This window comes from Micromonospora gifhornensis (assembly GCF_016863515.1).
In the GTDB taxonomy this organism is placed as follows: domain Bacteria; phylum Actinomycetota; class Actinomycetes; order Mycobacteriales; family Micromonosporaceae; genus Micromonospora; species Micromonospora gifhornensis.
On record NZ_BOPA01000050.1, the window covers coordinates 1 to 47,997 of the forward strand.

The window sequence follows — 47,997 nt, forward strand, 5'->3', positions numbered from 1 at the left end:
AGGTCGAAAGCTCATCGGCTGATCATCGCGGCACCATCACCGGACAGCCGCACGAGGTGATGCCATAACGAGGTGGCAACGCTCGACTGATCCACGGACCGGAACTGTGGAAAGCCAAGGGGGGCCGGACAGATGTCCGGCCCCCCTTGTTGGCATCGGCCTGCGCCTACTCCTGATCTGTTGATCGCGGTGGCAGCAGTCCGCCACCGCCACCGCCGCCCGGCGGTGAGTCCCGACCGGGGGGAAGCGGGTTTGTCGGAACGGTGCCGCCGTTGTTGTCCCGGCCACCGCCCCGGTTGTCGCCGCCGTCGTTGCGACCGCCGCCCAGCCGGCAGAGGAAGTCCGTCGGCTCGCACTCGGGCTGCTCCGGCGGCGGCGGAGGCGGCGGTACGCCGTTGCCGGCCTCCGCGTCCCCGACCCCGGCGACGCTGGGCAGGTCGGAGGGGTCGTAACCCTTGAGAGCCTGCTCCATGTACCGCTTCCACAGCTGGGCCGGCAGGCCACCACCGCTGATGTTGCTGCCGCCCCGGTCGACGATGGCCCGCTTCTCGGTGTCGCGGCTACCGATCCACACCGCCGTGGCGACGTTCTTGTCGTAGCCGACCATCCAGGCGTCCTGGTTCTTACCGGTGTCGCCGAGCTGCCAGGTACCGGTCTTGCCGGCCAGCGGACGGTTGACCACACTGGCGTTGTTCTTGCCCGGGATCTCCTTGAGCACGGCGGTCACCTCGTCGGCGACCTCCGGACGGATCACCTGCTGCGGCTTGAGCTTCTCGCCGGTGCCGGGAACCTTGTCCCACTTACCGGTCGTCTTGTTCAGCTTCTCGACCGTCCGCACGAAGTGCGCCTTGTTGTACTTGCCGCCGTTGGCGAGGGTGGCCAAGCCGTTGGCGTGGTCGAGCACGGTGATCGGGTACTGCCCGAAGCCGACCACCCGATCGAAGTGCTTCGGCGCGAGCTGCTCGGGCTTGCTCTTGGTCAGGTCGTACGCCTTCACCGGCTCGACGGTCCACATGGTGCGAACGCCGGCCCGGCGGGCCATGTCGACCACCTTGTCACTGCCGATCTTCTCGGCCAGATGGAAGAACGGGACGTTGTACGACTGCACCGTCGATTCCTGCAAGGTGCACGACTTGGCGCAGCTGGCGTTTCGCCCGGCGTTCACGATCTTGTTGTCGTAGCCCTCAGGGGTGAACGGCGTTGAGTCCCAGTACGACTTGACCGAGATGCCGGCGTCGATGGCCGCGGCCAGGGTGTAGACCTTGAACGTCGAGCCCGGCGGGTGGCCGCCGACGAGGTTGCCGTTCTGGTCGGTGTTCATGCCCGCGTAGTCGTAGTCCGCTCCGCTGTTGCCGCCGTAGTAGGCCAGCACACGACCCGTCTTCGCCTCGACGGACACCACGGCCGGCATCAGGTTCTTCGGCTGGTCCGCCAGGAACGCTCCCTTGCGGCCCACCTGGGCGATCTCCTCCAGCGCCTTCTGCATCTTCGGATCGAGGGTGGTGGTGATCCGGTAACCGCCTTCGCGCAACTCGCTCACACAGCTCGGCTTGCCCGGCGCACCGCTCTCAGTGCAGATGCCCCAGTCGGCCATCTCCTTGCGGACGTAGTTGATCACGCTGCCGCGCGGGGAGGCCACGCCGAAGCCGTTGTCCTTCTTGATCTTCTGGATCTTCGGGTACTCGGTCGGACGCTCGGGCTTGCCCGGCGCACCCAGCCAGCCCTCCTCGACCATGCCGTTGATCACGTACTCCCAACGGATCTTGGCCTCGGTCGGGTTGGTCTCCGGGTCGTACCCCTGGTGGGTCGCGCTGGCGTCCGGCTGCTTGATCATCGCGGCTAGCACCGCGCCCTGCGCCACGTTCAGCTTCTTGGCACTGACGCCGAAGAACGTCTGCGCCGCCGCCTCGATCCCGTACGCCCCGCGACCGAAGTAGATCACGTTGAGGTAGTTCTCCATGATCTCGTCTTTGGTGAACTGGTCGTTCAGCTTGGAGGCGAGAATCGCCTCCTTCACCTTCCGGGAGTAGCTGACGTCCTGGAGGTTCTCGTAGGCGTTGCGGGCGTACTGCTGGGTGATGGTCGAGGCACCCTGCTTGTCGCCACCGGAGAGGTTGTTCCAGGCGGCGCGGGCGATGCCCTTGTAGTCCACACCCGAGTGCCGGTAGAAGTTGCGGTCCTCGGCGGCGGCGACGGCGTCGCGCACGTGCTGGGGGATGTTCTCGATGGTGACGAAGGTGCGGTTCTCGTTGCCGAGCTTGGCCACCAGCGTCTTGCCGTCCTTGGCGTAGACGGTGGTGGACAGCGGCAGCGGGATCTCCTTGGGCAGCACCACGTTCGTCGAGTAGTAGGTGAACCCGACGACGCCGATGCCGGCCAGCATGATGAAGACGGCGAAGCTGGCGATCAGCAGGTTCATCCGCTTGCGCCTACGGGCCCGGGCTACCGCTTTCGGGTCACGCCCGCCCCGCCCGGGACCAGCCGGTCCGCCCGGTCCGCCCGGGCCACCGGGACCACCCGGTCCACCTGGCCCCCCGGGACCGCCGACGCTGGCCCGCGCTACGGCGGCTCGACCGCCGGCACCACCCACCGACGCCGAACCGACACTCGCCCGGCCGGCCGGGGCCGCCCCGACGGCAGCCGCACCGACCGTGGCCCGACCCGCCGGCCCGCCGGGCGTCGGGGACACCGGCACCGACGCACGACCGGCACGGCCGGCCGCGGGCGACACCGGCACCGAGGCCCGACCGCCGGAGGCAGGTGAGACCGGTACCGACGCACGACCACCGGGTGCCGGGGAGACCGGCACCGACGCACGACCCGGACCGGCGCGACCGACCGAGGCCGAGCCGGCGGATCGACCCGGCGTCGGCACGCTCGCCGAACCACCGACCGAGGCCCGCCCACCGACCGAGGCACGAGCCGATGAGCCCGCGCCCTCAGGTCCGGTCGTCCAGTTGCCTCCACGCGGGTCACCACTCGGACCGCGGTACGCGTCGTCCGCCTGCCCCGGGTCGTCCTGGCCCGGTATCCAGGCCCGGCCGCGCGAGGAGCTGGGATCACCGTACGAGTTCATTCCTCACACCCTGCCGTCGCGGTGGGACGCTGTCGCGCCGCCACCGGTTTGCCGTGAGATGCGACACCCGCGCGCACGGCACGGGGGTGCCGTGGTGCCGGCATCAGATACGAATCTTTCGGACTATTCGCACTTACGAGCCGTCGGTCGCCCCGGCCAGGTACGTCACGGCCAGGGCTGGCCGATCGCGCTCGAATCACCGTTGGGCCTCTCGCCTTCGCCGAGTGTTGGCTCCCGCAGCAGCGGCGGCAACCCCGCCGGCCGCCTCATGCTCCGCCTCGCTGTCAGTCAGTCCGTCCCGCCCGAGCAGGTACTGCTCCACCAGATGGTTCCAGTCACAGCCGAGGCACACCTCCACCACGAAGACCTGGAACTCACGCAGCGTCATCGCCAGCATCGACAACTCGGCCACCGTACGGGCCTGGCCGGCGGACTGCTTGAGTTCGTCGCCGTAAATGTAGTGGACGTGGGTGAGGTTTTCGCTCCGGCAGATCGGACACCGCTGGTCGGTGGGCTCGCCGTGGAACCGAGCCGCGTTCTTCAGGTACGGAGACGCGTCACACAGGTCATAGGTGCCGACCCGGCCGGCGACGAGTTCACGCAGCAGCGCTCGCCTCCGAAGCGAGTAGTCGACGACCTGGCGCTGCGTACGCATGCGGCAAAGGGTACGCGGTCTCGCCAGACGAGGCGACCACCGTCACGATCTGTGACTAGCAGACCTCGGACCGAGGGTTTAACGGGAGGGGGTTTGCCCCGATCGGGGCGAGCCGCTACGGTGCGATGTATCGGTCCGATACATCGTGGTGGTTAGCGATCCACGCACAGGGTAATGGGGAGGTTGGCCGATGCTTGAGCTGGCCATCCTCGGCCTGTTGCAGGAGGCTCCGATGCACGGCTACGAGCTGCGCAAGGAGCTCACCGCCAAGCTCGGAGCGATCCGGGCAGCGATCAGCTACGGCTCTCTCTACCCGACCCTGCGCCGCCTCCAGGCGGCGGGTTGGATCACCGAGGCCGCCGACACGCCCGCGACCGCCGAGGAGGTTCCCGCGCTGACCAGCCGACGAGGTCGGGTGGTCTACACCATCACCGCGGAGGGCAAGGAACGCTTCGCCCAGCTCATCGCGCAGACCGGGCCGGAGACGTACGGCGACACCGGTTTCGGCGTGCACTTCGCGTTCTTTTCCCGAACCGACCAGGCGACCCGACTGCGCATCCTGGAAGGTCGCCGTCGCACGATCGAGGAACGTCGCGAAGGACTTCGCGACATGCTGGGCCGAGCGGCCGAGCGCCTCGACGCGTACACGCTGGAGCTGCAACGCCACGGCCTGGAGGCCTGTGAGCGTGAGGTCCGCTGGCTGGAGGAGCTCATCGCCAACGAGCGCTCCGGCCGTGCCCCGACGGTCCCGAACGACGGGACGGCCGGCGGCCGACGAGAAGACAACAGCCCGCCTCCGCCTGGAGAGTCCAGGAAAGAGCGGCCGTGACAGAAAAGAAGGAGGCACACGCGATGGGCTCCGTCCGCGTCGCCATCGTCGGTGTGGGTAACTGCGCCTCGTCCCTCGTGCAGGGCGTCGAGTACTACCGGAACGCTGACCCGAACGACCGCGTCCCGGGTCTCATGCACGTCACCTTCGGCGACTACCACGTCTCGGACGTGCAGTTCGTCGCGGCGTTCGATGTCGACGCCAAGAAGGTGGGCATGGACCTCGCAGAGGCGATCGTCGCCAGCGAGAACAACACCATCAAGCTCTGCGACGTACCGCCGACCGGCGTGACCGTCCAGCGCGGCCCGACCTTCGACGGCCTCGGCCAGTACTACCGCGAGATCGTCGAGGAGTCCGACGCCGCACCGGTCGACGTGGTCAAGGCGCTGCGTGACGCCCAGGTCGACGTCGTCGTCTCGTACCTGCCGGTGGGCTCGGAGCAGGCCGACAAGTTCTACGCCCAGGCCGCCATCGACGCCGGCTGCGCGTTCGTCAACGCCCTGCCGGTCTTCATCGCCTCCGACCCGGAGTGGGCGCAGAAGTTCACCGACGCCGGTCTGCCGATCGTCGGTGACGACATCAAGAGCCAGGTCGGCGCGACCATCGTGCACCGGGCCCTGGCGAAGCTCTTCGAGGACCGCGGTGTCGAGCTGCTGCGCACGTACCAGCTCAACTTCGGCGGCAACATGGACTTCATGAACATGCTGGAGCGCAACCGCCTGGTTTCGAAGAAGATCTCGAAGACCCAGTCGGTGACCTCCCAGGTGCCGCACGAGATGGCCAAGAGCGACGTGCACATCGGCCCGTCCGACCACGTGCCGTGGCTGGACGACCGCAAGTGGGCCTACATCCGCCTGGAGGGCCGCTCCTTCGGCGACACCCCGCTCAACGCCGAGCTCAAGCTCGAGGTGTGGGACTCGCCGAACTCGGCCGGCGTCATCATCGACGCGGTCCGCGCCGCCAAGATCGCTCTGGACCGGAAGATCGGCGGCCCGATCCTGTCGGCCTCGTCGTACTTCATGAAGTCCCCGCCCGTGCAGTACGCCGACCACGACGCGCACGCCGCCGTCGAGGCGTTCATCGCCGGCGAGATCGAGCGCTGACGCGCTGACACAGCCACATCGCTGAGGGCCGGGTCCGCACGGACCCGGCCCTCACCGCTGTCCACCCCCACCGCAAGGCAAAGAGGGCGCGGTACGGAAGGACATTTCGTACCGCCAGCGCCGGCTAGGCTGAGCGACGTGCTCTCCATTGACGAGTGTCGGTCGTCCCGGCGGCGAGTGCGGTGCAGCGGCGGGCCGAGGCGGAGGCGATCGTTTCGTTTTCCCCACCTTGGCAACTGCCGATCGTTTCGTCATTCCCGCCCTGGCAACTGCATGGCGGCCACCTGTCCAACGGACACGTGGAGTTCCTCAGCCGACATCGTCGACCAGCTCACCCGGGGCACGGCCATCGTCGGGTCGCGATACCGGGTGGGCAGCGCAGTCGCGGGCGTCCTCGTGTTCGCCCTGACTGCCTGCGCACCGCCTGGCAGCAACCCGTCGACCGGGCCGGCATCACCGGCCGTCTCGGCATCACCGGCCGTCTCGGCATCACCGGCCGTCTCGGCATCACCGGCGGTCTCGGCGACGCCGATCGTCGAGGCCCGCTGTGCGGGTGCGGCGGCTACGCCGCCAGAGGTGGTGGCGAAGCCTGGCGGGTCAGTCACCTCCCAGGTTGCGCCGGAGGCTGCCAGCAGCGGACATCCGATGACCGATGAGCAGCTGCGCCAGGAGGAATTCCTGCGCCAGCAGGCAGCCAACAAGGCCTTCCGCCAGCGGGGCAACCTCGAACCGGCGGCAGCCGAGGGTGCCCACGCCTGTGCGGTGGAAGTGCAGCGCGTCCTCAACCTACTGACCGTCGGCGGTCGGGACGCGCCCGAGGAGGAAGCGGTACGGCAGGCGGTGGCCAGCACCGGGCTGCTGGATGTGGTCGTCCGCCCGCCGGGTCGACTTGACCTCGGCCCCGGTGACGGGCTGATCTTCTCCGGATGGACCGGCCGGGCATGCGTCTTCGGCAGCGTCCGTCAGGACGACATCACCGTGGAATTCGGCACCCGCATCGCCGACGGCGGCTGCCTCCCCGCCCCAGGCTGACCTCCCCCAGGCTGACCTCCTGGCCACCAGCGCTCCTGCGCAACTGCTTCGCCGCCCCAGCCGGACGCAGCGGGCGACGAAGACGGGACGACCGCCCGGCCAGCCCGCTGCCCACACCCCCGATCCGGCTCGACCCAGGTAACGGGCAGGCACGGGGTGGCCCGCACCGTATCGCCAGCCCAACGAGGTACCAAGCGAGGTGCCCGGCGCGGCTGGGACCGCCGTTTCGCCGAAACGGTGGTGTCTGTAGCGGTCGGACACCGCCGTTTCGGCGAAACGGAGTCGATCACGCGCTGGTCGCCGCAGTCAGCAAGCTGGCCGCGGCAGTGGCAGGCCGTTTATGGCAGTGGGCAAGCCGGCCGCGACACCGGGCGAGCCGGTCGCGGCAGTGGGCGAGCAGGCCGCGGCAGTGGGTAAGCCAGTCGGCAGCGGCGACCTGCAGCGTGGCGGCCCGCAGCGTGGCGGTCTGCAGCGTGGCGGTCTGCAGCGTGGCGGTCTGCGGGGTGGCGGTCTGCGGGGTGGCGGTCAGGACCAGGCTTGTTGCAGGGCGACCCGGGCTTCCAACTCCAGCAGCTTGACCTTGCGGTCCAGGCCGCCGCCGAAGCCGACCAGTTTGCCGCCGGCACCGATGATGCGGTGGCAGGGCACGATGACCGGGATCGGGTTGCGGTTGCAGGCCACCCCGACCGCCCGTGCCGCACCGGGATCACCCACCAGCCGGGCCACCTGCCCGTAGGTAAGCGTCTCCCCGTACGGGATACGGGTCATCTCCCGCCACACCGCCCGCTCGAAGTCGGAGCCGCGCGGCGCCCGCACCGGAGTCCCGAACTCGGTCAGCTCTCCAGCGAAGTAGGCCCGTAGCTCCGTCACCGCCCGCGCCGCGATCGGGTCGGCCGGCGTCTCACTCGCGGACTCGACCAGCCCGAAGTGCGCCCCGCACACGCTGCCACCCTCGGTGGCCACGGAGAAGATCCCGATCGGCGAGTCGAGCAGCGTCCAACGCATCCCGCCATTCTCCCCGACGCCCGACTCCGCAACCACGCCCCCGACCACGCCGAAGCCGTCCACGAATCCACCACCCCGCCCAACTGGCCCTCAACCGGCAACCTGCCGCCTCCGTCCGACTGCCACCCGCCAGCCAATCCACCACCCCGCTCGACTGGCACTCGATCTGGGATCGAGTGGTATCCCGAGCCGGGGAAGCCACTCGATCCCATCGAGCGTGATCTTCACCGGGCGGTGGGATGCCCACACCCCCACGCCAGGGCGCGCCGAACACCCAGCTGGAGCGGCCCGAGGGAGCGGGTGCCCCAACGAGCGACGCCCGCCGGAGCGGCCCCGGTGCGCGGATGGCTCAACGAGCGACGCCCGCCGGAGCGGCCCGGGTGTCCGGGGGCTCCGACGGGCGTCGGATGGTGCGTGGGGTGTTACGCGGCCGAGACGGTGAACTTCTCGCCCTTGCCGAGCCCCAACTCGAAATCGAACCACTTGATGTTCTTGTTCGAGATCAGCTGCTTGGTGCCGGCTGATCCGGCGGAGACCGCCTGGTTGTCGCTGGCCCGGAAGAAGACCGTGCCGTCGCCGTTGTAGTCGAGGAAGTCGAAGCTCTCCCACACGCCGCGCGACTTGGCGCTGGCGATCAGCGGCTTGGTGCCCTTGCTCGCGGCGGTCACGTACTTGCCGTTGGCGAGGGCCTTGAGGCCGAAGAAGCCGTCACCGATGTTGACGATCTGGAACTTCGCCGACTTGGTGACCTTGCTGCTGCTGGCGATCAGCGGCTTGCTGCCGGCCACGACGTACTTGCCGTTGGCCTTCGACTTGATGCTGATCACCGGAGCCGGCGCTTCGATGTTGAACTTCTCCGACGAGCCGATGCTGGTCTTGCTCGCCTTCAACGTCGAGGTACCCGACTTCGGCGCGGTGACGTACTTGCCGTTGATCTTGGACTTGAGGCTGACCGTACCGTCGGCGTGGTTGATGATCTGGAACTTCGCCGACTTGACGATCGTCTTGTGGCTGGCGATCAGCGGCTTGGTGCCGTTGCTCGGCGCCACCACGTACCGGCCGGTGCTCTTGGACCGCAGCGCGATCAGACCACTTCCGGCGTTGACGAAGTCGTAGCGCTGCGCGGTGCCCAGGCTCTTGCCGTTGTTGACAAGCGCCTTCTTGGTGCTGGCGGCGGTGACGAACTTCCCGTTGGACTTGGCCTTGAAGCCGAAACCGCTGCGGGTGGGGGTGATCGAACCGACCGTCAACATCCGGTCGATCGAGCCCTTCGTGTCGTAGACCGCGCCCGCGACACCGGTGGTGACGATGCGGTCGCGGACCTGCTTCGGCGTCCACGTCGGGTTGGAGTGCAGCAGCAGCGCCGCGGCACCCGCCACGTGCGGGGCCGCCATGGACGTGCCGCTGTAGCCCACGCTGCCGGTGTTGTTGTCGTGCCGCGCCGAGACGATGCTGACGCCCGGTGCGAACACGTCGAGGCACTTGCCGTAGTTCGAGAACCAGGCCCGCATGTCGACCCGGTCCGTCGCCCCGACGGTGATCGCGTCCGGCACCCGGGCGGGGGACGTCTTGCAGGCGTCCATCATCGAGTTACCGGCGGCGAGCGAGTAGGTGATGCCCGAGGCGATCGAGCGCTTCACCGCCTCGTCGAGCGACGGGATGGTGACGACGTCACCGAGGCTCATGTTGGCCACGGCCGGCTTCTGCGCGTTCGCGGTCACCCAGTCGACACCGGCGACGACCTGCTCGGTCGTGCCGTAACCGTCACAGTCGAGCACCCGTACGCCGACCAGCTTGACGCCCTTGGCGACACCGTACTTCGTGCCGCCGACGGTGCCCGCCACGTGCGTGCCGTGGCCGTTGCAGTCCCCGTTCGCGTTGGCCTTGACGCCGTCCACCGGCGGATCGGTGGGATCCGGGTCCGGCGTGGGCGGCGGCGGGTCGATCGCGTCGTACCCCATGGTGGCCCGGCCGCCGAAGTCCTGGTGCTTGACGTTGATGCCGGTGTCCAGGATGTACGCGGTGACCTTGCTACCGGTGTTCGGATACTTGTAGGTCTTGTTCAGCTTCGCCGTGTACTGGTCGAGCCGGTCCAGACCCCACGGCGGGCTGCTCTGTGTGCCGTTGGCCGACAGCCGGCGCACCGGCTCGACGTAGTCGACGGCAGGATGCGCGGCGAGCCTCTCGGCCTGCCGCTGGTCCATCGCGGCCGAGTAGCCGACGAGAGCAGAGTCGAACACCTGACGGACGCTGCCGCCATGCTGCTTGACGAAGGTCGAGGCGAGCGCCCGGACGCTGCTGTAGGTGGCCTGCTTGTCCTTGAGGACGACGATGTAACGGCCCGGCACGACGCCGGTGCCCTCGCTGCCACGGACCTCGGCGCGGGCCGAGTCGGCGGGAGCAGCCATCCCGACGCCGCCGGTGGCGACGGTGAGGATGGACGAGGCGGTGGCGAGGGCGAGCCCCGCTACCGCCGTGCGGCGCAGTACGCCACGTCGTTTCACTAGGCGATCTCCCCGTTTTGTCGTCGGCAGCCAGCGGCGGCCGAACGGGCAATGGAATGTCCTACTGCGGCAGATGACACGAGCAGGACGCCCCAACATCATGAATGAACTGTGCAAGGCAGGGGTCAACCGTTTGGTCGGAACGTGGGCGTTTCGTCGTAGCGACCGTCGAGGCAGGACACTCGTGGATAACGTGAAGACCGGCTGCGCTCAGCTACCGATGCCCTGCTCGCGGGCCCAGCGCAGCAGTTCGGCCTCGGCCGTGTCACGGTCCAGCGGCCCGCGTTCCAGGCGTAGGTCCTTCAGGTACTTCCAGGCCTGCCCGACGATGGGCCCGGGCGGTACGCCGAGCAACTCCATGATCGCGTTGCCGTCCAGATCGGGACGGACCCGGGCCAGGTCCTCCTCGGCGGCGATCCGGGCGATCCGCTCCTCCAGGGCGTCGTAGTCCGCCGCCAGTTGAGCCGCCTTGCGCCGGTTGCGGGTGGTGCAGTCCGACCGGGTCAGCTTGTGCAGCCGGGACAGCAGATCACCGGCGTCGGTGACGTACCGGCGGACGGCCGAGTCGGTCCACTCGCCCCGGCCGTACCCGTAGAAGCGGAGGTGCAGCGCGACCAGGGCGGTGACCTTGGCGGTGATGTCCTTCGGGTAGCGCAGCGCCTTCATCCGCGCCTTGGTCAACCGGGCACCGACCACCTCGTGGTGGTGGAAGCTGACCCGCCCGTCGGAGCCGACCGCCTTGGTCGCCGGCTTGCCGACGTCGTGCATCAGGGCGGCCATCCGCAGGATGAAGTCCGGCCCGTCCTGCTCGTACGAGATCGCGTTGCGCACCACGGTGAGGGTGTGCTCGTAGACGTCCTTGTGCTGGGCGTGCTCGTCGATCTCCAGCTTCAGGCCGGTCAACTCGGGCAGGAAGCGCTCGGCCAGCCCGGTGTCGACCAGCAGCCGCAGCCCGGTGATCGGGTCGGCGGCGCAGAGCAGCTTGGTGAACTCGTCCCGGATCCGCTCGGCGGTGATCCGGTCCAGGTCGGCCGCCATCCGGGTCATCGCCGCGTACACGTCCGGGTGCACCGCGAAGCGCAGTTGCGCGGCGAAGCGGGCGGCCCGCAGCATCCGCAGCGGGTCGTCGCCGAACGACTCGGCGGGGGTGCCCGGGGTACGCACCACCTTCGCGGCCAGGTCGGCCAGGCCGCCGTACGGGTCGGTGAAGCGATGATCCGGCAGGCTCACCGCCATCGCGTTGATGGTGAAGTCCCGCCGCCGCAGGTCCTCGGTCAGGTTGGTGCCGTACTCGACCACCGGGTTCCGGCTCACCTGGTCGTACGACTCGGCGCGGAAGGTGGTGATCTCCAGTCGCAGACCGTCGCGCTGGCAGCCGATGGTGCCGAACTCGCGTCCGGTCTCCCAGATCGCCTCGGCCCAGCCCCGCACGATGCCGAGCGTCTGATCCGGGTGCGCGTCGGTGCAGAAGTCGAGATCCTCGCCGAGCCGACCGAGCAGCGCATCGCGTACCGAACCGCCCACGAGATGCAGTTCGTGACCGGCGGCGGCGAATCGGCGGCCCAACTCGTCGGCGACCGGGGAGACCCGGAGCAGTTCGGCGACGGCGTTGCGCTGCGCGGCGCTCAGTTCGCGGCGGTCGGTGGCGTGGGATGCGGCGGCGTCGGACATCGGATCAGCAGCCTATCGGTCCTGACTGGCATCTCCTCCGCCGGGCGCGGGTAACGGGCCGGGGTTGACTAAGGTCTGTGGCGTGCGGGCCGGTGCCGGTTCCGGCCTATCCCCTTGGAGGCGCAGATGAGCGGCGGGCTCTACCGCAGCGCGAACGCCCAGCAGGGCGGCGCGCCCGGCGGCCGGCCCGGTGACGGTGCCACGTTCATCTCCGCCGACCCGCTCAACCAGCCCGCCGCCGAGTCGGTCGCCCCACCGCAGGAGCAGGTCGCGGAGGGCAGCGCCGCGACCAACAGCGCGGTGATGGCCGTCGGCAGCCTGGTCAGCCGGGGTACGGGTTTCCTGCGCACCTTGGCGATCACCGCCGCGCTCGGCTCGGCCATCGGTGACGCGTACACCACCGCCCAGATCCTGCCCGGAATGGTGTACGAGTTCCTGCTCGGCGGCATCCTCACCAGCGTGCTGATCCCGGTGCTGGTGCGGCGGCGCAAGTTCGACCCGGACGGCGGTCAGGCGTACACCCAGCGGTTGCTCACCCTGGCGGTGGTCGCGCTCGGCGCGGCGGCGCTGCTGGCGGTCGCCATGGCACCGGTGCTCACCTGGCTGTACGCCAGCGACGAGGCACCTGCCGACTACCGGTCCCTGGTCACCGCGCTGGCCCGGCTGATGCTGCCGATGATCTTCTTCACCGGCCTGAGCGCGCTGATCAGCGCGGTGCTCAACACCCGGGGGCACTTCGCCGCCCCGATGTGGGCGCCGATCCTGAACAACATCGTGGTGATCGCCACCGCCGGCCTGTACATCGCGATCTTCAGCACCGACATCCTCGCCCCGGACGAGATGACCACCGGCCGGATCCTGCTGATCGGCGGCGGCACCCTGCTCGGTGTGGCCGTCCAGGCCGCCGGGCTGCTGCCCGCGCTGCGCAAGGTCGGCTTCCGGTGGCGGTTCCGGTTCGACTTCCGCGCGCTCGGTCTTGGCGAGCTGGGTCGGCTGGGCGCCTGGATGTTCTGTTACGTGGCGGTCAGCCAGATCGGCCTGATCGTGGTCTTCAACCTGCTCAGCCGCACCAGTGGGCAGGCCGCCGGTGCGTTGATCTACAACAACGTGTTCCTGCTGCTGATGATGGCGCACGGCATCATCGCCGTCTCGATCATCACCGCGCTGATGCCCCGGATGAGCGCCGCCGCCGCCGACGGCCGGTACGCCGACCTGGCGGCCGACCTGTCCCGAGGCACCCGCACCGTCTCGGCGGTGCTCGCACCGATCGCCGTCTGCTACGCCGTGCTGGCCACCCCGATCGCCTTCACGCTGTTCCGCTGGGGGGCGTTCACCGACGAAGGCGCGAAGGCGACCGCCCCGGTGCTGCTGTTCGCGGCGGTGGCGTTGGTGCCGTTCGCGGTCAGCCAACTGTTCACCTTCGCCTTCTACGCCCTGCCGGACACCCGCACCCCGGCCCTGATCAACATCCCGGTGGTGGCGCTGCGCGCGCTGGTGCAGATCGGGCTGTTCGCGGCCTTCTCGGCGAGCTTCGCCGCGTCCGGAATGATGATCGGCAACACGATCTCGTACCTCGCCGCCGCGATCGCCTCCGCCTGGCTGCTGCGCCCGAGGGTGGGCCGCATCGGGCTGGGCACGATCCTGCGCACGCTGGGCCGGGTGGCGGTGGCCGCGCTCGGCGCCGCACTCGTCGGTCTGCTGGTGGTGGCCCTGCTACCCGGCGACGACACGCCCACCCGGCTGCAGGCCCTCGTGCAGCTGGTCGTCGGCGGGGCGGTGATCGGTGGTACCTACCTCGGCCTGGCGATGCTGCTCCGGATCTCCGAGATCACCGAGGTGGTCGGCATGGTCCGTCGCCGGCTCGGCCGCTGATCTCCACGCATTCACCGAGCGTGGTCGAGGATCACCAGGCTGGGGATGTGCCTGTGGATAACTCAGCGCGTCGCCGCTCACCTACCGGATCGGCCTGTGGATAACCAACCGGAAGGCCGAGTGTGGTCGGCCGATCGACGGGAACCCCACTGACACCTGATCCACCGCGTACAGCCTGCACCGCCCCGGCGACAGCTCGTTGTAGGCGGCCTCTAGATTGGCTGGTACATGTACCAGCAACGTGGCCGACATCGGTCGTAACCGGACGAGTGCGCCCGAGTGCGAACACCCCTGTTGGTCACGGCGGGAAGATGACATGTCGGGGAGACGGCCAACCCAGGTAAGGTCGCTCTCGACGGGTACGGCAGGCACCGGCTCGCGTCGGAACCGGTCGCCCCGTGCCAGACGAATGCGGAGCGGGAAGTCACATGCCCAGCAGCGCGGGTCCATCGATCGACAAGATCACCGAGGGAGGACGGGTGACCCAGGTCGGCGAGGGTCAGGACGCGGACGAGACCACTCCGCCGGTCATGACCTTCGGTGCTCCGACGGCCGGTGAGGTCCTCGCCGAGCGTTACGAACTGGTCGAGCACATCAACAACGACAGCGCCGGCCGGCTGGTCTGGCGTGGGGTCGATGTCGTGCTGCGCCGGCCGGTAGCGGTCGTGATGCGTTATCCGGGTGGCGACTCCGCCACCGAGATGCTCCAGGCCGCGGTCGCGGCCAGCCGGGTCATCCACCCCAACCTGGTGGGCGTCTACGACGCCATCGACGAGGCCGAGCGGGCCTACGTGGTGCGCGAGTGGGTCGACGGGCATTCGCTGCGGGAACTGGTTTCCGAAGGACCCCTGGACGCCGCCCGGGCCACCGCCGTCGGCAACGCGGTCGCCAGCGCCCTGGCGGCCGTACACGCCACCGGCATGGTGCACGGCAACGTGCACCCGGGCACGGTGATGATCAGCGACGACGGTCGGGTGGTGCTGGCCGATGCCCGTACCGACGGTGCCGACAGCCAGGAGAACGACGTCCGAGCCGTCGGCGGCCTCCTCTACTTCGCGCTGACCGGCTACTGGCCGCACGCCGAGGCCCCACTGCACGGCGCCACCGCAGGGCACGGCCGGGCGGCCATCCCCGACGCCGTACGCGACGCCAACGGTGCGGCGGCGGCACCCCGTCAGGTCCGGGCCGGTGTGCCGGCGTACCTGGACGACCTCACGATGGACCTGCTCGACGCCGACATCGCGCCGCCCTCCTCGGACGTCCTGGCGGCGGAACTGGCCCGACTCGACGTGCCCGAGGACGACTACCTCGACGCCAACGGTCCGCTGCGCTTCGCCGCCGAGACCGGTGAGGAGCCCTCGCCGCTGGCCGCCGCCGGTGGCCGCAAGGTCGCCCTGGGCATCGCGGGGCTGCTCGCGCTCGCCCTGGTCGGTCTGCTGATCGGCATCAGCACCCTCGGTGGCGACGAGGACGAGCCGCAGAAGAATCCGGTCGCCGCGCCCACCTCCAGCGCGCCGGTGAGCGAGGAGCCGGCGGCACCGGCGGTCCGGAACCTGAAGATCAGCGCCGCCCGGATCATCGACCCCGACAGCCGGGACCGGGCCGAGGTCCGCGACGCCGAGAAGGTTTTCGACGGCGACAAGGACGACGGCTGGTCGACGCAGACCTACCGGGGGGCCAGCAACTTCGGCAACTACAAGCGGGGCATGGGCGTCTGGATCGACCTGGGTGGCGAGCACACCATCAAGTCGGTGCAGGTGAACCTCTCCGACACGGGTGCCTCCGCCGAGCTGCTCACCGGCACCATCGACCAGCCCTCGACCAACAAGGGCGACGACGAGATTCTCAAGGCGTACAAGAAGAACCCGATCGGTCAGCCGTTCGAGGCGCACGACGGCACGACGATGACCTTCAACGGCTTCGACGCCGACCAGAAGTACCGTTACCTGCTGTTCTGGATCACCGACCTGCCGCCGAACGGAAGTGGCTACAAGGTCGGGGTCAACGAGATCACGGTCCAGGGGTCATGAGCCGGGCCCGGCCGAACCGGTGCCCCGACCGAGCCTGACAATGGAGGCAGCGACGGGTGACGCCGGTTCCGGCCGGACGGGTGGAGCAACGGTGAGCGAGACGGGCAGTGACCTCGACCTGCTGCACGCCCACGTTGCCGGTGACCGGCACGCCTTCGGTGAGCTGTTCCAGCGGCACCGGGACCGGCTCTGGGCGGTTGCCCTGCGTACGCTCGGCGACCGCGAGGAGGCCGCGGACGCCCTCCAGGACGCCATGCTGTCGGCGCACCGGGCTGCCGCCCGGTTCCGGGGCGACGCGGCCGTCACCACCTGGCTGCACCGGATCGTGGTGAACGCCTGCCTCGACCGGATCCGCCGACGCCAGGCCCATCCCACCGTGCCACTGCCCGACGGGGTTCGGGAGCCGGGCGACGGTCACGGCACCGGCGGGGTCGAGCCCGCCGCACCGGTACGCGACCACGACACCGCGCTCGTCGTCCGGGAGGCGCTTGCCACCCTGCCGATCGAGCAGCGGGCCGCGCTGGTGCTTGTCGACGTGCAGGGCTACCCGGTCGCCGAGGTCGCCCGGATCCTCGGCGTGGCCGAAGGAACGGTCAAGAGCCGGTGTGCCCGGGGTCGAGCCCGGCTCGCCGTACTGCTCGGTCACCTGCGGACCGGCAGTGACGAGGCACTTTCGGAAGTGCCGGCGGTCACCCCAGGGAACCCCAGTGCCCGGCGGGACGTCCGATCGGGGTCGGGACGGTCCTGGAGGCCGGACGTCAACCAGGAGGAAACGTGACTGCCGGGGAGTTCAGCGAGGTCGACCACGACCTGCTCGCCGACTACCTCGGCGGTGCCCTGGAGGGCACCCCGGAGCAGGCCGAGGTCGCCCGGTTGATCGCCCAGGATCCGTCCTGGGCACAGGCGCACGCGCTGCTCGCCCCGGCCGTCGCCGAGGTGCGCACCGATCTGCTCGGCTGGGGCGGCTCCGCGGTGGAGATGCCGCCCGAGGTCGCCGACCGGATCCGCGCCGCACTCGACACCGCTGACCTCTCCGACGTCCTGCCCGACAGCGACGACACCGATCTGGATTCGGACATCCCGGCAACGGCTTCGGACCACAGCGACGATCGGGCTTCCACCGGGCGACCGTCTCGGGTTCCGGCGCAGCCGCTCGGTGGCCGCCGTCCGCAAGCCGCACCCCCGGCCGGTCCCGACCGCAACGCCACCCGGCCTGGTCCCGACCGCAACGCCACCCGGCCCGGTCGGCGGAGCAGCCGCTGGGCCCGCGTCGCAGGGCCGGTCGCCCTCGCTGCCGCGCTTGTCGTCGGGTTGGGGACCCTGCAGCTGGTCCGGCCGAATCAGGGCGGCGACACGACAGCGGGCACCGCGCTGAGCGATCCGGCCGCCACGCCGCACGCACAGGAAGGCCAGGCCGGTCCCGAGCGGGCCGCGGTCAACACCTCGCCCCAGCGGCTCCCGGTCACCGAAGGCACCCCGCAGCGCCACACCGGGAGGGACTACACCCCGCAGGAACTGGCGACGGAGCCGGAAGCCAAGTTCAACGCCTACTCCAGCACCGAGACACCTGATGCCAGTGGCGACGTCGATCGCATGGCCGGCCCCGCGGACCTGGCCCGGCTCGACGACCAGGTGGCGCTGACCGCCTGCCTCGCGGACATCGGCACCGAACACGGCGCACAGCCGTTGGTCTTCGAGGACATCGAGTACGCCCGCTTCCAGGGACACCCGGCGCTGGTGGTGCGCTTCACCGACGCCGCCGGCACCCGATGGGCGTGGGTCAGCGGCCCTGAATGTGGTATCCCCGGATCCGGCTCGGACAGCCGCCACCGTACGCGGGTAGGGTGAGTCGTCAGGCGCCGGACGTTTGGCCGTCCACGTGACCTGACCCACCGGATGACCGGCTCGGGAATCTCCGGTTCCTACGATGATGTTCTGGAAGTCAGTTGCCGCCGCGTCGGCACTCGGTTCGGCATCGGCGCTTCACCGATGCCGACAAGTCAACACGATTGGGAGACGGCAGTGGACGAGGTCCGCAACCTGATCATCATCGGCTCTGGGCCGGCCGGTTACACCGCGGCGGTCTACGCGGCCCGCGCCAACCTCAAGCCCCTGATCATCGAAGGCGTACAGTCCGGCGGCGCGCTGATGACCACCACCGAGGTGGAGAACTTCCCCGGCTTCGCCGACGGCATCCTCGGCCCCGAGCTGATGGACAACATGCGCAAGCAGGCCGAGCGGTTCGGCGCGGAGTTCCTGACCGATGACGTCACCCGGGTCGAGTTGACCGACACCGCCCGCCCCGACGCGTACAGCACCGTCTGGGTCGGCGAGACCGCCTACCGGGCCAGGGCCGTCATCCTCGCCACCGGCTCCGCGTGGCGTCCGCTGGGCGTACCGGGTGAGCAGGAGTACCTGGGCCACGGCGTCTCCTCCTGCGCCACCTGCGACGGCTTCTTCTTCCGCAACCAGCACATCGTGGTCGTCGGTGGCGGTGACTCGGCGATGGAGGAGGCCAGCTTCCTGACCCGCTTCGCCGACTCGGTGACCATCATCCATCGTCGGGACTCGTTCCGGGCGAGCAAGATCATGGCCGAGCGGGCGCTGAGCAACGACAAGATCAAGGTCAAGTGGAACTCCGTGGTGGAGGAGATCCTCGGCGCGGACGGCAAGGTCTCCGGGGCGCGGATCCGCAACGTGCACACCGGCGAGACCAAGGTGCTCGACGTCACCGGCGTCTTCGTGGCGATCGGCCACGACCCGCGCAGCGAGCTGTTCCGCGGGCAGGTGGAGCTCGACGACGAGGGGTACGTGAAGGTCGAGGCCCCCAGCACCCGGACCAGCATCCCCGGTGTGTTCGCCGCCGGTGACCTGGTCGACCACACCTACCGGCAGGCCATCACCGCCTCCGGCACCGGCTGTGCCGCCGCACTCGACGCGGAACGCTTCATCGCCACGCTGGCAACGGACTGAACGAGACACACCGATGCAGGAGGGACCAAACAGTGGGAGCAACCAAGTCGGTCACCGACGCTAGCTTCGTCGTCGACGTACTCAAGTCCGACAAGCCGGTTCTGGTGGATTTCTGGGCTGAGTGGTGCGGACCGTGCCGCAAGGTGTCACCGCTGCTGGAGGAGATCGCCCGCGAGATGGGTGACCAGGTCAGCATCGTCAAGCTCAACATCGACGAAAACCCGGAGACGGCCCGCGCCTACCGGGTGATGTCCGTACCGACCCTCACCGTGTTCAAGAACGGTGAGCCGGTGCAGTCGATCGCGGGTGCCAAGCCCAAGGGTGAGCTGGTCAAGCTGATCCAGTCGGCTCTCTGAGCCCCGCAGTACCGCCATTTCGACCCCGTGACCGGCTCGCCGGCACGGGGTCGAGGCGTTTTCCATCCCTGCGGATCGCCAGCGCATAACCTCGAACCGAGGGCCGCCGGACGCCGGTGACCACCTGGTCCTCGCCGACGGGCCTGGCCAGCCATCGACCGTACAGAGGGGGTCGTGCGTGCGTCCGATCCGTTCCGGTGACCGCGGACCTGCGGTAGCCGAGATCCGTGCGGTACTGACCAGCCTGGACCTCCTCTCAAAGGCCACCGGCCCGTACGACGACGAGTTCGACACCGCCACCGAGCGGGCGGTACGGGCCTTCCAGCAGTCCCGGGGCCTCAGCGTCGACGGCCGTGTCGGCGCCGAGACGTGGCGGGCGCTCGACGCCGCCCGTTGGCGACTCGGTGCCCGCACCCTCTACCACGCGGTGCCGGTGCCGCTCACCGGCGAAGACGTCCGGTCGCTGCAGGAACGGCTCCTGGAGATGGGGTACGACACCGGTCGAGCCGACGCGATCTACGGCGTCCGAACGTCTCGGGCGGTGGCCCAGTTCCAGCGTGAGGTGGGGCTGACCCCGGACGGCACCTGCGGCCCGCACACCATGGGGGCGCTGCGCCGGCTCGGCCGCAAGGTGGTCGGCGGCAGGCCGCAGTGGCTGCGCGAGTCCGACGCCATCCGGCAGTCCGGTCCCACCCTGGTCGGCCGGACGGTGGTCATCGACCCCGGCCATGGTGGCACCGAGCCCGGTGTGGTCGTACCCGACGGGCCGCTGCGGTGGACCGAGGCGGATCTGATGCACGACCTGGCCAGCCGCTTGGAGGGTCGGCTCGCCGCGTCGGGCGTACGGGTGCAGCTCACCCGGGGACCGGCACCGGAGACGTGCCTGCCCGACATCGACCGGGCGCACCTGGCCAACTCTCTCGGCGCGGACGTGTTCATCTCCCTGCACACCGACGGGCACGCCAATCCGGCTGCCGAAGGGGTCGCGACGTACCACTACGGCACCGACAACGGCGTGACCTCGGCAACCGGGGAACGACTGGCCGGGCTGGTCCAACGGGAGATCGTGGCGCGCACCGGGCTGCGCGACTGCCGTACCCACGCCAAGGCGTGGGACCTGCTCAGACTCACCCGCATGCCGGCGGTACGCATCGAGGTCGGCTACCTCACCTCGCCGACGGACCGCGGCAGGCTTGTCGAGCCCCGGTTTCGGGACAAGCTCGTCGAGGCCATCGTGGCGGCGGTGCAACGGATGTACCTGCCGGACGAACGTGACGTGCCGACCGGTTCGCTGGACGTCAGCGAGTTGCGGGCCGCCGTCGCCGCCGGAAACGTGGTCGACTGAACGACGCCGGACCGGTCCGCGCTCAGCCGCCGAACCGGCTGCGCGCTCAGCCGATGGTGGACCGGGTGGCCGGGGTGGGACGCACCGGACGCAGCAGCGACTCCGGGCTCATCGAGCCGAGCAGCTTCTCCAACGCGTACTCGACGTCCGATTTCCAGCTCAACGCCGTCCGTAGTTCCAGGCGAAGCCGGGGGTAGCGGGGGTGCGGGCGGACGGTCTTGAAGCCGACCGAGAGGAAGAAGTCGGCGGGTGCGACACAGGCGCCCGCCGGGTCGGCCGCGTCACCGAACTTCGCGTCACCGAACGCCTCGATCGCCTTGATCCCCCGCTTGGTGAGGTCACGGGCGACCCCCTGCACCAGCATCCGGCCCAGCCCGCCGCCGGCGAAGGCTGGTACCACGTTCGCCGTCATCAGCAGCGCGGCGTCCGCGGAGACCGGGGAGGTGGGGAACGCCATCGAGCGGGGCACGTACGCCGGTGGGGCGTACATGACGAACCCGGCCGGCATGCCGTCGACGTAGATCAGCTTGCCGCAGGAACCCCACTCCAGCAGGGTCTGCGAGACCCACGCCTCCTTCTCGAGACCGGGGTCACCGGCCGCGCAGGCACGGTCGGCGGAAACCGGATCAAGCTCCCAGTAGACGCATTGCCGGCACGGACGGGGCAGGTCCTCCAGGGTGTCCAGGGTCAGACTGACCAGTCGTCGCGACATCGCGTGCTTCTCCACACTAGGCTCGGCGGTGGGACCGGCTCGGACGCCACCCGCCGCATTCCTGCCCCGACGAGCGATCGTACGCCGCCGATCGGCGGCGCGGGAGAGGACGCGCAAACGCCCACGTCAGGACGGTCAGCGACCGGTCCGGTATGTGGACGGGCGCGGAATCGCACACGCCGTCGGCGTCGTTCGGCGGCTAGGATCGGCACTCGGCGTGCCGTGCCGCCATGGTCGCCGGTGTCCCGGGTATCCGGGACGGAGCCGTCCGCGCAGCATCGAGGTGATGTCATGACCGGCACAACGCTCGACGACTACACCGACCGGTACGCCCGCCGGGTGCGGGGGATGACCGCCTCGGAGATCCGGGCCTTGTTCGCGGTCGCCAGCCGACCGGAGGTCGTCTCCCTGGCCGGTGGCGCACCGTACATCGCCGCGCTGCCGCTGGACGCGGTGGGCGAGATGCTCGGTCGGCTCAGCAGCGAGCACGGAACCACCACCCTCCAGTACGGCATCGGCCAGGGCACCCTGGAACTACGCGAGCGGATCTGCGAGGTGATGTCCCTCTCCGGGATCGACGCCTCCTGCGGGGCGTCACCGGACGACGTGGTGGTGACCGTCGGCGGGCAGCAGGCCCTCGACCTGGTGGCGCGACTCTTCCTCGACCCGGGTGACGTGGTACTCGCCGAGGGCCCGACCTACGTCGGTGCCCTCGGGGTCTTCCAGGCCGCCCAGGCGCAGGTCGTGCACGTGCCGATGGACGAGGACGGCCTGATCCCGGAGGCGCTGGAGACAGCCATCGCGGAGCAGGCCCGGGCCGGGCGGCGGGTGAAGTTCCTCTACACCATCCCGACGTACCAGAATCCGGCCGGCGTGACGCTGACCGAGGAGCGCCGGGAACGGGTGCTGGACATCTGCGAACGCGCCGGTCTGCTGGTGGTCGAGGACGACCCGTACGGCCAGTTGGGTTTCGAGAAGGAAGCGCCCGCTCCGCTGCGGGCCCGACGCCGGCACGGGGTCTTCTACCTCAGCACCTTCTCCAAGACGTTCGCCCCCGGCCTGCGCGTCGGCTGGATCCTCGCCCCGCACGCCGTACGCGACAAGTTGGTCATCGCCAGCGAGGCGCAGATCCTCTGCCCCAGCGCGTACGCGCAGGCGGCCGTCAGCACGTACCTGACCACGATGCCCTGGCGTGAGCAGCTGAAGGTCTACCGGGAGGTCTACCGGGAGCGGCGGGACGCGATGCTCGCCGCGCTGGCGGATCTGATGCCGGCGGGGACCAGGTGGACCAACCCGGGCGGCGGTCTCTTCGTCTGGGCGACCCTGCCCGAAGGGCTCGACTCGAAGGCGATGATGCCTCGGGCCATCGCCGCGCGGGTCGCCTACGTGCCGGGCACCGGCTTCTACGCCGACGGCGGCGGGGCCGGCAACATGCGGCTCAACTTCTCCTTCCCGCCGCCGGAACGGATCCGTGAGGGCGTACGCCGGCTGGCCGGCGTGATGGAGCAGGACATCGCCATGCGGCGGGTGTTCGGCGCGGTCGGCGGGCCGGGCAACCGGCGCGGCCAGGCCGGCTCCGACACCCCCGGTCCTGACTTGGCATGATGCCCGGCATGGGTTCTGCCGCTGCCGAAGAAACGCCTGTGTCCGGTCCCACCGCCGATGACCTGCACGTGGTCGTGCTCGCTGGTGGCCTGTCGTACGAACGGGACGTGTCGCTGCGCTCGGGCCGCCGGGTGCTCGACGCGCTGCGGTCGGTCGGGGTGGAGGCGGAGCTACGCGACGCCGACGTGGCTCTGCTGCCGGCGCTGGCCGCCGACCCGCCGGACGCCGTGGTGATCGCGCTGCACGGTGCCACCGGGGAGGACGGCTCGCTGCGTGGCGTACTCGACCTCTGCGGCGTGCCGTACGTCGGCTGTGACGCGCGGGCCTCCCGGCTGGCCTGGGACAAGCCGTCGGCGAAGGCGGTGCTTCGGGAAGCGGGCATCGCCACTCCCGACTGGGTCGCGCTGCCGCACGACCGGTTCAGCGAGCTGGGCGCGGTGGCGGTGCTGGATCGCATCGTGGACCGGCTGGGACTGCCGCTGATGGTCAAGCCTGCCCAGGGTGGTTCCGGTCTCGGCGCCGCCGTGGTCCGGGACGCGGCGGCGCTGCCGGCCGCCATGGTCGGTTGTTTCGCGTACGACCCGACTGCGCTTGTGGAACGGTACGTCTCCGGCATGGACGTCGCGGTCTCCGTCATCGACCTGGGCGACGGTCCCCAGGCGCTGCCGCCGGTCGAGATCGTGCCCCGCAACGGCGTCTACGACTACGCGGCGCGCTACACCGCCGGTCGGACCACCTGGCACACGCCGGCACGCCTGGAACCTGCGGTCGCCGAGAAGGTGGGCGAGGTCGCGATCGCCGCTCACACGGCGCTCGGACTCCGTGACCTCAGCCGGGTCGACCTCATCGTCGACTCGGCCGGGCAGCCGCATGTCCTGGAGGTCAACGTCTCTCCGGGCATGACCGAGACCTCGCTGCTGCCGCTGGCGGTGCAGGCCGCCGGGCTGGACTTCGGACGGGTGATCGGTTCCCTGGTCGCCCGCGCCGTCACCCGCCGGTGACCGCCTGAGGCGGCACCTCTCCCGGCTTTTCAGCTACCTCGCTCGCCTGCGGGGGCACCGCAGTGGCCTCGCCGCCCGACTCTTCCTGCTGCGGTGCCGGGGAGTCGTCGGCGTGGTCGCCCTCCTGCTCGGCAATGCTGCGTCCCTGCGGTGTCGGCAACTCGGCCGGCTCTGCGGTCGTCTGCGCCCCGGATTCGGCCTCGTCGTCGGCAGCGGCCACGGGAACGCCGCCCGGCGCGTCGGGTGGGTCGGCCGTCTCTCCGATCGCGTCCAGCAGCGACCCGCCCTCGGTCGTTTCGTTCCCGGCCGACGCTGACTGCGCGGCAAGGCTGGACGGGGCCTGCCACTGGATGCGGGGCGGCTCGGCGAGCGGGCGTCCACCGAACTCGGCCAGCCAGGCAGCCACCAGGGCCAGATTCTCCCGCCACTTCCCCTCGGAGATCGGCGGCAGGATCGAGTCCCACAGGGAGAGGAAGGTGCCTCGCAACTGAAGCCGCCCGTACGGGCGGGCGAGGAACCACATGTGCAGGTGCGCCGACCCGTCGCCCCAACGGTTGACGTGGACCCGGGCCACCCCGTCCAACGACCGGATGGCGCGTTCCAGTCGTACGGTCATCACGCCCAGCTCGGCGGCGAGCAGATTGGGCAGGTCGCCGAGATCCAGGTGCGACCGGGATTCCAGGATGAGAACCATCGGCAGGCCGGTGGGACGGTCCATCGCGCGTACGCGCCACCGCTCACCGACCCAGATGTAGGCGTCATCCGGCGCCTGACAGGCGGTGCATTCGCGGTGCGCTTCGCCCTTGCGGGGCGGCTCGACCGGGACCGGGTCGTCGAGGTGTTTGACCCGCAGGTCACCCTCGAAGGGAAAGGACGGCCACTGGGTGAAGTCCGGGACTGAGGGAGGGGTGTCGGGCACGAGGCTGACCCTAACCGAGTCCGGCACCGCTGTCCCTACCCGAATCGGGTTCGCCTCGGCGGGCGAAGATCAGGCCGAATCAGCGGTTGTCCCCAGGGATATCCACAGGCTCTCCGACGCTCCGGCCACACCTGCGAGCCCTGCTTCGACAAGGGATTTCGGTCCATGTTCCACGTGAAACAACGAAGGGCTGTGGATAACTGGTGTGGATAACATTTGGCCCTTCGAGTGGCTGTGGACATCGGTCCCCTCGGCTGGCGAGGCGCCCACGTTTCACGTGAAACCGTGCCTCCTTCGAAGCCACGCTCAGCGCGGCTCGGTAACGGGTCGGCCGCGATGCATCGCTGTCCCCGCCGACCTCGGAACCGCTCTGTGGCTCGAAGTCTTCGACCGCCGGTGAACGCTGATCCGAGTTGCCTGGATTGGACAAGCGTCAGCAGGAGGACGAATACCGTCGGGGGTGAGGTCGTCAGCTCAGCTTTCCCCACTGCCACCAACTCCGTCGCTGTCGTGGGGGACTGGCCGGCGACTCGGCAGTCGTGGGTGTCTCCGTGTCCCAGCCGAGGCGGACGCCGGGATCGTCATCGGTCGGATCCTGGCCGGTGACGACAGCCGGACGAGCGACTGATTGAACCTCCACTTGGGCAGCCCTGGAAGCCGAGCTACAGCCGGGGCTGGTGTCCGGTCGTCAGGCGGCCGTCCCATCGCCTCGGCCCGCGCCCGCCGGGCCGTTTCCTCCTTGACGCTGAACGCCAGCCGGCCACGAACGCCTGAGCTCGCCTGCGTCCCCCTTCATAGCCTTCCGCCCTCTGTAGTCGACACGGCGGCGTCAAAATCACCCGCCCAGCCTCAGGGTGCCCTTGGGCCTCTCCAGGGCACAGCGGCGTCCAGAGGGGCAGACCCGTCTGGCGGCGCGCTATCAGACGAAGGGCCGGGCTTGTAGGCCAACAACAAGAATGCATCCGGCCGCACCAGGAGCCGAGGTCGCTGCCCCGGCATACCCGCTGAGGCACCGGGGGGCGGTGCGCAGCAAAGCGGGAACGGACGCGGGTGCGACACCGATCACCCTCCACGCGTCGCCCGCCGCGTTGCCCGCCGCGTCGCCCGCCGCGTTGATCAAGAGGTTTGCGTCTGAATCCGGCCGAGTCCAGACGCAAACCTCTTGATCAACTGCGTCGGTGGTGAAGGGTCAGGCGGCGTCCCTGTTTCACGTGAAACGCCCGCGCCCAGTGCAACGGCCGCACCTTCCGAAGAAGAGTGCGGCCGTTGCAGTGAAGGCTGGATTCGGGCGATCAGCCCTCCGCCTGCCCCTGGTTGACTCCGATGATGTCGACGATCCGCTCCAGGTCGTCCACCGTGGCGAACTCGATGGTGATCTTGCCCTTGCTCCGCCCGATGTCGACCTTGACTCGGGTGTCGAAGCGGTCGGAAAGCCGATCGGCGAGATCGTTGAGCCCAGGTGCGTGCGGCTTGGCGCGGCGCTTCGCCGTTTCCTTCTTGCCCGCCCCCTCGCTCAGCGAGAGCGCGACGATCTCTTCCGTCGCTCGTACCGACAGACCTTCGGCCACGATCCGCAGCGCAAGCTGCTCCTGGGCCTGCGGGTCTTCCAGGCTCAGGAGCGCCCGGGCGTGTCCCGCCGAGAGCACCCCGGCGGCGACCCGCCGCTGCACCTGGGCCGGCAGGTTCAGCAGTCTGATGGTGTTGGAGATCTGCGGCCGGCTGCGACCGATCCGGCGAGCCAACTCCTCGTGGGTCGCACCGAACTCCTCCAGCAACTGCTGATAGGCCGCCGCCTCTTCCAGCGGGTTCAGGTTGGCCCGGTGGATGTTCTCCAGCAGCGCGTCGCGGAGCATCGCGTCGTCGCGGGTGTCCCGGACGATCGCCGGGATGGTCTCCCGTTCGACCGCCTGGGCAGCTCGCCAGCGTCGCTCGCCCATGACGAGTTCGAACTTCTCGTCGTCGAGCTGGCGCACCACGATCGGTTGGAGGAAGCCCACCTCCCGGATCGATGTCTTGAGTTCCTCCAGCGCCTCCTCGTCGAAGACCTGCCGAGGCTGCTTCGGGTTGGGCACGATCGAGTCGACCGGAATCTCGGCGAAGCGTGCGCCGGGCACCGGGCTCAGGATCGGATCAGGCATGCTCGCCGGCGCCGGCACTGACACGGTGGGTGGTGCGTCGACGGCCGGCGCCACGCTCGGCGCGGTCGGGATCGCGGCGGAGCCGGCACCGACATCCGGTGCCGGTCCGGTCGGGATCAACGCGCCCAGGCCCCGTCCCAGACCGCCCCGAGGACGGTTCTTCATGCCACCCCTCCCAGCGCCTCATCCGCACTACGCATTCCGGCTCACCGGCTCCTTGACGCCCCGCTCGGCGATCTCCTGGGCAGCTTCGAAGTAGCTCGTCGCCCCCCGCGATCCGGGATCGTAGGTCATCACCGACTGGCCGTAGCTGGGTGCCTCGGAGACCCGGACGTTACGCGGAATCACCGCCTGGAGCACCTTGTCGCCGAAGTGGTTCCGCACGTCCTGCTCGACCGCGTCGGCGAGCCGGGTACGCCTGTCGTACATGGTGAGCAGGATCGTGGAGACCTCGAGCCGCGGGTTGAGGTGCTGGCGGACCAGGTTGATGTTGTTGATCAGCTGGTTCAGCCCTTCCAGCGCGTAGTACTCGCACTGGATGGGGATGAGGACCTCCTGGGCGGCCACCAACGCGTTCACCGTCAGCAGGCCCAGCGACGGCGGGCAGTCGATGAAGACGTAGTCGAAGTGCCCGGGATAGGCGGCAATGGCGCGGGCCAGCCGCGACTCACGGGCCACCACGGAAACCAGTTCGATCTCGGCACCAGCCAGGTCGATCGTGGCCGGTACGCACCAGAGATTGGGAATGCCCTCGACCGCCTGGGCCACCTCTTCCAGGGGCACGCTGTTGATGAGGCAGTCGTACACATCCGGGACGCCTGTGTGGTGCGGCACGTTGAGCCCGGTGGAGGCATTGCCCTGCGGGTCGAGGTCCACCACAAGTACCCGGTTGCCGTGCAGGGCGAGCGCCACCGCAAGGTTCACCGTGGTCGTGGTCTTCCCCACGCCGCCTTTCTGATTGGCGACACACATGACCCGGGTCCGCTCCGGCCGAGGCATGGTCACCTCGCCACTGGGATTCAGGATCTGCACGGCGCGCATCGCCTCCATAGCCAACGGTGGGTCATCCTCTTCGCGCGTCGGGGTTTCACGTGAAACGTACGCGGCCTCGGGGGTTGCCGGCTCGTAGGGCCCGGCGGGCGTGTCGGACGCAGGCCGCGGATCCGGCACCGGCTGGTGCGGCGGTGCCGCCTCGAAGCGGGCCGACGCCGAACTGTTTCGACGGATCGGGATCACGCGCGCCTCGGGGCTGGCATTGCCCGGTCGAGCCGCCGAATCCGGAGCACCCGGGTTCACCTCACCGCCGCGAGGCCACGGGGCGTCCGGCACGGAGGCCTCTCCGCGAGCGACCGGCGGACTCTGGGCGCCGCCCTCGGAAGGTCGCCAACCCGGGAATTCGGTTTCACGTGAAACAGGGTCGCCCGCCGACCCTGTCACGCGCGGATCGTCATACCTACCGTCGTCATGCACCTGTCATCCCTGCCCGCTTCGGATGGTCGGCCCGCACCCGTCAACCGGGCCACTCGCGCTGTCCCGCAGAGGTCTCGCCCGGCAGGAGCGGCAGGCCCGGAGAAGATCCATCGCCGCCCGCTCCACACTATCGACGCGCGGTCAGCCTACGGCCCATGGGCGTGGCCGGTCCATGTTGGGTTCGTAACCCGCCGGTGCAACACCCACATCCGTGACTGTTTGGACAGGGACGTGAGGCGCACCCTCACCGGCGGCGGGACTTGCCCCCTCGGGACTTCTTGGCCGATCCACGAGGCGTCGGGCCCACCAGACGATCCCGCACGATCTCCACCACGACGGCGGGCGGTTCCACGATGCCCTCCCCACAGCGGTGCAGCACCGGTTCCGCACCGCCGAGGCGATGCACCGCAGCAGCATGCTCGACGATCTCGTCGGCCGCCGAGGCGCCCTTGAGGGCCAGCAGCCGACCGCCGGGTGCCGCCAGTGGCAGGCACCAGGCGGCAAGCCGATCCAGTGGCGCCACCGCGCGGGCGGTCACCACGTCACCCCGTACCGGATCGGGTCCCACCGCGGCCTCCTCGGCCCGCCCGCGCAGCACCTGGACCGAGTCCTCCAGGCCCAGTGCGTCCACCGCCTCGGTCAGAAAAGCGGTACGGCGCGCCAGCGGTTCGAGGAGCATCACCTGCAGATCGGGTCGGGCAATGGCGAGCACCAGTCCGGGCAGTCCCGCGCCGGACCCCACGTCGATGACGGTGGCGTCGGTCGGAATCAACTCACCCACCACCGCGCAGTTCAGCAGATGCCGATCCCAGATCCGAGGTGCCTCGCGCGGCCCGATCAGGCCACGCACCACACCGTCGGTCGCCAGCAGTTCGGCGTACGCGGCAGCCAGGTCGAGGCGGGCGCCGAAGATGCGCCCGGCCGCCTCGGCCAACTCCGGCGGCAACAGCGCCACGGCCGGATCGGGGCTCTCGGGACGGACAGCCGGCGGCCCGGGCGGCGTACCACCCGGGCCGGTCGGGACACCACCCCTGAGGTCGTCTCCGTACACCCGCTCAGTCCGCGGGGCGGACGACGATCCGCCGGTTGGGCTCGACACCTTCGGACTCGCTCTCCACCCCGTCGATCGCGTTCACCACGTCGTGCACGCACTTGCGCTCGAACGCGGACATCGGCTCCAGCCGCACCGCTTCGCCGTGCTCCTTGACCTTCTCGACGGCGTTACGTGCCACCGCAGCGAGTTCCTTGCGCCGGTTGGCCCGGTAGCCGCCCACGTCGAGCAGCAGCCGGCTCGGCGAGCCGGTCTGCCGGAACACGGCCAGTCGGGCCAGCTCCTGGAGGGCTTCGAGGGTGGCACCCCGCTGGCCGACGAGGTTCTGCAGGCGGCCACCGACCACCTCGACCACCGGGCGACCGCCCGACACCAACTCGTCGATGTCGCCGTCGTAGTCGAGGATGTCGAGGAGGCCCTCGATGTAGTCGGCTGCGATCTCACTCTGCCGGAACAGGTCGCCGTCGCCCTTGGCCGGCGCAGTCTCGGTCTCCTCGGGCTCGCCGTCGACCGGAGCCGCCGCAGTCGGCTCGTCGTCCAAGGACTGGTCGGCGCGGGGGATGCTGGTGTCGGTCACGGTGTCATCTCCGTACTCGCTCGGCCGGACCTGCGGTCCGCTGGTTCCCCGGGGCCGGCGGGACGTCACCGGTGCCCACGGGCACGTCTGTAGGGCAGTTTCGCCCGTTCACCGCGACCTGCGCGGCGCTTCGCGCTTGCGGCGCCGACCTTCCGGCGGCTGCACGCCAATGCGAGGGGCCGTCGCCGGCTTCCCGGCGACGGCCCGGACGGTTCAGCCCTGCCGCTTGGCGGGGCGGCCCTTCTTCGGGTTGGCCGGCTTGGCACCCGGCTTCGGGCCGGCGACCTTCGGCGCGGCCGGCTTGGTCGGTGCCGGCGCGGGCTTGCTACGGCCGAACAGGCCGCTGGTCTTCGCCGGCTGAGCGCCGGTGCCCGGCTTGCTGGTGGCGGTCACCGGCGGGGGGAACTTGCGCAGCACCCACTGCTGCTGGCCGAGAGTGAAGAGGTTGTTGGTGACCCAGTAGATGATCACACCGATCGGGAAGATCGCGCCGGAGATCAGCAGCGACAGCGGGATGCCGTAGAGCATCAGGCGCTGGATCATCCGCTGCTGCGGGTCCTCCGCCCAGCCCGTCTTGAGGATCATCTGGCGGCTGGTGAGGTAGGTGGTGCCCATCATCACCAGCACCAGGACGCCGGCCATGACCTTGACGGTGGTGCCGTTCGCGCCCAGCTGGGCCAGCTCCGCCGCGGTCGAACCGAACTTGCTGGCGATCGGGGCGGTGAACAGCGTCGCGTCGGAGGCGCTGTTGAACTGCTCGACCGTCCACCCGTAGATGTCCTTGTTGGCCTTCGCCGGGTCCGGGTTGAGGCGACGCAGCACGTGGAACAGGCCGAGGAACACCGGGATCTGGAGGAACATCGGAAGGCAGCCCATCAACGGGTTGGCCTTTTCCTTCCGATAGAGCTCCATCATCTCTTTCTGGAGCGTCTCCCGGTCACCCTTGTGCTTCTCCTGCAGAGCCTTGACCTGCGGCTGAAGCGCCTGCATCGCGCGCTGCGACTTGATCTGCTTGACGAAGATCGGGAAGAGGATCACCCGAACGGTGACCACCAGGAAGATGATGGCCAGGATCCACGACCAGTTGGTGCCGAGGAACGCGGTCTCCGGGACCCCGATGGCGTCCCAGGCCGAATGCCAGGCCAGCAGGATCCACGAGATCGCGTAGTAGATCCAGTCGAGACTAAACACTCAGGCTCCAGTCACGTCGGCAGCTCGGCGGTCGCCCGGCACCGGCACCGGGTCGTATCCACCAGGATTGAATGGATGGCAGCGCGACAGCCGCCGGACCGTCAGACCGGCTCCCCGAAGCGCGCCATGTCGGGTTACCGCCTCCAAGGCGTACGCACTGCACGACGGGTAGAACCGACAGCGGGCCGGCAGCGCCGGACTTATCCACCGACGGTACGCGATAATAGGAAGGGCCAGCACCCGGGCACCGAGGGTAGCCGGACGACCCGTTTTCGGTTGGGTGTTCACCGTCGCCGTCCCCGGCTGGTCCGAGCGGCCCGCAGCGCGTCGTCCAGGTCAGCGCCGAGCCGCTGGTACGTGGCCTCGGCGGCGGCCGGCAGGGCCCGTACGACGAGGGTGCTTCCCGCCGGCAGCTCCGACAGCCGCTCCCGGACCAGATGCCGCAACCGACGGCGGACCTTGTTCCGGACCACTGCCGGCCCGACGGCCTTGGAAACCACGAAACCGGCACGGGACTCCGGCACGGAGTTCTCCTCCGTGCCGCCCCGCACCGGTTCCGGCGTTACGTCTGGGGTGCCCCCGGTTGTGCCCGGCAGTGTCAGGTGCACGACCACCGTGCCCCGACCAGCCCGACGGCCACTGCGGACCGCTGCGGCGAAGTCGCTGCTGCGCCGCAGTCGCTGCGCGGCTGTCAGCACGACTGCCAGTCCCCGGGAGCGGGCCCGGTCGGCCTCAGGCCGACAGGCGGGCGCGACCCTTGGCGCGACGGGTCGAAAGGATGGCGCGGCCGGCCCGGGTGCGCATACGCAGCCGGAAGCCGTGGGTCTTCGCGCGCCGGCGGTTGTTCGGCTGGTAGGTGCGCTTGCTCACGTCAGGCTCTCCGTTGTCGGACGGCCACGGCATCAGTCGCCGAGGTCGTGGTGGTCCAGGCCACCGCGCTGGCGGCCTCGATCGGTGCTGCCCGGACGGTGCGACGAGCGCACACTCCGCGGCATCTCATGAACACCGGGAGCCCCCACAGGCAGCGAGCACCCATCACCCTAGCAGAGGGCGTGAGAGCAGCCCCTCCAGCGTAGGTCGGGGTGCAATCACCGTCAAACCGACCGACCCGTACGGTTTACCTGCGGTGAAGTACGACCGAAGCGGTGGATTTCACTGATGCCGACAGGCACCAGGCGCGTCGACGGTTGATGATGCGGCGACAACGCTGTTACCGTGCCCGATTGCGGTCAGCGTCTCCAGGTCCGGATGTCGCCGGCAGGGCAAGACCGGACACGGTGGTGAATCGTTCGGCACGGTGAACCCCGCTTCAGCACCCGGCCATGGCAGGGGTAGGTCCGACCCATGCCCGGCAGGCGGCCACAATCGGTCGGCACACAGGCTGTGGATAACTTGTGGAGAACGACCGGGTGGGACGACGGGTGGGCTACCGGTCACACCTACCCGGCACTGGACCTCCGGATGGCCGGGGGGACGGCGGCATCCGGGAGCAGAGGCGAGGGGGTGGCACGACGGTGGCCGGTACGACCGACCTTGCCGCGGTGTGGACGGCGACCACGGATGAACTCGCCGACGAGATCATCTCTGCACAGCAGCGGGCGTACCTGCGGTTGACCCGGTTACGGGCCATCGTCGAGGACACCGCGCTGCTCTCCGTGCCCGACGCCTTCACCCGAGACGTGATCGAGTCGCGACTGCGACCGGCCATCACCGAGGCGCTCACCCGCCGGCTCGGCCGACCGATCCAGGTAGCTGTCACCGTTCGGCTACCCGAGGACGGCCGTACCGAGGGCACTGTCTACCACAGCGCCGCAGAATCCGGGCCGGCCGTTCACGACGGCGGCCCGGTCGACTTCTCCGGCCCGGCCGAGTCGGGGGCGACCACCGACGACCGCCAGCAGCTTCCGCTCATTCCCGAACAGCACCACCCCCACCGGTACGACCGACCAGTACCGGAGTCTCCCCACGTCACCGACGGCGGGCCGCGTACCGGCCCACCCGTGGCCGACGGCCAGGAGACCCTCTTCGGCGCGGCGTTCGGTGAGCCCGGCCGCTCGGCTGGGGAAGCGCGGCGGCAACCCCAGCGACTCGGCTTCGCCGACCGGGCCGGCCAGCTGGACCCGCCGACCCCCGGCCCGCGCGGGTTCGCCGGCCGGTACGGCGACGATCCCGGAGTCTCTCCCCGCGACCAGCACGTGATCCGCTCGCTGCCCGGCGACGGTGGTGGCACCGACAGCGGCCCCGGCCGCAGCGGCACGGACCACCGCACCCGGGACGACCGGCGGCTGCCCGCCGGCGCGGACAGCGGCGGCAACCGTCTCAACCCGAAGTACATGTTCGAGACGTTCGTCATCGGCTCGTCCAACCGGTTCGCCCATGCCGCCTCCGTCGCGGTGGCCGAGTCACCGGCGAAGGCGTACAACCCGCTGTTCATCTACGGCAGTTCCGGGCTGGGCAAGACCCACCTGCTGCACGCCATCGGGCACTACGCCACCACGCTGGGCAACGCCCGCTCGGTCCGGTACGTCTCCACCGAAGAGTTCACCAACGACTTCATCAACTCGCTGCGCGACGACAAGACCAGCGCCTTCCAGCGCCGCTACCGCGACGTCGACATCCTGTTGATCGACGACATCCAGTTCCTGGAGAACCGCGAGCGGACCCAGGAGGAGTTCTTCCACACCTTCAACACGCTGCACAACGCCAACAAGCAGATCGTGATCACCTCGGACCGCTCGCCGAAGCAGCTCGCCACGCTGGAGGACCGGCTGCGGACCCGCTTCGAGTGGGGCCTGCTGGCCGACATCCAGCCGCCGGACCTGGAGACCCGGATCGCGATTCTGCAGAAGAAGGCGGCGCAGGAGCGGCTGTACGCCCCGCCGGACGTGTTGGAGTTCATCGCCTCCCGGGTGTCGAACTCGATCCGGGAGTTGGAGGGGGCCCTGATCAGGGTCACCGCCTTCGCCAGCCTGACCCGCTCCAGCGTCGAGCTGTCGCTGGCCGAGGAGGTGCTGCGGGACTTCATCCCGGACGGCGCCGGCCCGGAGATCACCGCCGACCAGATCATGGTCTCCACCGCCGACTACTTCGGCGTCAGCCTGGAGGACCTGCGCGGCCACTCCCGCTCCCGGGTGCTCGTCAACGCCCGTCAGGTGGCCATGTACCTGTGTCGCGAGCTGACCGACCTGTCGCTGCCCCGCATCGGTCAGGCGTTCGGTGGCCGGGACCACACCACCGTCATGCACGCCGACCGGAAGATCCGGCAGCAGATGGCCGAGCGGCGCTCGCTCTACAACCAGATCGCCGAGCTGACCAACCGGATCAAGCAGAACACCTGAGGGCGTACGCGCCCGTACGAGCCCGGCTGGGATCCCCCGGCCGGGCTTTCTGGTGCCGGGTGAGTTGACTCTCGACGAGGTGTAGACCACAGCATCGAGGCCGTGACCACACAGGTTCCCACTCGTTGTCCACAGCTCGTCACCCACAGGCTGTGGACAACCACGCACTGCATATGGCCGGTTACCCACAGGCTGTGGAGAAAAGCTGGGGACAACGTTGTGGACGCCTGTGGACGCCTGGGGACAGCCGTTCGCTCTGTCCACCGCGGACGACCCACCTGTGGGGAAGCTGTTGAAGGTTCTGGGGAAAACCGGCGTCGCGACGGCCACCCCGATCCACAGGGCTGGGGAGAAAGTCGGTGGATAACCGGTGGATAACCAGTGGACAGCGGTGGACAACTGGGGACACCGGACCCACCTGTGGACCGACGGCCCAGTTGTACCCCGGGTTCTCCACAGCAAAACCACCGGTGGATAACGCGCTGACCTGGGCAGATGAGGGTTCTCCACAGTTTGCACAGGTGCGATGAAGACGATGAGTTATCTCTTCTAAAAGAACGAAAACCAATCATCACCGTTGGACTTCCTGTGGATCGTTGGATTGCTGCCGAACTCAGTCGTCAGCACCGACACGAACCACGGGGTCGGACGCACAGCCGATACCCACGCGCCCTAAGGTGCGAGGGGTACCGCACGCCAGGCGGGTCGGTGGGCAGCGGCCGGCATGAGAGAGTTGACGACGTCGACGTCGACGCGGAGGCATTGATGAAGTTCCGAGTGGAGCGCGACGCGCTCGCCGAGGCCGTGGCCTGGACCGCAAAGAGCCTGCCCAACCGGCCGTCCGTACCGGTGCTGGCCGGCGTGATGCTCCGTGTCACCGACGGCACCCTGCAGGTGTCCGGCTTCGACTACGAGGTGTCCAGCCAGGTGACGGTGGAGGTACAGGGCGACGCCGACGGCGCCGCGCTGGTCTCCGGTCGCCTACTGGCCGAGATCACCAAGGCACTGCCCGGCAAGCCGGTGGACATCGCCGCAGTCGGCGCGCACCTCGAACTGGTCTGCGGCAGCGCCCGGTTCACCCTGCCCACCATGCCGGTGGAGGACTATCCGGCCCTGCCGGAGATGCCGGAGAGCGCCGGCACGATCGACGCGGCCGCTTTCGCCGCCGCCGTCGCCCAGGTGGCCGTCGCGGCCAGCCGGGACGAGACGCTGCCGATGATGACCGGCGTACGCGTCGAGCTGTCCGGCGGCACCCTGTCGATGCTCGCCACCGACCGCTACCGCCTCGCCCTGCGCGAGATGGAGTGGAACCCCGACGACCCGGAGATCAGTATCAACGCGCTGGTGCCGGCCCGCACCCTCAACGACACCGCCAAGGCGCTTGGCCCGCTCGGCGGCCAGGTCACCATGGCGGTGTCCCAGGGCACAGCCGGTGAAGGCATGATCGGATTCTCCGGCGGCACCCGGCGCACCACCAGCCGCCTGCTCGACGGCGCCAACTACCCGCCGGTGCGCTCACTCTTCCCCGCCAGCCACAACGCCGAGGCCCGGGTGCCGGTCAGCACCCTCATCGAGGTCGTCAAGCGAGTCGCCCTGGTCGCCGAGCGCACCACCCCCGTGCTGCTCAGCTTCAGCGCCGACGGGCTGGTCGTCGAGGCCGGCGGCACCGAGGAGGCACGGGCCAGCGAGGCGATGGAGGCCACCTTCACCGGCGAGCCACTCACCATCGGCTTCAACCCGCAGTACCTCATCGACGGGCTGGCAAACCTCGGCGCGCAGTTCGCCGTACTCCAGTTCGTCGACGCCTTCAAGCCGGCGGTCATTTCCCCAGCTGGCGAGGATGGCGAGCTCATCGGTGGGTACCGGTACCTCATCATGCCGATCCGCGTATCCCGCTGATCGCAGAGAACCAGCACCCCACGAAAGGTAACGACGAGATGCAGCTCGGCCTGGTAGGCCTCGGTCGGATGGGCGGCAACATGCGCGAGCGACTGCGCGCCGCCGGACACGAGGTGGTCGGTCTTGACCACAACGCGGAGCTGAGTGACGTCGCGAACGCGTCGGAACTGGCCGAGAAACTGGCTGCTCCCCGCGCGGTCTGGGTGATGGTGCCCGCCGCCGTCACCGACGCCACCATCGACGAACTGGCCGAGGTACTCGGCGAAGGCGACATCATCATCGACGGCGGCAACTCGCGCTTCAGCGACGACGCACCGCGAGCCGAACGGCTCAACGAGCGCGGCATCGGCTACGTCGACGTGGGTGTCTCCGGAGGCGTCTGGGGCCGGCAGAACGGCTACGGCCTGATGGTCGGCGGCTCCCAGGAGCACGTCGACCGGCTCATGCCGATCTTCGAGGCGCTCAAGCCCGAGGGCGACTTCGGCTTCGTGCACGCCGGGCCGGTCGGTGCCGGCCACTACGCCAAGATGGTGCACAACGGCATCGAGTACGGCCTGATGCACGCCTACGCCGAGGGCTACGAGCTGATGACCGCCTCCGAGCTGGTCACCAACGTGCCCGGCGTGATCAAGTCCTGGCGGGAAGGCACCGTCGTCCGGTCCTGGCTGCTGGACCTGCTCGACCGCGCGCTCGACGAGGACCCGGAACTGGCTCAGCTGACCGACTACACCGAGGACACCGGCGAAGGCCGCTGGACGGTCGACGAGGCGGTCCGCCTCGCCGTACCGCTGCACGTCATCACCGCCTCGCTGTACGCCCGGTTCGCCTCCCGCCAGGACGAGTCGCCGGCCCTGAAGGCCGTCTCCGCGCTGCGCCAGCAGTTCGGCGGCCACGCCGTCCGCAAGCGCTGACCGGCACCCGGCCCCCGTGTACGTCCGCCGGCTCGAACTTGTCGACTTCCGCTCGTACGAGCGGGTCGGTGTCGACCTCGAACCGGGGCCGAACATCCTCATCGGCGCCAACGGCGTCGGCAAGACCAACCTGGTCGAGGCGCTCGGCTACGTGGCGACCCTGGACTCGCACCGGGTCGCCACCGACGCCCCGCTGGTGCGGATGGGTGCCACCGCAGCGGTGATCCGTTGCGCGGTCGTACACGAGGGCCGGGAACTGCTCGTCGAGTTGGAGATCGTGCCCGGCAAGGCCAACCGGGCCCGACTCGGCCGATCCCCGGCCCGCCGCGCCCGCGACGTGCTCGGCGCACTGCGGCTGGTGCTCTTCGCCCCGGAGGACCTCGAACTCGTCCGGGGCGACCCCGCCGAACGCCGCCGCTACCTCGACGACCTGCTGGTGCTGCGCCAGCCCCGCTACGCGGGCGTACGGGCCGACTACGACCGGGTGATCAAACAGCGCAACGCGCTGCTGCGTACCGCGTACCTGGCCCGCAAGACCGGAGGCACCCGCGGCGGTGACCTGTCGACGCTGGCCGTCTGGGACACCCACCTCGCCCGGCACGGCGCCGAACTGCTCGCCGGCCGGCTGGAACTGGTCGCCGCGCTCACCCCGCACGTGGCCAGGGCGTACGACGCGGTGGCCGCCGGGCGCGGCGCGGCCACGATCGCCTACCGGCCCTCGGTCGAACTGACCGAGCCGACCACCGACCGGGAAACCCTCGCCAAGGTGCTCGCCACCGCCCTGGAGGAGCAGCGCTCCGCCGAGATCGAACGCGGCACCACCCTGGTCGGCCCACACCGCGACGACCTCACCCTCAACCTCGGCCCACTACCCGCCAAGGGGTACGCCAGCCACGGCGAATCCTGGTCGTACGCGCTCGCCCTCCGGCTCGCCGGCTACGACCTGCTCCGCAACGACGGCATCGAACCCGTCCTCGTCCTCGACGACGTCTTCGCCGAGTTGGACGCCGGCCGCCGTGACCGACTCGCCGAACTGGTCGGCGGGGCGAGCCAACTCCTGGTGACCTGCGCGGTCGCCGACGATGTACCCGACGCCCTCCGCGGTGCCCGGTACGAGGTGTCGGAGGGAACGGTGCGACGTGCCGGATGAGTCGACGAACCCCCGCAACGACGGCGACCGGGCCGCAGCCCGGCGTCCGGCGTCCGGCAACCCGGCCGACGCGAAGACCCCCGACGTACCGGACGGGGTCACCGGGCCGGAACTGGCCCGCGCGGTGCTCGACGCCGCCAAGGCCAGACGGGCCGCGACGGCACGACCCCGCCGCGCGACCGACGGGACCGGCGGTGAGCGGCGTCTCCGCGGCTACTCCGGCCCCGGACCCGACCCCCGCGACCCGCAACCACTCGGCGCGGTGCTCAACCGGCTGGTCAAGGCGCGCGGCTGGCAACAGCCCGCCGCCGAGGCGACCGTCTTCGGTGCCTGGGAGAAGGTCGTCGGGCCGGAGGTGGCCCAGCACAGCCGCCCGGTCAAACTGGAGAACGGCGAACTGACCATGGAAGCCCGATCCACCGCGTGGGCGACCCAGCTGCGCCTACTCGCCGGCTCACTGCTGCAACAGATCGGCCGTGAGATCGGCCACAACGTCGTCCGCAGACTGCACATCCACGGCCCGGCCGCACCGTCCTGGTCCCGGGGGCCCCGCCGGGTACGCGGTCGAGGCCCCCGGGACACCTACGGCTGACCCGGCCCGCCGAACTACGACTGGGCCGCCCGCCGCGGTGCCGCCGACTCGGCGTACACCGCGAAGCCCCGGTCGGCGCAGCGCCGGTAGAAGGCCGCCACCACACTCAGCTCCGCACAGGTGAAGGTCCACTGCGGCGCGGCCCCGCTGTCGTCACGCAACGCCTCCAGCCGGCTGTCCAGCCAGCGCAGCTGCTGCTCGGCCAGGCGACCGTCGGACAACAGCGAACGAAGCACCACACCGACCGACTCGAAACCGACAGCCTCACCGTGCGGCCGGTGCGCGGCGACGAACCGCTCGATGCCGCTGGCGATCCAGGCGCACCCGTCCGGGTCGATGACCGGGTCCTCGTCCTCCGCCGCCGCCTCGGTGGCGTAGAGCACCCCGTCCAGACCGAGAATCAGATCCACCACCTCGGTGTACGCGGTGGCCCGCACGGTGCCGGTCTTCGCGATCAGCTCCGCGAGCGCAGCGGTCGGGGCCGAGATCCCCGGCACATCGACGATTTCGCCGAAGTCGACGAACTCGGCCGGTGCGACCGGGTCGTAGAAGCGGCCGGTCCGCGGCCACTGGACCGCGACGTTGTCCAGCCCCATCTGGTGTCCACCTCTCCACAAGCACAGGTCGAGTCGATCGGGTCGATCGTCCGGTTCCGACCGGAAAAGATCAAGGCCGACCGTTGACCCGTGTGCCGGAAAACGCCCGCCGTGGACGGTACCGGCTCACTCTCGGCGACCGTCGGACCCCCGGCCTGGATCGCCGTCACGCGGCAGATCGGCTGATCATGCCTTGGCGTGTAGGGGGAGTCGCAGACGGCGCGGTTCGGCCCGCTACGTGAATCTGAGCCGCCGCGAAGGGGTGCCGAGTGGTGGTTCTATCGCCCGCGCACAGTAAGATTGGTGTGAGACGAAGACCCGGTGCGGAGCGACGCTTCGTGGGCCCGGTGCGGGCCCCCGAACATTGTCCGACTCGGGTCGAGCCGATCGCGATCCGCGGGCAACCGCGGCGACCGGCGCGTTCGGCCCGTACCCCGGAATTGTGCCAGGTACCGGTCCGCGTGCCGACGTCGCGCCCTGTCCGCCGAACCCGCGCTCGACGTGCCTGACGGCACGCTCGGGTGCGAGAAAGTGGCCGAGGGTGGCAGCGCAGGAAAATCAGCAGTACGGGGCCGAGTCGATCACCGTCCTCGAAGGGCTGGAGGCGGTCCGCAAGCGGCCCGGTATGTACATCGGCTCCACCGGCGAGCGCGGTCTGCACCATCTGGTGTGGGAGGTCGTCGACAACGCGGTGGACGAAGCCCTGGCCGGACACTGCGACACCATCGACGTGGTGCTGCTCGCCGACGGCGGAGTCCGGGTCACCGACAACGGCCGTGGCTTCCCCGTCGACCTGCACCCCAAGCTGAAGAAGCCGGGTGTCGAGGTCGCGTTGACCGTGCTGCACGCGGGCGGCAAGTTCGACGGCAAGGCGTACGCCGTCTCCGGCGGCCTGCACGGCGTCGGCGTCTCCGTGGTGAACGCGCTCTCCACCAGGATGGCCGTCGAGATCCACAAGGACGGCTTCGTCTGGCGGCAGCAGTACGACCACTCCAAGCCGAGCGCGCTGGAGAAGGGTGAGCCGACCGACCGCACCGGATCGGCGGTCTCCTTCTGGCCCGACCCGGACGTCTTCGAGACCACCGAATTCGACTTCCAGACCATCTACCGGCGCCTGCAGGAGATGGCCTTCCTCACCCGCGGCCTCACCATCCACCTGCTCGACGAGCGGGTCGCCGAGGGCGAGGACGGCAAGGTTCGCGAGGTCACCTTCAAGTACGACGGCGGCATCGCCGACTTCGTCCGGCACCTCAACGCCTCCAAGAGCCCGATGCACAAGACGGTGATCGAGTTCGGTGCCGAGGAAGAGGGCATGTCGCTCGAGATCGCGATGCAGTGGAACGAGTCGTACGGCGAATCGGTCTACACCTTCGCCAACAACATCAACACCCACGAGGGCGGCACCCACGAGGAGGGCTTCCGGGCCGCGCTGACAAGCGTCGTCAACCGGTACGGCGCCGACAAGAAGCTGCTCAAGGGCGACGAGAAGCTCTCCGGTGAAGACATCCGCGAAGGTCTCGCGGCGATCATCTCGGTCAAGCTGACAAACCCGCAGTTCGAGGGTCAGACCAAGACCAAGCTCGGCAACACCCCGGTCAAGAGCTTTGTCCAGCGGGTCTGCAACGACCGGCTGGTCGACTGGCTGGACCGCAACCCGGCCGAGGCGAAGATCATCATCACCAAGGCGTCCCAGGCCGCCCGCGCCCGCATCGCCGCCCAGCAGGCCCGCAAGCTGGCCCGCCGCAAGTCGCTGCTGGAATCCGGCTCGATGCCCGGCAAGCTGGCCGACTGCCAGTCCACCGACCCGCGCGAATCCGAGGTCTTCATCGTCGAGGGCGACTCGGCCGGCGGCTCGGCCAAGCAGGGCCGCGACCCGCGTACCCAGGCGATCCTGCCGATCCGCGGCAAGATCCTCAACGTGGAGAAGGCCCGCATCGACCGGGTGCTGAAGAACAACGAGGTCCAGGCGCTGATCACCGCGCTGGGCACCGGCATCCACGACGACTTCGACATGGAGAAGCTGCGCTACCACAAGGTGGTGCTGATGGCCGACGCCGACGTCGACGGTCAGCACATCCAGACGCTGCTGCTCACCCTGCTGTTCCGGTTCATGCGCCCACTCGTCGAGTTGGGTCACGTCTACCTCGCCGCCCCGCCGCTCTACAAGATCAAGTGGAACAAGAAGGGCGACGACGCCCAGTACGCGTACTCCGACCGGGAACGCGACGGGCTGATCGCGCTGCGCCAGCAGAAGAAGCCGAACGCCAAGCCGGACGACATCCAGCGGTTCAAGGGCCTCGGCGAGATGAACTACCCGGAGTTGTGGGAGACCACGATGAACCCGGCCACCCGTACCCTGCGCCAGGTCACTCTGGACGACGCCGCCACCGCCGACGAGTTGTTCAGCGTGCTGATGGGTGAGGATGTCGAGGCTCGTCGCTCGTTCATCCAGCGCAACGCCAAGGACGTCCGCTTCCTGGACATCTGACGGGCCCGACGGCCGGTGCGGAGCTGATCCGAGCCGGCCGCCGGTCCACAGAGTTATCCACAGCTTGGCCGCTATCCACAGCTGTTATCCACAGCACAAAAACGACTCTGAGTCTGATAAGGGTAAACAGTGACCGATTCCCCCGAGTCCACACCCAACGAGCCCGAGGTCCCCGAGGCGCTGGCCGCCGTCGTCTCGCACGACCGGATCGAGCCGGTCGGGCTCGAGGTGGAAATGCAGCGTTCCTACCTCGACTACGCGATGAGCGTGATCGTCGGGCGGGCGCTGCCGGACGTCCGGGACGGGCTCAAGCCGGTCCACCGCAAGATCCTCTACGCCATGTTCGACTCGGGCTACCGGCCCGACCGTGGCTACGTGAAGTGCTCCCGCGTCGTCGGTGACGTGATGGGTCAGTTCCACCCGCACGGCGACTCGGCCATCTACGACGCCCTGGTCCGGATGGCCCAGCCGTGGTCACTGCGCTACCCGCTGGTCGACGGCAACGGCAACTTCGGTTCGCCCGGAAACGACCCGGCTGCCGCCATGAGGTACTGCGTTACGGCAGATACCCGCATTCGTACCGCTGTAGGAAGCGTGCGGGTCGGGGACGTGGTGCCGGGCGCAGCGGTGAGCAGCGAGACCGACATCGACCTCAAGGTCCGCGACCGCAACGGCGAGCTGGTCCGGGCGTCGAAGTTCTTCCACTCCGGCGAGCACCCGACGCTGCGGCTGCGCACCCGCGAGGGGTACGAGCTGACCGGTACCCACAACCACCCGGTGCTCTGCCTGGTGGACGTGGCCGGCGTGCCGACCCTGCTCTGGAAGCTGCTCGCCGAGATCTCCCCGGGCGACCGGGTGGTCCTCCAGCGCAGCGTGCCCGACGAGATCGGCTACCCGATGCTCGAACACGTCGAGGCCGCAGTCCTCGCGGGTGCCTTCGTCAGCGAGGGGTGGGTCTCCGAGACCCGAGCCGGCTTCAACAACGTCGACCGCGAGTTCTTCGTTCGCGTCCTGGCGGCCTACGACCTCGCCGTCGGTGGCCCCCGATACGTCGCCGAGCGGGTCATCGCGTCCGGGAGTGTCCTGCACGAAATCGACATCCAGGATCTGTCCGCGCTGCGGGCCAGCATCCTCGGTGAGTTGGTCGGGGCGCGTAGCGCGGGCAAGTTCGTGCCGGAGTTCGTCTGGCAGGGACCGGCCGCGATCAAGCGGGCCTTCCTCCAGGCCCTCTTCGAGGGAGACGGCTCGTCCTCGCTGCTGCCGCGCAACACCATGCAGATCTCGTACTCCACCCGCAGCGAGCGGCTCGCCCGCGAGGTGCAGCAGTTGCTGCTGGAGTTCGGTGTCGTCAGCCGCCAGTGCCGGTACGACAACGGCGAGATCAAGGTCGTGGTGACCCACCGACGCGACGCGCGGATCTTCGCCGCCCAGGTCGGCTTCCTCGGTCGCAAGCAGGCCAAGCTGGAATCGGAGCTGGCCTCGGTGCCGGCCAGCAGCACGGCGCTCTCCAGCGACCACGTACCGCTGGTCGGTGACTTCATCCGCGAGCACGGCGCGAGCCGCTGGACCGAGCGGGACTGGCTGCGCCGGCACAACGTGGACCGGATCGAGCGCTGGGAGCGGGACCGCGACGAGATCGCTGCCCGGATCACCAACGCCGAGGTGCTCGACGTGGTCGAGCCGTTGGTCGACGGGCGCTTCTACTACGCCGAGGTCGCCGAGGTCGCCGACGCAGGCGTGCAACCGGTCTACAGCATCCGGGTGGACACCGACGACCACTCGTTCGTCTCCGACGGGTTCGTCAGCCACAACACAGAGTGCAAGCTCGACCCGCTGGCGATGGAGATGCTGCGGGACATCGACGAGGACACCGTCGACCTGCAGGACAACTACGACGGCCGGGCCAAGGAGCCCACCATCCTGCCGTCGCGGATCCCGAACCTGCTGATCAACGGCTCCGAGGGCATCGCGGTCGGTATGGCCACCAAGATCCCGCCGCACAACCTGCGGGAGATCGGCGCGGCGGTGCAGTGGTGCCTGGAGAACCCGGAGGCGGACGAGGCCACCACGCTCGAAGCGCTGCTGGAGATCGTCAAGGGCCCGGACTTCCCCACCCACGGTCTGATCGTCGGCCAGTCGGGCATCCAGGACGCGTACCGGACCGGTCGTGGTTCGATCCGGATGCGCGCGGTGGTCGAGGTCGAGGAGGACAAGCGCGGGCGCCCGGCTCTGGTGGTCAGCGAGCTGCCGTACCAGGTGAACCCGGACAACCTGGCCGAGCGGATCGCCGAGCTGATCAAGGAGGGCAAGCTCGCCGGCATCGCCGACATCCGGGACGAGTCCTCCGGGCGTACGGGTATGCGGATCGTGCTCGTGCTCAAGCGCGACGCGGTCGCGAAGGTGGTGCTGAACAACCTCTACAAGCACACCCAGCTTCAGGAGACCTTTGGCGCGAACATGCTGGCGCTTGTCGACGGCGTGCCGCGCACGCTGAACCTGGCGCAGTTCCTCCGCTACTACGTCGAGCACCAGATCGAGGTGATCCGGCGGCGGACGGCGTTCCGGCTGCGTAAGGCGGAGGAGCGGGCGCACATCCTGCGCGGTCTGTCCAAGGCGTTGGACGCCCTGGACGAGGTGATCGCGCTGATCCGGCGTTCGCCGACGGTGGAGGACGCGCGGCAGGGTCTGATCCGGCTGCTGGAGATCGACGAGATCCAGGCGACCGCGATCCTGGACATGCAGCTGCGCCGGCTGGCGGCGTTGGAGCGGCAGCGGATCCTCGACGACCTGGCCAAGCTGGAGCTGGAGATCGCCGACCTGAAGGACATCCTGGCCAAGCCGGAGCGGCAGCGGCGGATCGTCTCGGAGGAGTTGGGCGAGATCGTCGCGAAGTGGGGCGACGAGCGGCGTACGAAGATCATTCCGTTCGACGGCGAGGTCTCGATGGAGGACCTCATCGCCCGGGAGGACGTGGTGGTCACGATCACCCGGACCGGGTACGCCAAGCGGACGAAGGTCGACCTGTACCGCTCACAGCGGCGTGGCGGCAAGGGTGTGAGCGGTGCGACGCTGCGGCAGGACGACATCGTCAGCCACTTCTTCGTCTGCTCGACGCACGACTGGATCCTGTTCTTCACCAACAAGGGGCGCGTCTACCGGGCCAAGGCGTACGAGCTTCCTGAGGCCAGTAGGGTGGCCAAGGGTCAGCACGTGGCGAATCTGCTCGCCTTCCAACCGGACGAGCAGATCGCGCAGATCATCGAGATTCCGAACTACCAGGTAGCTCCCTATCTGGTACTGGCGACGAAGAACGGCCTGGTGAAGAAGACGCGGCTTGAGGAGTTCGACTCCAACCGGTCCGGCGGCATCATCGCGATCAACCTGCGCGATGAGGACGAGCTGGTCGGTGCTGCGCTGGCCGGTCCCACCGATGATCTGCTGTTGGTGTCGAAGAACGCTCAGGCGATCCGGTTCAATGCGACCGACGAGGCGTTGCGGCCGATGGGTCGGGCCACCTCGGGCGTGATCGGCATGCGGTTCAGCGATGAGGACGAGTTGCTGGCCATGGAGGTCGTCCGGGAGGGCCTGGACGTTCTGGTGGCCACGAACGGTGGATACGCGAAACGTACCCCGATCGAGGAATACCCGGTGCAGGGCCGGGGAGGTAAGGGTGTGCTGACTGCGAAGATCACCGAGCGGCGCGGTGGTCTGGTCGGCGCTGTGGTGATCGACCCGGACGACGAGCTGTTCGCCATCACCAGCAACGGTGGCGTCATCCGGACTCCGGTGAAGCCTGTACGCCGTACGCGTGACCGGAACACAATGGGGGTCAAGCTGATGGACCTTCCGGATGGCGTGACTATCGTGGCGATTGCTCGCAATGCCGACGAGCCTGACGAACAGGACTAGTTGAATGACGGAGACACAGGCGAAGTCGGGGAACACGGGACCCTCGGCCAAACCGGTCGACGAGGAAGCCGCGCAGAACGGCACGCCAACGACCGGCCGCGCGGCCGTAGGCCGGGCCACGGTCCCCGCCGACGCGCCTGCCCCGAAGTTCACCCGCGCTCCCGGTATGGCTCCACCGCCTGAAAAGCCCGGCGAAGACCAGGCTGCGGAGGCTGCGGAGGAGAAGGCCGGCGGCGAGACCGCTGGTTCGGCCGCCGCTGCCGGCAAGCCGTCGGTCACCCAGCCGATCGCCACCCGGGCGGGCCAGTCCGGGTCGGGCACCACGGGTGTGCTGCCGACAGTCGGTACGGGCACGACCGGCACCCAGCCGCGGGTGACCGGGTCGGCTCCGAAGCCGGATGGGGCCCGGCCGCTGAACACCGGCCGTCCGGCCAACGGCGGCGGGCTTCCCCCGGGGGTCGGCACAGCCGCCGTGGGCGCGGCGCGCGTCGGCGAGGCGGTACGCGCTGCGCGTACCTCGGTGAGCTCGGCCGCGTCGCGCGGACCGCGCCGGGCCCGGTTGAACCTCAAGCGGATCGACCCGTGGTCCGTGATGAAGTTCGCGTTCGCCGTGTCCGTGGTGCTGTTCATCGTGATCGTGGTCGCGACATCCGTGCTGTACCTGGCGTTGGACGCGATGGGCGTCTTCACCAGCGTGAACGACAGCCTGAGCGACCTGGTCAACGCCGGTGGTGGTCAGGGCACCAGCGGCTTCCAGATCACCGCGACGGGCGTGATCTTCACCTCGATGCTGATCGGTGCGGTGAACGTCGTGCTGTTCACCGCCCTCGCCACCCTCGGTGCGTTCGTCTACAACGTCTGCGCCGACCTGGTGGGTGGCATCGAGCTGACTCTCGCCGAGCGCGACTGACAGCCCGTACCCGTTTCGTGCGCCGGGCCGACCATGCAGGTCGGCCCGGCTGCTTTTGCCCCGTGGGTGGCGGACGGCGCCGGCGGTCGCAGGTATCTGGGTGGGCTCGCCGTCTGCTCTCCGGTAGGTTCAGGGGCGACGGCGTTGAGCAGGGGTACAGGCCGACCCCCGATTTGGGGCGGCGTGGGCGGATGGGTTAACCTTGCTCGTCGCTACGCGGGGCTATAGCTCAGTCGGTTAGAGCGCAGAGCTGATAACTCTGAGGTCGCTGGTTCGATTCCAGCTAGCCCCACCGCACATGGTCCGACGGCCACGTCGAGCGCGAGGGGTAGCCCCGATGTTCAAGAAGCTGTTGATCCTGGTCGGTGTCGTCGGCGTGGCCGCTGTGGTGGCCAAGAAGATGAAGGAAGCCAACGACGAGCGCGCGCTCTGGCACGAGGCGACCACCTCGCCGGATCTGCGCTGATCGCGTAGCTCCGACCACCCGGCGGCACCGTCCGCCACGGGGCCCTAGCTCAACTGGCAGAGCACTGCCTTTGCAAGGCAGGGGTTAGGGGTTCGAGTCCCCTGGGCTCCACCAGTACCATCCGCTACCTGCGGTTCCTCTCTTGAGTTGATCGACTAGTACAACGTCAGTACAGATCAGCTGTGATCTTGTTTGGTGAGGGCCGACAAGCGCCGACACTCCGACCATGGAAGGGATCACCCGAGCAGCCCTCCGTGATCTTCTTCTAACCCCCAGGCCGCCTCCGATCCCGGCGAATGAGCAGCACGAACACAGCAGCGCTGACCAATGACATTGCCGCCAGGACAAGTCCGCTTGATCGCTTGTCCGCCGGACCGGCGAGGATGGCTACAGCGAGCACACCGGTGATGATCGAAATGACTGCTGACATTCCCCGGTTAACCAGACGATGATGTCGACGGTCGGTCTCAATCATTGCCGCGCGCTCAGCTTCGCTTCGATCGGCCACCCCGAAGCGTGACGGGTAACCCATCAAGAAGAGAACCCCAAGCCCTGAGACGATGACGATGGCCACAAGGATCGACTTCAGCGCGGCGATGAATTCCATCGTTGACCAACGTACT

Annotated in this window: 38 protein-coding genes, 2 tRNA genes and 2 pseudogenes; 24 read left to right on the forward strand and 18 right to left on the reverse strand. The window is 69.3% G+C overall.

Features of this window, described 5'->3' with window-relative positions; translation table 11 throughout:
- Positions 1-166: 166 nt before the first annotated feature.
- Together Vgi01_RS27060 and Vgi01_RS27065 are read right to left on the reverse strand one after the other, a co-directional pair.
- Positions 167-3,076, reverse strand: coding sequence for a transglycosylase domain-containing protein (locus tag Vgi01_RS27060; RefSeq protein WP_373307051.1), 2,910 nt, complete (start codon positions 3,074-3,076; stop codon positions 167-169).
- Positions 3,077-3,272: 196 nt separating this feature from the next.
- Positions 3,273-3,731 carry a DUF5318 family protein gene (locus tag Vgi01_RS27065; protein WP_204292962.1) on the reverse strand — a complete coding sequence of 153 codons (459 nt, stop codon included), beginning with the start codon at positions 3,729-3,731 and terminating at the stop codon, positions 3,273-3,275.
- Positions 3,732-3,921: 190 nt separating this feature from the next.
- On the opposite strand from Vgi01_RS27065, the gene Vgi01_RS27070 reads away from it, so the two are divergent.
- Positions 3,922-4,560 carry a PadR family transcriptional regulator gene (locus Vgi01_RS27070; protein WP_013736582.1) on the forward strand — a complete coding sequence of 213 codons (639 nt, stop codon included), beginning with the start codon at positions 3,922-3,924 and terminating at the stop codon, positions 4,558-4,560.
- A gap of 23 nt (positions 4,561-4,583) precedes the next feature.
- Positions 4,584-5,663, forward strand: coding sequence for an inositol-3-phosphate synthase (locus Vgi01_RS27075; RefSeq protein ID WP_102658761.1), 1,080 nt, complete (start codon positions 4,584-4,586; stop codon positions 5,661-5,663).
- 251 nt (positions 5,664-5,914) lie between these two features.
- On the opposite strand, the gene Vgi01_RS27080 is transcribed toward Vgi01_RS27075, so the two are convergent.
- Complete coding sequence (locus Vgi01_RS27080) at positions 5,915-6,268, reverse strand: hypothetical protein (RefSeq protein ID WP_102658760.1); 354 nt, start codon at positions 6,266-6,268, stop codon at positions 5,915-5,917.
- 40 nt (positions 6,269-6,308) lie between these two features.
- On the opposite strand from Vgi01_RS27080, the gene Vgi01_RS27085 reads away from it, so the two are divergent.
- Positions 6,309-6,695 (forward strand): hypothetical protein, encoded by a 387-nt coding sequence (locus Vgi01_RS27085; protein ID WP_204292963.1) that lies wholly within the window; start codon positions 6,309-6,311, stop codon positions 6,693-6,695.
- A 525-nt stretch (positions 6,696-7,220) separates the two neighbouring features.
- On the opposite strand, the gene Vgi01_RS27090 is transcribed toward Vgi01_RS27085, so the two are convergent.
- The 3 genes from Vgi01_RS27090 to Vgi01_RS27100 form a co-directional block, all read right to left on the reverse strand.
- Positions 7,221-7,700, reverse strand: coding sequence for a methylated-DNA--[protein]-cysteine S-methyltransferase (locus Vgi01_RS27090; protein WP_204292976.1), 480 nt, complete (start codon positions 7,698-7,700; stop codon positions 7,221-7,223).
- A 422-nt stretch (positions 7,701-8,122) separates the two neighbouring features.
- A complete protein-coding gene (locus Vgi01_RS27095) occupies positions 8,123-10,204 on the reverse strand; it encodes a S8 family serine peptidase (protein ID WP_204292964.1) in 2,082 nt (693 codons plus the stop codon).
- 210 nt (positions 10,205-10,414) lie between these two features.
- On the reverse strand, positions 10,415-11,875 hold the full coding sequence (locus Vgi01_RS27100) for a CCA tRNA nucleotidyltransferase (RefSeq protein WP_013736587.1): 1,461 nt from the start codon (positions 11,873-11,875) through the stop codon (positions 10,415-10,417).
- A gap of 126 nt (positions 11,876-12,001) precedes the next feature.
- On the opposite strand from Vgi01_RS27100, the gene murJ reads away from it, so the two are divergent.
- From murJ to Vgi01_RS27135, 7 genes are all read left to right on the forward strand, one after another.
- Positions 12,002-13,747 carry a murein biosynthesis integral membrane protein MurJ gene (gene murJ / locus Vgi01_RS27105; RefSeq protein WP_102658755.1) on the forward strand — a complete coding sequence of 582 codons (1,746 nt, stop codon included), beginning with the start codon at positions 12,002-12,004 and terminating at the stop codon, positions 13,745-13,747.
- Between the two features lie 428 nt (positions 13,748-14,175).
- Complete coding sequence (locus Vgi01_RS27110; RefSeq protein ID WP_102658754.1) at positions 14,176-15,777, forward strand: protein kinase family protein; 1,602 nt, start codon at positions 14,176-14,178, stop codon at positions 15,775-15,777.
- A gap of 40 nt (positions 15,778-15,817) precedes the next feature.
- On the forward strand, positions 15,818-16,555 hold the full coding sequence (sigM, locus tag Vgi01_RS27115; RefSeq protein ID WP_373307053.1) for an RNA polymerase sigma factor SigM: 738 nt from the start codon (positions 15,818-15,820) through the stop codon (positions 16,553-16,555).
- The gene (locus Vgi01_RS27120; protein ID WP_204292965.1) at positions 16,552-17,625 is read left to right on the forward strand and encodes an RsmA family anti-sigma factor; all 1,074 of its coding nucleotides are present in this window, start codon (positions 16,552-16,554) and stop codon (positions 17,623-17,625) included. Before sigM ends, Vgi01_RS27120 begins: the two co-directional genes overlap by 4 nt.
- A gap of 174 nt (positions 17,626-17,799) precedes the next feature.
- Entirely contained in the window at positions 17,800-18,750 is a 951-nt protein-coding gene (trxB, locus tag Vgi01_RS27125) for a thioredoxin-disulfide reductase (protein WP_204292966.1), read from the forward strand.
- A 32-nt stretch (positions 18,751-18,782) separates the two neighbouring features.
- A complete protein-coding gene (trxA, locus tag Vgi01_RS27130; RefSeq protein ID WP_013736593.1) occupies positions 18,783-19,106 on the forward strand; it encodes a thioredoxin in 324 nt (107 codons plus the stop codon).
- A 178-nt stretch (positions 19,107-19,284) separates the two neighbouring features.
- Positions 19,285-20,451, forward strand: a complete 1,167-nt coding sequence (locus Vgi01_RS27135) for an N-acetylmuramoyl-L-alanine amidase (protein WP_102658750.1) — start codon at positions 19,285-19,287, stop codon at positions 20,449-20,451.
- A gap of 46 nt (positions 20,452-20,497) precedes the next feature.
- On the opposite strand, the gene Vgi01_RS27140 is transcribed toward Vgi01_RS27135, so the two are convergent.
- On the reverse strand, positions 20,498-21,163 hold the full coding sequence (locus tag Vgi01_RS27140) for a GNAT family N-acetyltransferase (RefSeq protein ID WP_102658776.1): 666 nt from the start codon (positions 21,161-21,163) through the stop codon (positions 20,498-20,500).
- A 291-nt stretch (positions 21,164-21,454) separates the two neighbouring features.
- Here Vgi01_RS27140 and Vgi01_RS27145 point away from each other — a divergent pair, with 291 nt between their 5' ends.
- Both Vgi01_RS27145 and Vgi01_RS27150 read left to right on the forward strand, forming a co-directional pair.
- On the forward strand, positions 21,455-22,768 hold the full coding sequence (locus Vgi01_RS27145; RefSeq protein ID WP_102658749.1) for an aminotransferase-like domain-containing protein: 1,314 nt from the start codon (positions 21,455-21,457) through the stop codon (positions 22,766-22,768).
- Between the two features lie 8 nt (positions 22,769-22,776).
- Positions 22,777-23,769 carry a D-alanine--D-alanine ligase family protein gene (locus Vgi01_RS27150; RefSeq protein ID WP_102658775.1) on the forward strand — a complete coding sequence of 331 codons (993 nt, stop codon included), beginning with the start codon at positions 22,777-22,779 and terminating at the stop codon, positions 23,767-23,769.
- Here the strand turns inward: Vgi01_RS27150 and Vgi01_RS31300 are convergent.
- From Vgi01_RS31300 to rpmH, 9 genes are all read right to left on the reverse strand, one after another.
- Positions 23,756-24,688, reverse strand: a complete 933-nt coding sequence (locus Vgi01_RS31300) for a hypothetical protein (RefSeq protein WP_204292967.1) — start codon at positions 24,686-24,688, stop codon at positions 23,756-23,758. The genes Vgi01_RS27150 and Vgi01_RS31300 overlap by 14 nt on opposite strands.
- A gap of 1,292 nt (positions 24,689-25,980) precedes the next feature.
- Positions 25,981-26,991, reverse strand: a complete 1,011-nt coding sequence (locus Vgi01_RS27160; RefSeq protein WP_204292968.1) for a ParB/RepB/Spo0J family partition protein — start codon at positions 26,989-26,991, stop codon at positions 25,981-25,983.
- Between the two features lie 27 nt (positions 26,992-27,018).
- The gene (locus Vgi01_RS27165; protein ID WP_275412583.1) at positions 27,019-28,296 is read right to left on the reverse strand and encodes a ParA family protein; all 1,278 of its coding nucleotides are present in this window, start codon (positions 28,294-28,296) and stop codon (positions 27,019-27,021) included.
- A gap of 244 nt (positions 28,297-28,540) precedes the next feature.
- On the reverse strand, positions 28,541-29,251 hold the full coding sequence (rsmG, locus tag Vgi01_RS27170) for a 16S rRNA (guanine(527)-N(7))-methyltransferase RsmG (RefSeq protein ID WP_102658745.1): 711 nt from the start codon (positions 29,249-29,251) through the stop codon (positions 28,541-28,543).
- A gap of 100 nt (positions 29,252-29,351) precedes the next feature.
- On the reverse strand, positions 29,352-29,924 hold the full coding sequence (locus Vgi01_RS27175; protein WP_102658744.1) for a Jag family protein: 573 nt from the start codon (positions 29,922-29,924) through the stop codon (positions 29,352-29,354).
- Positions 29,925-30,137: 213 nt separating this feature from the next.
- On the reverse strand, positions 30,138-31,115 hold the full coding sequence (gene yidC, locus Vgi01_RS27180) for a membrane protein insertase YidC (RefSeq protein WP_102658743.1): 978 nt from the start codon (positions 31,113-31,115) through the stop codon (positions 30,138-30,140).
- Entirely contained in the window at positions 31,116-31,355 is a 240-nt protein-coding gene (gene yidD / locus Vgi01_RS27185) for a membrane protein insertion efficiency factor YidD (protein ID WP_204292969.1), read from the reverse strand.
- A 44-nt stretch (positions 31,356-31,399) separates the two neighbouring features.
- Positions 31,400-31,813, reverse strand: a complete 414-nt coding sequence (rnpA, locus tag Vgi01_RS27190; RefSeq protein ID WP_204292970.1) for a ribonuclease P protein component — start codon at positions 31,811-31,813, stop codon at positions 31,400-31,402.
- Positions 31,814-31,847: 34 nt separating this feature from the next.
- Entirely contained in the window at positions 31,848-31,985 is a 138-nt protein-coding gene (gene rpmH, locus Vgi01_RS27195) for a 50S ribosomal protein L34 (RefSeq protein ID WP_007073824.1), read from the reverse strand.
- Between the two features lie 644 nt (positions 31,986-32,629).
- Here rpmH and Vgi01_RS31660 point away from each other — a divergent pair.
- The 6 genes and pseudogenes from Vgi01_RS31660 to Vgi01_RS27220 form a co-directional block, all read left to right on the forward strand.
- Positions 32,630-32,926: pseudogene (locus Vgi01_RS31660) on the forward strand (chromosomal replication initiator protein DnaA); the annotation flags it as partial.
- 333 nt (positions 32,927-33,259) lie between these two features.
- A pseudogene (dnaA, locus tag Vgi01_RS27200) lies at positions 33,260-34,453 on the forward strand (chromosomal replication initiator protein DnaA); the annotation flags it as partial.
- A gap of 765 nt (positions 34,454-35,218) precedes the next feature.
- A complete protein-coding gene (gene dnaN / locus Vgi01_RS27205) occupies positions 35,219-36,352 on the forward strand; it encodes a DNA polymerase III subunit beta (protein WP_204292972.1) in 1,134 nt (377 codons plus the stop codon).
- Positions 36,353-36,390: 38 nt separating this feature from the next.
- A complete protein-coding gene (gene gnd / locus Vgi01_RS27210; RefSeq protein ID WP_013736609.1) occupies positions 36,391-37,263 on the forward strand; it encodes a phosphogluconate dehydrogenase (NAD(+)-dependent, decarboxylating) in 873 nt (290 codons plus the stop codon).
- Between the two features lie 16 nt (positions 37,264-37,279).
- Positions 37,280-38,413: a DNA replication/repair protein RecF gene (gene recF / locus Vgi01_RS27215; protein WP_102658738.1), complete on the forward strand. Its 1,134-nt coding sequence runs from the start codon at positions 37,280-37,282 to the stop codon at positions 38,411-38,413.
- Positions 38,403-39,005, forward strand: coding sequence for a DciA family protein (locus Vgi01_RS27220; protein WP_204292973.1), 603 nt, complete (start codon positions 38,403-38,405; stop codon positions 39,003-39,005). The genes recF and Vgi01_RS27220 overlap by 11 nt, the downstream gene beginning before the upstream one ends.
- 14 nt (positions 39,006-39,019) lie before the next feature.
- Here Vgi01_RS27220 and Vgi01_RS27225 read toward each other — a convergent pair whose 3' ends face one another.
- Positions 39,020-39,601, reverse strand: a complete 582-nt coding sequence (locus Vgi01_RS27225; protein ID WP_102658736.1) for a hypothetical protein — start codon at positions 39,599-39,601, stop codon at positions 39,020-39,022.
- 541 nt (positions 39,602-40,142) lie between these two features.
- Between Vgi01_RS27225 and gyrB the strand changes: the two genes are divergently transcribed.
- The 6 genes from gyrB to Vgi01_RS27250 all read left to right on the forward strand — a co-directional run bounded on the left by gyrB (position 40,143) and on the right by Vgi01_RS27250 (position 47,488).
- Positions 40,143-42,089: a DNA topoisomerase (ATP-hydrolyzing) subunit B gene (gene gyrB, locus Vgi01_RS27230; RefSeq protein WP_102658735.1), complete on the forward strand. Its 1,947-nt coding sequence runs from the start codon at positions 40,143-40,145 to the stop codon at positions 42,087-42,089.
- 129 nt (positions 42,090-42,218) lie between these two features.
- Positions 42,219-45,998 (forward strand): intein-containing DNA gyrase subunit A, encoded by a 3,780-nt coding sequence (gene gyrA / locus Vgi01_RS27235; RefSeq protein ID WP_204292974.1) that lies wholly within the window; start codon positions 42,219-42,221, stop codon positions 45,996-45,998.
- 4 nt (positions 45,999-46,002) lie between these two features.
- The gene (locus Vgi01_RS27240; RefSeq protein ID WP_102658733.1) at positions 46,003-46,908 is read left to right on the forward strand and encodes a DUF3566 domain-containing protein; all 906 of its coding nucleotides are present in this window, start codon (positions 46,003-46,005) and stop codon (positions 46,906-46,908) included.
- A 218-nt stretch (positions 46,909-47,126) separates the two neighbouring features.
- Positions 47,127-47,200 (forward strand) — tRNA-Ile (locus Vgi01_RS27245).
- Positions 47,201-47,245: 45 nt separating this feature from the next.
- Positions 47,246-47,374, forward strand: coding sequence for a DLW-39 family protein (locus tag Vgi01_RS30930; protein ID WP_013730703.1), 129 nt, complete (start codon positions 47,246-47,248; stop codon positions 47,372-47,374).
- Positions 47,375-47,412: 38 nt separating this feature from the next.
- Positions 47,413-47,488: transfer RNA gene (locus Vgi01_RS27250), tRNA-Ala, on the forward strand.
- A 151-nt stretch (positions 47,489-47,639) separates the two neighbouring features.
- Here the strand turns inward: Vgi01_RS27250 and Vgi01_RS27255 are convergent.
- On the reverse strand, positions 47,640-47,997 hold a 358-nt coding region (locus Vgi01_RS27255; RefSeq protein ID WP_204292975.1), incomplete at its 5' end, for a hypothetical protein.

Coding starts and splice junctions, on each gene's coding strand:
- Vgi01_RS30930 (WP_013730703.1), top strand. CDS start 47,246: ATGTTCAAGAAGCTGTTGATCCTGGTCGGTGTCGTCGGCGTGGCCGCT.
- Vgi01_RS27225 (WP_102658736.1), bottom strand. CDS start 39,601: ATGGGGCTGGACAACGTCGCGGTCCAGTGGCCGCGGACCGGCCGCTTC.
- murJ (WP_102658755.1), top strand. CDS start 12,002: ATGAGCGGCGGGCTCTACCGCAGCGCGAACGCCCAGCAGGGCGGCGCG.
- Vgi01_RS27060 (WP_373307051.1), bottom strand. CDS start 3,076: ATGAACTCGTACGGTGATCCCAGCTCCTCGCGCGGCCGGGCCTGGATA.
- Vgi01_RS27150 (WP_102658775.1), top strand. CDS start 22,777: ATGGGTTCTGCCGCTGCCGAAGAAACGCCTGTGTCCGGTCCCACCGCC.
- sigM (WP_373307053.1), top strand. CDS start 15,818: ATGGAGGCAGCGACGGGTGACGCCGGTTCCGGCCGGACGGGTGGAGCA.
- Vgi01_RS27240 (WP_102658733.1), top strand. CDS start 46,003: ATGACGGAGACACAGGCGAAGTCGGGGAACACGGGACCCTCGGCCAAA.
- dnaN (WP_204292972.1), top strand. CDS start 35,219: ATGAAGTTCCGAGTGGAGCGCGACGCGCTCGCCGAGGCCGTGGCCTGG.
- Vgi01_RS27065 (WP_204292962.1), bottom strand. CDS start 3,731: ATGCGTACGCAGCGCCAGGTCGTCGACTACTCGCTTCGGAGGCGAGCG.
- Vgi01_RS27160 (WP_204292968.1), bottom strand. CDS start 26,991: ATGAAGAACCGTCCTCGGGGCGGTCTGGGACGGGGCCTGGGCGCGTTG.
- Vgi01_RS27075 (WP_102658761.1), top strand. CDS start 4,584: ATGGGCTCCGTCCGCGTCGCCATCGTCGGTGTGGGTAACTGCGCCTCG.
- Vgi01_RS27140 (WP_102658776.1), bottom strand. CDS start 21,163: ATGTCGCGACGACTGGTCAGTCTGACCCTGGACACCCTGGAGGACCTG.
- Vgi01_RS27100 (WP_013736587.1), bottom strand. CDS start 11,875: ATGTCCGACGCCGCCGCATCCCACGCCACCGACCGCCGCGAACTGAGC.
- Vgi01_RS27085 (WP_204292963.1), top strand. CDS start 6,309: ATGACCGATGAGCAGCTGCGCCAGGAGGAATTCCTGCGCCAGCAGGCA.
- Vgi01_RS27090 (WP_204292976.1), bottom strand. CDS start 7,700: ATGCGTTGGACGCTGCTCGACTCGCCGATCGGGATCTTCTCCGTGGCC.
- Vgi01_RS27145 (WP_102658749.1), top strand. CDS start 21,455: ATGACCGGCACAACGCTCGACGACTACACCGACCGGTACGCCCGCCGG.
- gnd (WP_013736609.1), top strand. CDS start 36,391: ATGCAGCTCGGCCTGGTAGGCCTCGGTCGGATGGGCGGCAACATGCGC.
- Vgi01_RS27070 (WP_013736582.1), top strand. CDS start 3,922: ATGCTTGAGCTGGCCATCCTCGGCCTGTTGCAGGAGGCTCCGATGCAC.
- Vgi01_RS27110 (WP_102658754.1), top strand. CDS start 14,176: ATGCCCAGCAGCGCGGGTCCATCGATCGACAAGATCACCGAGGGAGGA.